Annotated in this window: 56 protein-coding genes (1 of these 56 running past the window's edge); 29 read left to right on the top strand and 27 right to left on the bottom strand. The window is 64.6% G+C overall.

Annotation, left to right across the window (positions count from 1 at the left end; genetic code table 11):
• On the bottom strand, window positions 1-1,148 hold a 1,148-nt coding region (locus ACOI1H_RS05365; RefSeq protein WP_422435724.1), incomplete at its 3' end, for a Zn-dependent hydrolase.
• A 166-nt stretch (window positions 1,149-1,314) separates the two neighbouring features.
• On the opposite strand from ACOI1H_RS05365, the gene ACOI1H_RS05370 reads away from it, so the two are divergent.
• The 3 genes from ACOI1H_RS05370 (at window position 1,315) to ACOI1H_RS05380 (ending at window position 4,618) form a co-directional block, all read left to right on the top strand.
• On the top strand, window positions 1,315-1,941 hold the full coding sequence (locus ACOI1H_RS05370; RefSeq protein WP_422435726.1) for a TetR family transcriptional regulator C-terminal domain-containing protein: 627 nt from the start codon (window positions 1,315-1,317) through the stop codon (window positions 1,939-1,941).
• 54 nt (window positions 1,942-1,995) lie between these two features.
• The gene (locus ACOI1H_RS05375) at window positions 1,996-3,882 is read left to right on the top strand and encodes a potassium transporter Kup (RefSeq protein WP_422435728.1); all 1,887 of its coding nucleotides are present in this window, start codon (window positions 1,996-1,998) and stop codon (window positions 3,880-3,882) included.
• A 67-nt stretch (window positions 3,883-3,949) separates the two neighbouring features.
• Complete coding sequence (locus tag ACOI1H_RS05380; RefSeq protein ID WP_422435730.1) at window positions 3,950-4,618, top strand: flavodoxin reductase; 669 nt, start codon at window positions 3,950-3,952, stop codon at window positions 4,616-4,618.
• Window positions 4,619-4,630: 12 nt separating this feature from the next.
• Here ACOI1H_RS05380 and preA read toward each other — a convergent pair whose 3' ends face one another.
• From preA to ACOI1H_RS05395, 3 genes are read right to left on the bottom strand one after another with little or no spacing between them, the layout of a single operon-like run.
• Window positions 4,631-5,935 (bottom strand): NAD-dependent dihydropyrimidine dehydrogenase subunit PreA, encoded by a 1,305-nt coding sequence (preA, locus tag ACOI1H_RS05385; protein WP_422435732.1) that lies wholly within the window; start codon window positions 5,933-5,935, stop codon window positions 4,631-4,633.
• Between the two features lie 21 nt (window positions 5,936-5,956).
• A complete protein-coding gene (locus ACOI1H_RS05390) occupies window positions 5,957-6,745 on the bottom strand; it encodes an Fpg/Nei family DNA glycosylase (protein ID WP_422435734.1) in 789 nt (262 codons plus the stop codon).
• A complete protein-coding gene (locus tag ACOI1H_RS05395; RefSeq protein WP_422435735.1) occupies window positions 6,738-8,057 on the bottom strand; it encodes an NAD(P)-dependent oxidoreductase in 1,320 nt (439 codons plus the stop codon). The genes ACOI1H_RS05390 and ACOI1H_RS05395 overlap by 8 nt, the downstream gene beginning before the upstream one ends.
• A gap of 209 nt (window positions 8,058-8,266) precedes the next feature.
• Here ACOI1H_RS05395 and serB point away from each other — a divergent pair, with 209 nt between their 5' ends.
• Together serB and ACOI1H_RS05405 are read left to right on the top strand one after the other, a co-directional pair.
• Window positions 8,267-9,136 carry a phosphoserine phosphatase SerB gene (gene serB, locus ACOI1H_RS05400; protein ID WP_422435737.1) on the top strand — a complete coding sequence of 290 codons (870 nt, stop codon included), beginning with the start codon at window positions 8,267-8,269 and terminating at the stop codon, window positions 9,134-9,136.
• Window positions 9,136-9,897 carry a TSUP family transporter gene (locus ACOI1H_RS05405; protein ID WP_422435738.1) on the top strand — a complete coding sequence of 254 codons (762 nt, stop codon included), beginning with the start codon at window positions 9,136-9,138 and terminating at the stop codon, window positions 9,895-9,897. The genes serB and ACOI1H_RS05405 overlap by 1 nt, the downstream gene beginning before the upstream one ends.
• Here ACOI1H_RS05405 and ACOI1H_RS05410 read toward each other — a convergent pair.
• From ACOI1H_RS05410 to ACOI1H_RS05420, 3 genes are all read right to left on the bottom strand, one after another.
• Window positions 9,894-10,274, bottom strand: a complete 381-nt coding sequence (locus ACOI1H_RS05410) for a rhodanese-like domain-containing protein (protein WP_422435740.1) — start codon at window positions 10,272-10,274, stop codon at window positions 9,894-9,896. The two genes, ACOI1H_RS05405 and ACOI1H_RS05410, sit on opposite strands and share 4 nt — an antisense overlap.
• Window positions 10,275-10,350: 76 nt before the next feature.
• The gene (locus tag ACOI1H_RS05415; RefSeq protein WP_422435741.1) at window positions 10,351-10,641 is read right to left on the bottom strand and encodes an SH3 domain-containing protein; all 291 of its coding nucleotides are present in this window, start codon (window positions 10,639-10,641) and stop codon (window positions 10,351-10,353) included.
• Between the two features lie 210 nt (window positions 10,642-10,851).
• Window positions 10,852-11,538, bottom strand: coding sequence for a response regulator transcription factor (locus ACOI1H_RS05420; protein WP_422435743.1), 687 nt, complete (start codon window positions 11,536-11,538; stop codon window positions 10,852-10,854).
• A 159-nt stretch (window positions 11,539-11,697) separates the two neighbouring features.
• Between ACOI1H_RS05420 and ribA the strand changes: the two genes are divergently transcribed.
• From ribA to ACOI1H_RS05440, 4 genes are read left to right on the top strand one after another with little or no spacing between them, the layout of a single operon-like run.
• Window positions 11,698-12,768: a GTP cyclohydrolase II gene (ribA, locus tag ACOI1H_RS05425; protein WP_422435745.1), complete on the top strand. Its 1,071-nt coding sequence runs from the start codon at window positions 11,698-11,700 to the stop codon at window positions 12,766-12,768.
• A gap of 39 nt (window positions 12,769-12,807) precedes the next feature.
• Complete coding sequence (locus ACOI1H_RS05430) at window positions 12,808-13,302, top strand: L,D-transpeptidase family protein (protein ID WP_422435746.1); 495 nt, start codon at window positions 12,808-12,810, stop codon at window positions 13,300-13,302.
• 45 nt (window positions 13,303-13,347) lie between these two features.
• A complete protein-coding gene (locus ACOI1H_RS05435) occupies window positions 13,348-13,851 on the top strand; it encodes an RNA pyrophosphohydrolase (protein WP_422435748.1) in 504 nt (167 codons plus the stop codon).
• Window positions 13,848-14,312, top strand: a complete 465-nt coding sequence (locus ACOI1H_RS05440; RefSeq protein WP_422435749.1) for a hypothetical protein — start codon at window positions 13,848-13,850, stop codon at window positions 14,310-14,312. The genes ACOI1H_RS05435 and ACOI1H_RS05440 overlap by 4 nt, the downstream gene beginning before the upstream one ends.
• On the opposite strand, the gene ACOI1H_RS05445 is transcribed toward ACOI1H_RS05440, so the two are convergent.
• The 3 genes from ACOI1H_RS05445 to dapE form a co-directional block, all read right to left on the bottom strand.
• Window positions 14,292-15,572, bottom strand: coding sequence for a lytic murein transglycosylase (locus tag ACOI1H_RS05445; RefSeq protein ID WP_422435750.1), 1,281 nt, complete (start codon window positions 15,570-15,572; stop codon window positions 14,292-14,294). The two genes, ACOI1H_RS05440 and ACOI1H_RS05445, sit on opposite strands and share 21 nt — an antisense overlap.
• 127 nt (window positions 15,573-15,699) lie before the next feature.
• Window positions 15,700-17,949, bottom strand: a complete 2,250-nt coding sequence (gene rnr, locus ACOI1H_RS05450; RefSeq protein ID WP_422435752.1) for a ribonuclease R — start codon at window positions 17,947-17,949, stop codon at window positions 15,700-15,702.
• 112 nt (window positions 17,950-18,061) lie between these two features.
• The gene (gene dapE, locus ACOI1H_RS05455; RefSeq protein ID WP_422435841.1) at window positions 18,062-19,204 is read right to left on the bottom strand and encodes a succinyl-diaminopimelate desuccinylase; all 1,143 of its coding nucleotides are present in this window, start codon (window positions 19,202-19,204) and stop codon (window positions 18,062-18,064) included.
• A gap of 293 nt (window positions 19,205-19,497) precedes the next feature.
• On the opposite strand from dapE, the gene ACOI1H_RS05460 reads away from it, so the two are divergent.
• Together ACOI1H_RS05460 and ACOI1H_RS05465 are read left to right on the top strand one after the other, a co-directional pair.
• On the top strand, window positions 19,498-21,084 hold the full coding sequence (locus ACOI1H_RS05460) for a Hint domain-containing protein (RefSeq protein ID WP_422435754.1): 1,587 nt from the start codon (window positions 19,498-19,500) through the stop codon (window positions 21,082-21,084).
• Window positions 21,081-22,163 (top strand): Hint domain-containing protein, encoded by a 1,083-nt coding sequence (locus ACOI1H_RS05465; protein ID WP_422435755.1) that lies wholly within the window; start codon window positions 21,081-21,083, stop codon window positions 22,161-22,163. The genes ACOI1H_RS05460 and ACOI1H_RS05465 overlap by 4 nt, the downstream gene beginning before the upstream one ends.
• Here ACOI1H_RS05465 and ACOI1H_RS05470 read toward each other — a convergent pair.
• The 4 genes from ACOI1H_RS05470 to dapD form a co-directional block, all read right to left on the bottom strand.
• A complete protein-coding gene (locus ACOI1H_RS05470) occupies window positions 22,160-22,507 on the bottom strand; it encodes a hypothetical protein (protein WP_422435756.1) in 348 nt (115 codons plus the stop codon). The genes ACOI1H_RS05465 and ACOI1H_RS05470 overlap by 4 nt on opposite strands.
• A 93-nt stretch (window positions 22,508-22,600) precedes the next feature.
• The gene (locus tag ACOI1H_RS05475) at window positions 22,601-22,849 is read right to left on the bottom strand and encodes a GlsB/YeaQ/YmgE family stress response membrane protein (protein WP_422435757.1); all 249 of its coding nucleotides are present in this window, start codon (window positions 22,847-22,849) and stop codon (window positions 22,601-22,603) included.
• A gap of 104 nt (window positions 22,850-22,953) precedes the next feature.
• Window positions 22,954-23,241 (bottom strand): hypothetical protein, encoded by a 288-nt coding sequence (locus ACOI1H_RS05480; protein ID WP_422435758.1) that lies wholly within the window; start codon window positions 23,239-23,241, stop codon window positions 22,954-22,956.
• On the bottom strand, window positions 23,241-24,068 hold the full coding sequence (dapD, locus tag ACOI1H_RS05485) for a 2,3,4,5-tetrahydropyridine-2,6-dicarboxylate N-succinyltransferase (protein WP_422435760.1): 828 nt from the start codon (window positions 24,066-24,068) through the stop codon (window positions 23,241-23,243). Before dapD ends, ACOI1H_RS05480 begins: the two co-directional genes overlap by 1 nt.
• Before the next feature lie 82 nt (window positions 24,069-24,150).
• On the opposite strand from dapD, the gene ACOI1H_RS05490 reads away from it, so the two are divergent.
• Window positions 24,151-24,993, top strand: coding sequence for a TIGR00730 family Rossman fold protein (locus ACOI1H_RS05490; RefSeq protein WP_422435761.1), 843 nt, complete (start codon window positions 24,151-24,153; stop codon window positions 24,991-24,993).
• Here the strand turns inward: ACOI1H_RS05490 and ACOI1H_RS05495 are convergent.
• The 3 genes from ACOI1H_RS05495 to ACOI1H_RS05505 form a co-directional block, all read right to left on the bottom strand.
• Complete coding sequence (locus tag ACOI1H_RS05495) at window positions 24,990-25,451, bottom strand: ribbon-helix-helix protein, CopG family (RefSeq protein ID WP_422435763.1); 462 nt, start codon at window positions 25,449-25,451, stop codon at window positions 24,990-24,992. The genes ACOI1H_RS05490 and ACOI1H_RS05495 overlap by 4 nt on opposite strands.
• A gap of 35 nt (window positions 25,452-25,486) precedes the next feature.
• Entirely contained in the window at window positions 25,487-26,668 is a 1,182-nt protein-coding gene (rlmN, locus tag ACOI1H_RS05500) for a 23S rRNA (adenine(2503)-C(2))-methyltransferase RlmN (protein ID WP_422435764.1), read from the bottom strand.
• A 97-nt stretch (window positions 26,669-26,765) separates the two neighbouring features.
• A complete protein-coding gene (locus ACOI1H_RS05505; protein WP_422435765.1) occupies window positions 26,766-27,299 on the bottom strand; it encodes an invasion associated locus B family protein in 534 nt (177 codons plus the stop codon).
• 183 nt (window positions 27,300-27,482) lie between these two features.
• Between ACOI1H_RS05505 and ACOI1H_RS05510 the strand changes: the two genes are divergently transcribed.
• Both ACOI1H_RS05510 and ACOI1H_RS05515 read left to right on the top strand, forming a co-directional pair.
• On the top strand, window positions 27,483-28,478 hold the full coding sequence (locus ACOI1H_RS05510) for an asparaginase (protein WP_422435767.1): 996 nt from the start codon (window positions 27,483-27,485) through the stop codon (window positions 28,476-28,478).
• 9 nt (window positions 28,479-28,487) lie between these two features.
• Entirely contained in the window at window positions 28,488-29,276 is a 789-nt protein-coding gene (locus tag ACOI1H_RS05515) for an exodeoxyribonuclease III (protein ID WP_422435768.1), read from the top strand.
• Between the two features lie 102 nt (window positions 29,277-29,378).
• Here the strand turns inward: ACOI1H_RS05515 and ACOI1H_RS05520 are convergent, their stop codons facing one another.
• Complete coding sequence (locus ACOI1H_RS05520; protein ID WP_422435770.1) at window positions 29,379-30,014, bottom strand: GDSL-type esterase/lipase family protein; 636 nt, start codon at window positions 30,012-30,014, stop codon at window positions 29,379-29,381.
• A 100-nt stretch (window positions 30,015-30,114) separates the two neighbouring features.
• On the opposite strand from ACOI1H_RS05520, the gene ACOI1H_RS05525 reads away from it, so the two are divergent.
• From ACOI1H_RS05525 to ACOI1H_RS05535, 3 genes are read left to right on the top strand one after another with little or no spacing between them, the layout of a single operon-like run.
• A complete protein-coding gene (locus tag ACOI1H_RS05525) occupies window positions 30,115-31,026 on the top strand; it encodes a tetratricopeptide repeat protein (protein WP_422435771.1) in 912 nt (303 codons plus the stop codon).
• A gap of 30 nt (window positions 31,027-31,056) precedes the next feature.
• Window positions 31,057-31,695, top strand: coding sequence for an LON peptidase substrate-binding domain-containing protein (locus ACOI1H_RS05530; protein WP_422435773.1), 639 nt, complete (start codon window positions 31,057-31,059; stop codon window positions 31,693-31,695).
• A complete protein-coding gene (locus ACOI1H_RS05535; RefSeq protein WP_422435775.1) occupies window positions 31,692-31,868 on the top strand; it encodes a Trm112 family protein in 177 nt (58 codons plus the stop codon). The genes ACOI1H_RS05530 and ACOI1H_RS05535 overlap by 4 nt, the downstream gene beginning before the upstream one ends.
• Here the strand turns inward: ACOI1H_RS05535 and ACOI1H_RS05540 are convergent.
• Window positions 31,865-33,076 (bottom strand): UbiH/UbiF/VisC/COQ6 family ubiquinone biosynthesis hydroxylase, encoded by a 1,212-nt coding sequence (locus ACOI1H_RS05540; protein WP_422435777.1) that lies wholly within the window; start codon window positions 33,074-33,076, stop codon window positions 31,865-31,867. The two genes, ACOI1H_RS05535 and ACOI1H_RS05540, sit on opposite strands and share 4 nt — an antisense overlap.
• An 84-nt stretch (window positions 33,077-33,160) precedes the next feature.
• On the opposite strand from ACOI1H_RS05540, the gene ACOI1H_RS05545 reads away from it, so the two are divergent.
• The 5 genes from ACOI1H_RS05545 to ACOI1H_RS05565 all read left to right on the top strand — a co-directional run bounded on the left by ACOI1H_RS05545 (window position 33,161) and on the right by ACOI1H_RS05565 (window position 40,770).
• The gene (locus ACOI1H_RS05545) at window positions 33,161-34,486 is read left to right on the top strand and encodes an amidase (RefSeq protein WP_422435778.1); all 1,326 of its coding nucleotides are present in this window, start codon (window positions 33,161-33,163) and stop codon (window positions 34,484-34,486) included.
• A 135-nt stretch (window positions 34,487-34,621) separates the two neighbouring features.
• On the top strand, window positions 34,622-35,800 hold the full coding sequence (locus ACOI1H_RS05550) for an aminotransferase class I/II-fold pyridoxal phosphate-dependent enzyme (RefSeq protein ID WP_422435780.1): 1,179 nt from the start codon (window positions 34,622-34,624) through the stop codon (window positions 35,798-35,800).
• Between the two features lie 11 nt (window positions 35,801-35,811).
• Complete coding sequence (locus ACOI1H_RS05555; RefSeq protein WP_422435782.1) at window positions 35,812-38,817, top strand: DNA translocase FtsK 4TM domain-containing protein; 3,006 nt, start codon at window positions 35,812-35,814, stop codon at window positions 38,815-38,817.
• A gap of 150 nt (window positions 38,818-38,967) precedes the next feature.
• Window positions 38,968-39,789, top strand: a complete 822-nt coding sequence (locus tag ACOI1H_RS05560; protein ID WP_422435783.1) for a bifunctional allantoicase/(S)-ureidoglycine aminohydrolase — start codon at window positions 38,968-38,970, stop codon at window positions 39,787-39,789.
• Window positions 39,790-40,770: a type I glyceraldehyde-3-phosphate dehydrogenase gene (locus ACOI1H_RS05565; protein WP_422435784.1), complete on the top strand. Its 981-nt coding sequence runs from the start codon at window positions 39,790-39,792 to the stop codon at window positions 40,768-40,770. It abuts the gene before it with no gap.
• Between the two features lie 45 nt (window positions 40,771-40,815).
• On the opposite strand, the gene ACOI1H_RS05570 is transcribed toward ACOI1H_RS05565, so the two are convergent.
• Both ACOI1H_RS05570 and puuE read right to left on the bottom strand, forming a co-directional pair.
• A complete protein-coding gene (locus ACOI1H_RS05570) occupies window positions 40,816-41,298 on the bottom strand; it encodes an ureidoglycolate lyase (protein WP_422435785.1) in 483 nt (160 codons plus the stop codon).
• Window positions 41,295-42,698 (bottom strand): allantoinase PuuE, encoded by a 1,404-nt coding sequence (gene puuE, locus ACOI1H_RS05575; protein ID WP_422435787.1) that lies wholly within the window; start codon window positions 42,696-42,698, stop codon window positions 41,295-41,297. The genes ACOI1H_RS05570 and puuE overlap by 4 nt, the downstream gene beginning before the upstream one ends.
• A 67-nt stretch (window positions 42,699-42,765) precedes the next feature.
• Between puuE and ACOI1H_RS05580 the strand changes: the two genes are divergently transcribed.
• A complete protein-coding gene (locus ACOI1H_RS05580; protein WP_422435789.1) occupies window positions 42,766-43,986 on the top strand; it encodes a urate hydroxylase PuuD in 1,221 nt (406 codons plus the stop codon).
• Window positions 43,987-43,989: 3 nt separating this feature from the next.
• Here the strand turns inward: ACOI1H_RS05580 and ACOI1H_RS05585 are convergent, their stop codons facing one another.
• The gene (locus ACOI1H_RS05585; protein WP_422435791.1) at window positions 43,990-44,592 is read right to left on the bottom strand and encodes a LolA family protein; all 603 of its coding nucleotides are present in this window, start codon (window positions 44,590-44,592) and stop codon (window positions 43,990-43,992) included.
• Between the two features lie 189 nt (window positions 44,593-44,781).
• On the opposite strand from ACOI1H_RS05585, the gene dps reads away from it, so the two are divergent.
• Window positions 44,782-45,261 (top strand): DNA starvation/stationary phase protection protein Dps, encoded by a 480-nt coding sequence (gene dps / locus ACOI1H_RS05590; protein ID WP_422435792.1) that lies wholly within the window; start codon window positions 44,782-44,784, stop codon window positions 45,259-45,261.
• A gap of 51 nt (window positions 45,262-45,312) precedes the next feature.
• Here the strand turns inward: dps and ACOI1H_RS05595 are convergent, their stop codons facing one another.
• Entirely contained in the window at window positions 45,313-45,897 is a 585-nt protein-coding gene (locus ACOI1H_RS05595) for a lytic transglycosylase (RefSeq protein WP_422435794.1), read from the bottom strand.
• 217 nt (window positions 45,898-46,114) lie between these two features.
• Between ACOI1H_RS05595 and hspQ the strand changes: the two genes are divergently transcribed.
• Entirely contained in the window at window positions 46,115-46,441 is a 327-nt protein-coding gene (gene hspQ / locus ACOI1H_RS05600) for a heat shock protein HspQ (RefSeq protein ID WP_422435796.1), read from the top strand.
• Here the strand turns inward: hspQ and ACOI1H_RS05605 are convergent, their stop codons facing one another.
• From ACOI1H_RS05605 to ACOI1H_RS05615, 3 genes are all read right to left on the bottom strand, one after another.
• Window positions 46,442-47,320, bottom strand: a complete 879-nt coding sequence (locus ACOI1H_RS05605) for a c-type cytochrome (RefSeq protein WP_422435798.1) — start codon at window positions 47,318-47,320, stop codon at window positions 46,442-46,444. It abuts the gene before it with no gap.
• A 1-nt stretch (window position 47,321) separates the two neighbouring features.
• The gene (locus ACOI1H_RS05610) at window positions 47,322-47,801 is read right to left on the bottom strand and encodes a c-type cytochrome (protein ID WP_422435799.1); all 480 of its coding nucleotides are present in this window, start codon (window positions 47,799-47,801) and stop codon (window positions 47,322-47,324) included.
• Between the two features lie 112 nt (window positions 47,802-47,913).
• Window positions 47,914-49,491, bottom strand: coding sequence for a gamma-glutamyltransferase family protein (locus tag ACOI1H_RS05615; protein WP_422435800.1), 1,578 nt, complete (start codon window positions 49,489-49,491; stop codon window positions 47,914-47,916).
• Window positions 49,492-49,726: 235 nt separating this feature from the next.
• Here ACOI1H_RS05615 and ACOI1H_RS05620 point away from each other — a divergent pair, with 235 nt between their 5' ends.
• The 4 genes from ACOI1H_RS05620 (at window position 49,727) to ACOI1H_RS05635 (ending at window position 54,287) form a co-directional block, all read left to right on the top strand.
• A complete protein-coding gene (locus ACOI1H_RS05620; RefSeq protein ID WP_422435802.1) occupies window positions 49,727-50,194 on the top strand; it encodes a GAF domain-containing protein in 468 nt (155 codons plus the stop codon).
• Between the two features lie 87 nt (window positions 50,195-50,281).
• The gene (locus ACOI1H_RS05625; RefSeq protein WP_422435804.1) at window positions 50,282-50,971 is read left to right on the top strand and encodes a LysE family translocator; all 690 of its coding nucleotides are present in this window, start codon (window positions 50,282-50,284) and stop codon (window positions 50,969-50,971) included.
• Window positions 50,964-51,854 carry a homocysteine S-methyltransferase family protein gene (locus ACOI1H_RS05630; protein WP_422435806.1) on the top strand — a complete coding sequence of 297 codons (891 nt, stop codon included), beginning with the start codon at window positions 50,964-50,966 and terminating at the stop codon, window positions 51,852-51,854. The genes ACOI1H_RS05625 and ACOI1H_RS05630 overlap by 8 nt, the downstream gene beginning before the upstream one ends.
• Window positions 51,855-51,863: 9 nt before the next feature.
• On the top strand, window positions 51,864-54,287 hold the full coding sequence (locus ACOI1H_RS05635) for a GcvT family protein (RefSeq protein ID WP_422435807.1): 2,424 nt from the start codon (window positions 51,864-51,866) through the stop codon (window positions 54,285-54,287).
• Between the two features lie 139 nt (window positions 54,288-54,426).
• Here the strand turns inward: ACOI1H_RS05635 and ACOI1H_RS05640 are convergent, their stop codons facing one another.
• Window positions 54,427-55,349 carry the 3' portion of a S41 family peptidase gene (locus tag ACOI1H_RS05640; protein ID WP_422435809.1) on the bottom strand. Its footprint extends 493 nt past the window's final position, so the window shows 923 of its 1,416 coding nt (coding positions 494-1,416); its start codon lies beyond the right edge, outside the window; it ends in the stop codon at window positions 54,427-54,429.

Below are 55,349 nucleotides of genomic sequence, written 5' to 3' on the forward strand. Positions count from 1 at the left end.
CCGTCCACGCAGGGACACATCACCATCGCCGTCGGGGCAACCCGGTTGATCCAGCAGGCATCGTGGCCGGCCCCGGACACGATGTTCATGTGGGAATACCCCAGCCGGTCGGCCGCATCGCGGATGGCGCGCACGCAGCCGTCGTCGAAGGTCACGGGGTCGAAATGCCCTGTCGGTTCGATCGTGATGCCAAGGCCGAGATCGGCGGCAATCTCCTGCGCCTCGGCTTCCAACTTCTCACGCATCGATGTTAGCTTGCCCAGATCGGGCGAACGGAAATCGACGGTGAACACCGCGCGGCCGGGGATCACGTTGCGCGAGTTGGGATAGACGTTCGCCTGTCCCACCGCGCCGACGGCGTCCGGCTGGTGATCCATGGCGATGCGATGCACGGCTTCGGTGATCCGCGCCATGCCAAGACCCGCATTCACGCGCATGTTCATCGGCGTGGACCCGGTATGTGCATCCTTGCCGGTCAGCGTCACCTCCAGCCACCACAGGCCTTGACCGTGGGTGACGACGCCGATCTGCTTGCCTTCGGTCTCCAGGATCGGACCTTGTTCGATGTGCAGCTCGAAGAAGGCGTGCATCTTGCGCTCACCGACCCGCTCGTCACCTTCCCAGCCGACGCGGCGCAGTTCGTCGCCGAATGTCTTGCCATCGGCGTCGCGGCGATCCTTTGCCCAAGCCTCCTCGTGCATCCCGGCAAACACGCCAGAGGCGAGCATGGCAGGGGCAAAGCGGGTGCCTTCCTCGTTGGTCCAGTTGGTGACGACGATGGGGTGCTTCGTGCGGATATTCAGATCGTTCAGCGACCGGATCACCTCCAGCCCGCCCAGCACGCCCAACACGCCGTCGTATTTTCCACCGGTTGGCTGGGTGTCGAGATGGCTACCGACATACACCGGCAGCGCATCGGGGTCGGTGCCGTCGCGGCGGGCGAACATGTTGCCCATCAAATCGACGCCCATCTTGCAGCCGGCTTTCGCGCACCAGGCGGCGAACAGGTGTCGGCCTTCGCTGTCGGCATCGGTCAGGGTCTGCCGGTTGTTGCCGCCCGCGACACCAGGGCCGATCTTTGCCATCTCCATCAGGCTGTCCCACAGGCGGTCGGGATTGATGCGCAGGTTTTCGCCCGGGGCTGCCATCGTGCACTCCTGTCGATTACGATTTGACCGATTGGTCAAACAAACGCTAACAGAGGTCCAGTGTCAGTCAAGCGTCACGGCCATCAACGCGGCACATGCCCAAAAATCGGGCAAGGGCATCCGCGCTGACTGGACCATGCAGCGTTCTTCGGCGCAGGGTGAACAGATGAATGAAGAGCCGCAGCTGACCCGCATTCAGGCCCGCAACCGGGCGGCCATCCTGTCGGGCGGGCTCGACGCCTTTTCGTCGGCGGGCTTCCGGGGGGCAACCCTCGACCAGATCGCAGAGGCGGCAGGGCTGTCGAAGCCCAACCTGTTGTATTACTTCCCTTCCAAGGACGCGATCTATACGGCGCTGCTGACCGAATTGCTGAAGACCTGGCTCGATCCGCTGCGCGCGCTGAACCCCGACGGCGACCCGGTGGCCGAAGTGCTGGCCTATGCCCATCGCAAGCTGGCCATGAGCCGCGATTATCCGCGTGAAAGCAGGCTGTTCGCCAATGAGATCCTCGCGGGTGCGCCGCAGATGCACGCGGTCCTGGCCGGCCCGCTGCGCGCGCTGGTGGACGACAAGGCCAAGGTTCTGCGCGGCTGGATGGCGGCTGGAACGATCAGGGCTGTCGACCCGCATCACCTGATCTTCTCGATCTGGGCGCTGACGCAGCATTACGCCGATTTTGACGTGCAGGTGCGGGCGGTTCTGGGCGACCTCGATCCTTTTTCAGGCGCGGATGCCTTCATCGAACAACTTTACCGCAGTCTGCTTGCACCGACTGAACCGGACCGCTTGTAAAGACCGGGCGACAGGTCTACCAGCCGGCTTGCCGTTCTCATCCGGGTCACTGCCATGCCCACTTCGGACCCTGGTCGCGTCGCCCGCCCGGCGTCGACCCTTGCGCTTGCGGTGGGATCGGTCGGTGTCGTCTACGGCGACATCGGCACCAGCCCACTCTACGCGCTGCGCGAAGGCCTTGCCGCCGCCACACGCGGCGGACAGGCCCAATCCGGCGACGTCCTGGGCATCGTGTCCCTGCTGCTGTGGCTGTTGATCCTGATCGCGACCTTCAAATATGTCGTCCTGATCCTGCGCGCCGACAACCGGGGCGAAGGCGGCACTCTGTCGCTGCTCGCGCTCGGGCAACGGGCGCTCGGCAAGAATCGCCTTCTTCTCATGCTGGGAATCGTCGGGACCTCGCTGTTCTTTGGCGATGCGATGATCACGCCCGCGATCTCGGTATTGTCGGCGGTGGAAGGCGTCACCCTGATCGTGCCCACATTCGCGCCCTATGTCATCCCCGTCACCATCGGCATCATCATCGCCCTTTTCGCGGCGCAGCGGCGCGGGACCGAACGCATCAGCCGCCTGTTCGGACCGATCATGCTGGCATGGTTCGCCCTGATGGCGGTCATGGGGCTCAGCCACATTGCCGACGCACCACGCATCCTCGGCGCGTTCAGCCCGGTCCCCGGCGTGCAATTCCTGTTCAATCACGGTGCATCCGCCTTGCCGGTGCTGGGGTCCGTGTTCCTTGCGATCACGGGCGCAGAGGCGCTGTATGCCGATATGGGCCATTTCGGACGCAGGCCGATCCGACTAGCATGGGTGATCGTGGTATTCCCGTCATTGGCGCTGTCCTATCTGGGGCAAGGCGCGCTGGTGCTGGCCGATCCGACAGCGGCCCGTGATCCCTTTTTCCTGATGGCCCCGTCATGGGCGCTTCCCGGTCTGGTCGCCTTCGCCACCGTGGCCACGGTGATCGCATCTCAGGCCGTCATCACGGGGGCCTTTTCCGTGGCGCATCAGGCCGTGCAACTGGGACTGCTGCCCCGGATGGAGGTTCGTCATACGTCCGAGACGCAACTGGGCCAGATCTACATCCCGCGCATGAATGCCATCCTGCTGATGTGCGTCGTGGTGCTGGTACTCGCCTTCGGGTCCTCGGCCAACCTCGCCACCGCCTACGGCATTGCCGTGACAGGAGAGATGCTGGTGACGACGATCCTGGCCTTTGTCGTCTATCGCTACCTTTGGAAATGGTCGGTTCCGCTGGCTCTGGCGATGCTGGCTCCGCTGGCCGTGATCGAAATCGGTCTGTTTGCGGCGAATTTGACGAAGTTCATGCAAGGTGGCTACCTGCCCTTGATGGTCGCCGCGCTGCTGGTGATCGTGATGGCAACCTGGGTTCGGGGCAATCGGATCGTGCAAGACAAGTCGCGGTCGGATTCGGTCCCGCTGACCACACTGATCGACTCGTTGAAGGGGTCCGCCAACCTGCGCCACGTCGGCGGTACGGCAATGTTCCTGACGGCTGAATCCGTGGTCGCCCCACCTGCCTTGCTGCACAACCTCAAGCACAATCAGGTGCTGCATGACCGCAACTACATCGTGACGGTCGCGACATCGAACGCGCCTCATGTTGCACCCGCCGATCAGGTCGTGACCGAACCGCTGACCGACAACTTTACGCGCGTCTTCGTCACCTTTGGCTACATGGACGATCCGAACGTGCCGCGCGCGCTGGCCCTGGCGCGCCGGCTCGGCATCAAGTTCGAAATCATGGCAACGTCATTCTTCATCAACAGACGCAGCTACAAGCTGGCGGAACACGGGGCCATGCGTGGCTGGCAACAACGACTTTACGTCGCCATGACCAAGACGGCGACGAACGCGCCGGCGTATTATCACCTGCCCCCCAACCGTGTGATCGAACTGGGGCAGCAGATCGTGATCTGACAAAAGGTCGCCGGAACCCGCGGTGTCGGGCCGAGGTTTCCCCTGTAACACATGCTGGAGACGCCAAATGACCTACAAGCTGACGCTGAAATCGCTTTCGCCCGTGACCCACGACACCTGGCATCTGGTCTTTGACCGGCCCGAAGGATTCAGGTTCGAGCCCGGTCAGGCAACGCACTGGGCACTGGACAAGGACGGCTGGCGCGAAGAGGATCGCCCCTTCACCATGACCTCGCACCCGGAGGCGGAGGTCGTGGAATTCGTCATCAAAACCTACCCCGACCACGACGGCGTGACTGAACAGATTCCCGACATGACGCCCGGCGACGCCATCATCGCCGAGGACCCCGCCGGGGCCATCACCGATCATGGACCGGGCGTGTTTCTGGCCGCCGGGGCCGGCATCACACCCTTCATCCCGATCCTCGACAAGCACGAGAGAGAGGACGTGACCGGCGATCACCTGATCTATGCCAACAAGACCGACCGCGACATCATCTTGAAGGACAAGTGGGACGCTATGGAAGACTTGCGCGCCACCTACGTGATCTCGGACCAGCCCGACACCGCTCACGAACGGGGAAAGCTGGACCGGGACATGCTGCAGGACTTGCTGATCGACCTCGATCAGACGTTCTACATCTGCGGCCCCCATGGCTTTGTCGACGCGATGCGCGATGCACTGACCGACCTGAGCGTGCCGAAGAACCGCATGGTCATTGAAAACGGCTGGTGATCGTATTCACCGTCATTCCGCAGCGACCGCCCCCGGATTGTTCGGATGGGTCGTCCAGTTGGCATAGTCCGATTGCACGACCTTGCCTGTGCGCGGGTCGGTCTGGCCGGGTGCCATCGCTTCCATCGTGATGCAGTCCTGCACCGGGCAGACATCGACGCACAGGTTGCAGGCCACGCATTCCTCGTCGATGACGCTGAACGTCCGATCCGGAGTCATTGCGATCGCCTGATGGCTGGTATCCTCGCAGGCGGCATAGCAACGGCCGCAGGAAATGCACTTGTCCTGATCGATCTTCGCCTTGGCGACGTAGTTCAGGTTCAGATACTGCCAGTCAGTGACGTTCGGGACAGCCTTGCCCACGAAGTCGGCGGTCGAGGCATAGCCTTTTTCGTCCATCCATTGGGACAGGCCGGACTTCATCTCGGCCACGATCTTGAACCCGTAGGTCATCACCGCCGTACAGACCTGCACGTTGCCGCAGCCCAGCGCCATGAACTCTGCCGCGTCGCGCCATGTGGTGATGCCGCCGATGCCCGAGATCGGCATCCCGCGCGTCACCGGATCGCGGGCGATCTCGGCTACCATGTTCATCGCGATGGGCTTGACCGCCGGCCCGCAATAGCCGCCGTGCGTACCCTTGCCGTCGATCATCGGTTCCGGCGACATGGCGTCGAGGTTCACCGACGTGATCGAATTGATCGTGTTGATCAGGCTGACCGCATCGGCCCCGCCATTGCGCGCCGCTTGGGCGGGCTTGCGGATGTCGGTGATGTTCGGCGTCAGCTTCACGATCACAGGCCGGTCGTAGTATTTCTTGCACCAGCGCACGACCATTTCGATATATTCCGGCACCTGCCCCACGGCGGAACCCATGCCACGTTCGGCCATGCCGTGCGGGCAGCCGAAGTTCAGCTCGATCCCGTCGGCGTTCGTTTCCTGCACGCGGGGCAGGATGTCGCGCCAGGCCTGCTCCTCGCAAGGCACCATGATCGACGCAATCAGGGCACGGTCGGGATAGTCCGCCTTGACGCGGGCCATCTCCTCCAGATTCACCTCCAGCGGGCGATCGGTAATCAGTTCGATGTTGTTCAGGCCCAGCAGCCGGCGGTCGGCACCGTAGATCGCGCCGTATCTTGGGCCATTCACGTTGACGACGGGCGGGCCTTCGCTGCCGAGGGTCTTCCAGACGACACCGCCCCAGCCCGCCTCGAACGCGCGGCGGACGTTGTATTCCTTGTCGGTCGGCGGTGCCGAGGCAAGCCAGAACGGGTTCGGGCTGCGGATACCCAGAAATTCTGTCGTCAGGTCGGCCATGATGGTTCCTCCGGCATGGGGTCAGCCCGCGTGGGACTGATGGTCGGGACAGTGGTAGGCGGTGCGCCCGCCCACCTTTTTCTTGGTGATGGTGCCGCCGCAACGGGGACAGTCGGCACCGTCCTTGCGGTGATGGATCAGCCAGTCGTTTGGTAATTGACTGTAATCAGCATTCCTGGACATGACGTAGCCCATGATATCCTGAACCGCGCGGCGCAGGTGCGCGATGGTTGCCGCGTCAATGTCGGTGCCACGTGCGTCCGGCATGATCCCACAGCGATAAAGCGCTTCGTCAGACCACAGGTTGCCGACGCCGGCCATCTTCGACTGGTCGAGAAGTGCGGATTTCACCGCCTGCCGGGTGCCACCGATGGCGCTGGCAAAGGCGTTGTCGCCGATCTCCATCGCATCGGGGCCAAGGCGCTTTTCGGCCACGAAGTCATCGACATCCTCGACCAGTCTGATCCGCCCGAACTTTCGCGGGTCGCGAAAGGCAAGGCGGCGAGTGCCTTCGAAGATCACCGTAAGGCGGGCATAGTCCGGGGCGTCGTCGCCCTCTTCGTAGACCCGCAGCGACCCTGACATGCCAAGGTGGATGTGCAGCCACGGACCGTTCTGCGATCCGGCGAAGATGTATTTGCCGTGCCGCCGAGTCCGGGTGAACTGCGTGCCGATCAGGCGATTCCGCTCTGCCGCGATCGGCAATTCGACGTGGCTGACTTCGCCCAAGGCGAATCCTGCAATCGTCCGGTGCAGACAGTGGTCCGCGATCCGCCGCCGGGCGGCGTCGGATTCGGGAAGTTCAGGCACCGGTCAACACCGCATGGATGTCCATGGCGGCATCCCGGCCCTGCGCCACGGCGGTCACCGTCAGATCGTCGCCGCCCAGCGCGCAATCGCCGCCCGCCCAGACACCGTCACGCGTCGTCCGGCCTGTGCCCGTAACCTTGATCTTGCGCCCTTCGACCGTCAGGCCACCGTCGGTCGTCAACGTCTGTCCAATGGCACGGAACACCTGATCGGCTGGCAGCGTCACCGTCTCGTCCGTGCCTTTCAGCCCGGTGCCATCGTCGGCGGTGTATTCCAGTTCGATCCCGCCGTCATGGACACCGCGCGGCTGCACGTTGAACATCAGCCGGACACCGTGACTGGCGGCAAGGTCCTGTTCATATCGGCTGGCTCCCATCGCGTCGCGGCCGCGGCGATAGGCGATGGTGACATTTTCCGCACCCAGCAGTTTCGACTGCACTGCGGCATCGACGGCAGTCATGCCGCCGCCGATGACGACGACATTGCGCCCCACGGCCAAGGCCGACAGGTCAGTGCTTTGCCGCAGATCGGCAATGAAGGCGACGGCATTGGCCACGCCCGCGCGGTCGTCACCCGCGATCCCCAGGGCATTCACCCCGCCAAGTCCGACGCCCAGAAAGACCGCGTCGAAATCCTCCGACAGGTCATCGAGGTTCAGATCCTGACCCAACGTCCTGCCAGTCAATAGCGTGATGCCACCGATGCCCAGCAACCAGTCGACCTCGCGCTGGGCGAAACCGTTTGTCGATTTGTAGGCTGCGATACCGTATTCGTTCAGCCCGCCGGGTTTCGGACGCGCATCGTATAGCGTGACCGCATGGCCCAGCATCGCAAGGCGGTGCGCGCAGGACAGGCCGGCGGGGCCTGCCCCGATGACGGCGACGCGCTTGCCGGTGTCCGGCGAACGGGTAAAGGGATGACCCTGCTGCGCCATCAGCGTGTCGGTGGCGTGGCGTTGCAAGCGACCGATCTCGACCGGCTTGCCCTCGGCCGCTTCGCGCACGCAGGCCCCTTCGCACAGGTCTTCGGTCGGACAGACGCGGGCGCACATGCCCCCCAGAATGTTGGCCTCGAAGATCGTGCGGGCCGCCGATTCCGGTGTGCCGGTGGCGATCTGCCGGATGAAAAGCGGGATGTCGATAGAAGTCGGACAGGCCGTCACACAGGGCGCATCGTAACAGAAATAGCAGCGGTCCGCGGCGACATGCACCTCGTGCGGGGCAAGCGGCGCGTGCAGGTCCGCAAAGCCAAGGGCGATCTGTTCGCCGCTCAGGCGACCGGCGGCAATTCCGGGTGCGGTAGGTGATGTCATGGCGGCCTCGGTCCTGTGATGTGACCGCAAGCCTGCCACAACTTCATTTTTTATCAAACGGTAAATTTTAAGCGGATTGTGAATGGCGGTGGCGTGCCTTGCGTCATATTTTCCGGGCAAGCCGATTTGAAACCGCGACCGCGCCCTTTCCCGGGCGCAGCAAACGGTTTAGCAGGGCCATTGTCACGCCAAGGCCAAGGGTTTTCCGCATGTTCACCGCCACACTGATCGCCGGACCCGGCCTGCTCGACTCCACGCTGGTCGAGAACCTTCGCAACGCCTGGGGCGGGGGCGTGGCGAGGTGGCTATCGCGTGACGAGGCCGCAGCCTTTGCCCTGCCCGCCTTGCCCGACAATCGCTGGGGCGTGTGGGACGATTGCCAGAGGCTGGGCGTCGACCTTGTGGTGCAACCGACCGCAGGGCGTCGCAAGCGGATGCTGCTGGCGGACATGGACAGCACCATGATCCGGCAGGAGTGCATCGACGAACTGGCGGCTGAGGCTGGGGTAGGCGAACGGGTCGCCGCGATCACCGCCCGCGCCATGAACGGCGAACTGGACTTCGAGGCGGCGCTGATCGAGCGGGTCGGCCTGTTGAAGGGTCTGCCGGAAAGCATCGTGCAACACGTCCTCGATACCCGCATCCAGCTGATGCCGGGCGGATACGAGCTGGTCCAGACGATGAAGGCGCACGGCGGCCACGCGGCGCTGGTGTCGGGCGGCTTTACCGCCTTTACCGCGCGGATCGCGGCGGCGCTGGGGTTCGACGAAAACCGTGCCAACACGCTGCTGTTCGCGGACGGTCGCATGACCGGCGACGTGGCCCGCCCGATCCTGGGCCGTCAGGCCAAGGTCGATGCGCTGGTGGACATCACCGCCCGGCTGGGGATTGCAGAAGCGGACGTGATCGCCGTGGGCGACGGTGCCAACGACCTTGGCATGCTGAGTCGCGCGGGCACCGGCGTAGCATTGCACGCCAAGCCTGCGGTTCAGGCGGAATGCGATGTGCGGATCAACCACGGCGACCTGACGGCGCTGCTGTTCATCCAAGGCTACAACCGCCTCGAATTCGCCAGCTGATGTTCGAGGTCACTGCGGACGCCCTGGTCTGGCTGATGCTGGCCGCCTTCGTCGCGGGCATCGTGGATTCCATCGCCGGTGGTGGCGGCCTGATCACCCTGCCAGTGCTGGTGTTGGCCGGTGCGCCCCCTGTGACGGCGATCGCGACGAACAAAGTGCAGGGTGCCTTTGGCGCGGGCATGGCGGCCATCGCCTATGCGCGCGGCGGCCACGTCGATCTGCGAAAGCAGTGGAGATCCGCGCTGATCGCCTTTGGTGCGGCGGTCGTGGGTGCAGTGCTGACGTCGTCCCTGCCCACGGACGTGATTCGTCTGGGCCTGCCGGTTCTTCTGATCGGGATCGCACTGTTCTTTGCGCTGAAGCCCGGCCTGAACGACATCGACCGCGCCCAGCGCATCGCGCCGGGGGTCTTTGCGCTGACCATCGTGCCGCTGGTCGCGTTCTATGACGGGCTGATCGGACCGGGGGCAGGTGCCTTCTACATGCTGGGGTTCGTGGCACTTGCGGGCTACGGCGTGCTGCGGGCCACCGCGCACACTAAGCTTCTGAACTTCGCGTCAAACCTCGGCGGCATCGCGACTTATGCGCTGGTAGCAAGTCCCTGGTGGGGCGTCGGTCTGGCGATGGGCGCGGCGCAGATCGCCGGTGCCTGGGTCGGGTCACGGCTGGCCATGCGCGTCGGTGCGCGGCTGATAAAGCCTGTGCTGGTCACAGCCGCAACGGCGCTGGCCGTGCGGCTGCTCTGGCAGATGTGGGGCTAGGCGTCCTCAGTCGGGCCGCCCGCCTCTTTCCAGTCAGGCACACCCCCGACGTTCGTGACGTCGGTATAGCCCATCTCCTTCAGCGTCTTGCCGGCCAGTGCCGCCTGCCCGCCTGCGCCACAGACCAGATAATACTTGCCGTTCGGCGTCAGGAAATCCTTGTGATAGGGCGACGCCGGGTCGGCGGCGAATTCCATGAAGCCGCGCGGCACGCGCTTGGCCCCCTTGATCGTGCCGGTCTTGGCGATGTCGCTGCTGTCGCGCACGTCGATCCAGATGCCGCCGTCGTCCGACCCATGCGCCTTGATGGCATCGGCCGTCGGCAGCCGCGTGATGACGGAGTTCGCGTCGTCGAGATAGTCTTTTGCGGTCTTCATGGGTGTCTCCCCTTCGTGTTGATCTGACGAGGGATGTAGCGTGATCCTGTCTGCGTCAAAGTCACGCGCGGGCGATCTAGAGTTTGTGAAGATAGGCCTTGGATGCATAGCCCGTCACACCCTGTCCATCGTCCAGCGTGAGCCGGCACCACGGCGTATTACCGTTCGGCTCGCAATCCTCGACATAGACCTCGGTGCCGTTCGGCAGGCCCAGAACGGCGATGTAACCCGTGCCCGGTCCCGCCCGCAGTTTCAGCATGTCGTCGTCTTCGACGCCGCGGACTTCGTAGCGCCCCGCGACGCTTTGCGGTCCGGCGCAACCGGCCAGTAGGATTGCCGTCAGGGCGGTCGTGATGAAGGGGCGCATCGATGTCTCCTGCACTTCGTTTCTTTTGCCGTCAGCCTAGCGCGGGTGCGACCCGCTGGAAACCGGTGACGGGAGAAGACACGCCGGGCGGGCAGAAAAAAGCCCGGGCACAAGGCCCGGGCGAAGTCCAACAGGGAGGGTGTCACATGACCCGTTGACGCGGGATTTCACATCGACAACAACGGCAGGGCGCGTCGGGTTCCAATCAGTCTAGGCGACCAGACGATAACCACCCTGTTCAGTTACCAGCAGACGCGCATTGGACGGATCGGGCTCGATCTTTTGGCGCAGGCGGTAGATGTGGGTTTCCAGCGTGTGGGTCGTGACCCCGGCGTTATAGCCCCAGACCTCGTGCAGCAGCACATCGCGGGCCACCACGCCATCGGACGCCCGGTAGAGATATTTCAGGATGTTCGTCTCTTTCTCGGTCAGACGCACCTTCTTGTCATCCTCGGTCACCAGCATCTTCTGGGCGGGGCGGAAGGTATAGGGGCCAAGCTGAAAGACCGCATCCTCGGACTGTTCGTGCGTCCGAAGCTGGCTGCGGATGCGGGCCAGCAGGACAGGAAACTTGAAAGGCTTGCTGACGTAGTCGTTGGCCCCGGCATCGAGTCCGTAGATCGTATCGGCATCGCTGTCCTGCGCCGTCAGCATGACGATGGGGCATTTCACACCCTGCTTGCGCATCAGGCGGCAAAGCTCTCGGCCATCGGTGTCGGGCAGTCCGACGTCGAGGATGATGAGATCGTAAAGCTGTTCCTTCGCCTTCGTCATCGCGGTGGCACCGTCGTCGGCCTCGAACACGTCGAAATCTTCGGTCATCAACAACTGCTCGCCCAGCGCCTCGCGCAGGTCGTCATCGTCGTCAACCAGCAGGATCTTCTTCAATTGGGCCATGACAACCTCCAGAACTCTTTCACAACAAGTGTGTTGCACTCACGTATTCAACAAGCTGTGCTGCAAAAGGTTCACACGGACGTGTGATTTCATATACAAATGTTTCATTTGCCGCAGGCAGCGCCTAGATCAGGCTGACGCTTGAAAAGGCCATGACCCATGGGGTTCGCACCCGACGACACCGAACGACTGGCACGTGCGCGGGCGGACCTGCGCATGGGTGTGCCCGTGGTCGTGGCCGGTGCCGGTGTGATGCTGGCAGCCGAGACCTTGCAGCCGGCCCGCCTGACTTTGCTACGCGACATGGATGCCGCCGTGGCGATCACCGACTGGCGCGCGCGGACGCTGAAGGTTGCCGCCTATGACGGCGACGTGGCCCGCATCGTGATTCCGTCGAGTGCCGGCGTGTCCTGGGTGCAGGCGCTGGCCAATCCCGCCGATGACCTGAGCGCGCCGATGAAAGGCCCGCTGCGCGCGCTGCGCGAAGGGCCCGCCGATCTGGCCCGCGCGGCCATCGCGCTGTGCAAGTCCGCGCGCCTGCTGCCCGCCGCCGTGATCGTGCCGCTTGACGATGCCGCGGCCTTTGGCGCGCTGCACGGGTTGACGATCGTGGATGGTGCCGCCGCGCGGGCCACCGACCTTTCGCCGCTGCACGGCGTCGTCAGCGCCCGATTGCCGATGTCCGTATCAGAGGCAGGTCGCCTGCACGTCTTTCGCCCCGCAGATGGCGGCGAGGAGCATTATGCGGTCGAGATCGGCCAACCCGACCGCAGCCTGCCGGTGCTGGCCCGCCTGCACTCTGCCTGCTTTACCGGCGACCTTCTGGGATCGCTGAAATGCGACTGTGGACCGCAATTGCGCGCGGCTTTGGCGCAGATGGGTGCAGAGGGGCATGGCGTGCTGCTTTACCTCAATCAGGAGGGGCGCGGCATCGGACTTGCCAACAAGATGCGCGCCTATGCGTTGCAGGATCAGGGTTTCGACACGGTCGAGGCGAACCATCGGCTTGGCTTTCACGATGACGAACGCGATTTCCGCATCGGTGCCGCGATCCTGCGGCAGATGGGGTTTGCTTCGGTCCGCTTGCTGACCAACAACCCGGCCAAGATTGCACGGATGGAAGCCTCTGGCATCTCGGTGGTGGAACGTGTTCCGCTGAAGGTCGGCGAGAATGTGCACAACCATGCCTACCTCGCCACCAAGGCGGCGAAGTCGGGGCATCTGCTGTGACCGCCGGACGCTTTGTTGGTCGGCTGAAGGGGATGTGCCATGCGGCAGACTGACCTCGTAGTGATGCCTACGCATCTGCGGTTCCGCGGGCGGCGGCTCCCTTGCACCATCGGTCGCGGCGGATTGACCGACCACAAGCACGAAGGCGACGGGGCCACGCCGCGCGGTGTGCACCGCATCGTGGGCATGCTTTACCGTCCCGACCGCATGGGACGGCCCGCCGATTGGGCGCTGCCGATCCGGCCCGGTGATCTGTGGTCCGATGATGTCCGCGACCCCGATTACAACATGATGGTGCGCGTGCCGCATGCCTTCGGCCACGAAGACCTGCGCCGCGCCGACCCGATGTATGACCTCGTGATTCTGACCGACTGGAATTGGCCCTATCCGGTCAAGGGGCGCGGATCTGCGATCTTCATCCACCAGTGGCGCGGCAAGGGGCGACCGACGGCAGGCTGTGTTGCCCTATCACTCCCTGATCTGCGGTGGATTGCACCCAGGATTATGCATAACACTCGGCTTGTTATCGCTTAGCGCTGGACCTTTCGCGCAAAACTTGTCCAAACGAAAGGACACGCGATGAAAACCCAAGGCCACTTCATGACCCAAGACCAGATCGAACAGCTGCCCTACCGCCCCTGTGTCGGGGTGATGCTGGCGAACCCGCACGGGCATATCTTCGTGGGCCAGCGACTGGATCGTGACGGCGATGCCTGGCAGATGCCACAGGGCGGCGTGGACGCCGGCGAAAAGACGCTGGACGCCGCCCTGCGCGAGTTGTGGGAAGAAACCGGCGTGTCCGAAAAGCTGATCAGCGTGGAGGGAGAGACCCGCGGTCTGATCCGCTATGACCTGCCGCACGATCTTGTGGGCAAGGCTTGGGGCGGCAAGTATCGCGGGCAAGAACAGAAGTGGTTCCTGTTCCGCTTTCACGGCACCGATGCCGATATCGACATCGCGACCGAGCACCCGGAGTTTTCCGAGTGGAAATGGATGCCCAAGGACCAGATCGTCGATGCGATCGTCCCCTTCAAGCGGGCCGTCTACGAGCAGGTTCTTGCAGAGCTTGGGGGCAAGCTGTGATCCGCGCCGCAAGTGCCGCGCTGATCCTGCTGGCCGGCCAGGCGCAGGCCCTGTCCTGCCTCGCACCCGACCCGCTTGCCAGTTTCACCAACGCCAGCGCGTCGGACATGCCCTACCTCGTGCTGACGGGCGACCTCGCGACCCCGTCCGCCACCGGCGTGACGGAGCCGCAACCGACCACCAGAACGGCGCAACTGACCGGCTTTGAACTGACCGCCGACGGCTTTACCGTCCCATTCGACGGAGAGGTTCTGCTGGACGTGACCTGCGCCGGCCCGTGGTGCGGGGCGTTGCCGGCCTCTGGCCCGATCGTGGCCTTCGCCCGGATCGACGGCCCCGTCCCGGTGATCGAGATGTCGGCCTGCGGCGGCTGGCTGTTTGCCGACCCCGATCAGGCGACCCTCGACCACCTGACCGAGTGCATGAACGGCAAGACCTGTTCAGCGCAGCCGTTGCAATAGCGCAAGGCTGGCATATCCGTCCTGCGGCAGACCCCGGCTGGCCTGAAAGGCCCTGATTGCACGCCGTGACGCCGGGCCGATCTGCCCGTCGCTGCCACCGGTGTCGAACCCAGACGCGGTCAGGCGCTGCTGCAATTCCACCCGCTCTGCCCGCTTCAGGTCACGCTCTCCGGCGACGAAGGGGCGTTGCAGCGGCCCCATTCCCTTGATCCGGTCGCCGAGATGCCCGACGCCGATGATATAGGCCTGCGCGTTGTTGTAGCGGCTGATCGCATCATAGTTGCCGAATACAAGGAAGGCGGGCCCGCCCGCACCCGTCGGCGTGATCAGGCTGGCCGTGCCGTAGTCCGGTACGGCGCGTCCGTCGTTGACTGTGACACCCTGCGCCGCCCATGCTCCCGGCGACATCTTCACGTTGCGCGCCGACTGGCTGAAGTCGAACCCGGACGGCAGCCGGACCTCGACCCCCCAGGGCTGGCCCGTGGTCCAGCCGGACCGCGACAGATAGGCCGCGGTGGAGGCAAGCGCGTCGCTGGGATCGTCGGACCAGATGTCGCGCCGCCCGTCGCCCGTGAAATCGACCGCATAGGCGGCATAGCTCGTGGGGATGAACTGCGTGTGGCCCATCGCACCGGCCCAGCTTCCGGTCATGTTCTGCGGCGTGGTGTCGCCGCGCTGCAGGATCTTCAAGGCAGCAACCAGTTGCTCCTCAAAGAACCGGCCCCGCCGCCCTTCATAAGACAGCGTGGCCAGGGTCGAGATCAGCGGCACGCTGCCACGCCGCTTGCCGAAATTGCTTTCCATTCCCCAGACGGAGACGACGACGTGCCGCTCCACGCCATACTGCGCCTCGATCCGGGAGAGCAGGTCGGCGTATTGCGACAACATGGCGCGGCCCGTGGTGACACGCTCGTCGCTTGCAGCCGTGGACATGTATTCCGACAGTGGCTTGGTGAATTCGGCCTGGTTGCGGTCCAGCTCGATGCTGTCGGGGATAAAGCCCGCGCCCGCGAAGGCCGCGTCGAAGGTCGCCGCAGAAACGCCCTGGTTCAAGGCGCGCGGCCGGAAATTGCGCACCCAGTCGTCGAAACCCGCATTCGGCACCTGCGCATAGGTCCGGCCCGGCGTCGACGCGGGCCGCGCCTCGGGACGCAGGGTGCTTTGGGACGCGCCACAGGCGGCAGTGGCAAGGCAAAGGGTGACGACAAAGGCAAGGCGCATGAAGACAGGGTCCGATCCGGGGTGATTTGTCGTCACCATACCATCACGTCCGCGCGATCCCACCCCACGGATGCGTGACCCGGCGCTTTCCCTCCCAGAGCTCAGATCCACATTCATCTGGCAAGATAAACTCCCGCCGGAGGCACCGGCGCAGCCGGTTCGCCTCTCAGCGTGCCTTGCGCACCCGGCTGACCTTCTGCGCTGTTCTGGCATTCTTCTTCTTCGCCGATCCCTGCTTGAAACGTGGCGGCTTGCCGCGTCCCTTGGCCGGGCCCTTTGGCTGGGTGCGCCCGTCCAATTCCAGCAGTTCGACGATCAAACCGCCAGTCACGGGGGCTGCCTCGATCAGGCGCACCCGCGCCCGCTGGCCCAGACCGATGATCTGGCCGGTGTCGGCCCCCATCAGCGTCTGCGTCTCGGCATCGTAATGGAAATACTCGCGCCCGAGGTTGCGGATCGGGATCATCCCGTCGGCCCCTGTGCCATCCAGTTTCACGAAAACGCCGAACCGCGCGATGCCGGCGATGCGTCCGCCGAATTCCGCGCCGACCTGATCCTCGAGGAAGGCGGCCAGATAGCGGTCCGTCGTGTCGCGCTCTGCCGCCATCGACCGCCGTTCGGTGTCCGAGATCATCTTGGCCGTGTCATCCAGATGTTCGATATCCCATGGCGACAGGCCATCCTTGCCCCAGCCATGCGCCGCGATCAGTGCGCGATGCACGACCAAGTCGGAGTAGCGCCGGATCGGCGAGGTGAAATGCGCGTAATTGCGCAGCGCCAGCCCGAAGTGGCCGAAGTTCTCGGCGTTGTAGTAGGCCTGCGTCATGCTGCGCAGTGTGGCAAGGTTGATGAGTTCGTCCGAATCCGTGCCCTCCGCCTGCGCCAGCAGCCGGTTCAGATGCGCGGTCTTCAGCACCTGCCCCTTGGCCAGTACCAGCCCCGAAGCCTCGGCCACTTCGCGCAGGGCGTCCAGCTTTTCGGGGCTCGGCTCCTCATGCACGCGAAACAGCAGCGGGGTTTTCTTCGCGATCAGCGTTTCCGCCGCACAGACATTGGCGAGGACCATGAATTCCTCGATCAGCCTGTGCGCGTCGAGCCGGTCCTTGAAGTTCACGCCGACGACCTTGCCGTCGTCGTCGAGTTCGATCCGCCGTTCTGGCAGATCGAGGTCGAGCGGCTGCCGCGCGGTCCGTGCAAGGGCGAGGGCGGCATGGGCCGCGTAAAGCGGCTTGATGACCGCCTCGACCAGCGGAGCGGTCTGTGCGTCGGGCAGACCGTCCATCGCCGCCTGCGCCTGTTCGTAGGTCAGCGAGGCGACGGAATTCATCATCGCGCGGTGGAATTCATGCCCGGTCTTGTTGCCCTGCGCATCCACCTTCATCGCGACCGCGATGCAGGGGCGGTCGACGCCTTCGTGCAGGGAACACAGGTCGCCCGACAGCGTATCGGGCAGCATCGGCACGACGCGATCAGGAAAATAGGTGGAATTGCCACGCTTGCGCGCCTCGCGGTCCAGCTCCGACCCCGGTGTGACGTAATAAGCGACATCAGCGATGGCGACCCAGATGGTGAAGGTGCCGTCGTCATGCGCCTCCACATGGCAGGCGTCGTCGTGGTCGCGGGCGTCGGCGGGGTCGATGGTCAGCAGCGGCATCTGCCGCAGGTCGGTGCGGCCCTTGATGCCTGTGGGCTTCGCGGCGTCCGCTTCCTCGACCACCGCATCGGGAAAGTGGTCGGGGATGCCGTGCTGGTGGATCGCGATCAGGCTGACCGCACGCTGGCCGGTGGGATCGCCCAGCCGCGTGATGATCCGCGCCTTGGGCAGGCCCATGCGGCCCTTCGGACCGGTCTGTTCCGCCTCGACCAGTTCGCCGTCCTTGGCACCGCCGGTCGCACCGGCGCTGATCACGTATTGCCGGTCCGACCCCTTGTCGATGGGCATGACGCGCCCGCCTTCGGACCCGGCGCGGTAGACGCCGAGGATGCGCTCCGGGTTGCTGCCGATCCGCCGGATCATCCGCGCCATGTAGGCGTGAGGTTCGCCCGGCGTTTCCGTCAGCCGCGCAAGGATACGGTCGCCGGCACCCAGCGCGGGATCTGAGGATCGCAATGCCAGCAGGATGCGCGGCGGCGGCAAGCTGTCATTCCATTCCAGCGGTCGGGCATAGAGGTCACCGTCGGCATCCGCCGCTTCGACCTGCACGACGGACACCGGCGGCAGCTTGTGCGCGTCGCGGTAGGACGACCGGCGCTTGGCCAGGCTGCCCTCGGCCTCCATCTCGCGCAGGACCTGTTTCAGTAGGATGCGGTCAGACCCCTTGATGCCGAAGGCGCGCGCGATGTCGCGCTTGGCGGTCTGGGTGGGGTTGTCCGCGATGAACGCGAGGATGTCGGTCTTTGAGGGGATCTGTGTCATGGCGGGGCACCTAGCACGGGCAGGGTGGTTCGTCATGTTCTATGTCGCAGGGGGGCCAGCCCCCCGGCTGCGCCGCCCCCCAGAGTTTATCTGGCCAGATGAATTCGGATCGTCAGGCGAAGTAGTCCCGCAGGATACGGGCATAGACTGCCTTGAGCGCCACGATGTCGGCCACGGGCACCTTTTCGTCGACCATGTGCATGGTCTTGCCAACCAGGCCGAATTCCACGACCGGGCAGTGATCCTTGACGAAGCGCGCGTCGGACGTGCCACCGGAGGTTGAAAGAGCGGGCGTCTTGCCGGTTTCGGCCTGCACCGCGCGGCCGATCAGGTCGGACAGCGTACCGGGCGGGGTGAGAAAGCTTTCGCCGCTGATCTTGACCTGCATCACGATGCGGATTCCGGTATCGGCGGCGACGGTGTCCAACTCGCTTTGCATCCATGCGGTCAGGGCGGCCCCGGTGTGATCGTCGTTGAAGCGGATATTCACGGCGGCCCGGCAGGTGGCCGGGATCACGTTGGTCGCGGGGTTTCCGGTGTCCATCGTCACGATCGCCAGCGAGGATGGATCGAAGTGATCGGTGCCATCGTCAAGGGTGTGACTGGCCAGCCGGTCCATCAGCCGCGCCATCGCGGTCAGCGGGTTCTTTGCGCGGTGCGGATAGGCGGAATGGCCCTGAACGCCCTGGAACGTGAACCAGGCTGTCATCGAACCGCGACGCCCGATCTTCATCGCCTCGCCCATGTGGTTCGGGCTGGTGGGTTCGCCCACAAGGCAGTCGGTCATCGCCTCGCCCTTGGCGGCCATCCAGTCCAGCAGGGCGGTGGTGCCGTCCTCGGCGTCGGCTTCCTCGTCACCCGTGATGGCCAGGATCACCGCACCGTCAGGCGGTGTGGTGGTGACGAAATCGCAGGCGGCAGCGACGAAGGCCGCGACGCCGGATTTCATGTCTGTCGCGCCCCGCCCCCAGAGGCAGCCGTCGCGGATCTCGGCTCCGAACGGGTCCACGGACCAGTCGGCGGGATTGCCGACCGGCACCACGTCCGTATGCCCGTTGAAGCCGAAGCTGCGGTTTGCCCCCTTGCGGCCCCAGCGCGCGAAAAGGTTCGCAATGCCGCCGCGGTCGACCCGCGTGCAGGCGAAGCCGGCCTTGGTCAGCACGTCCTCCAGCAGCACAAGCGCGCCGCCCTCGGCGGGGGTGACGGAGTTGCAGCGCACGAGGCGGGCGGTCAGGTCGACGGGATCGATCGGCATGGTCATTGCGGTTCCTTTCGGTCGCCCCAGCGGTAGCGCGGCGATGGAGGCGATGCAAACGCCGCCTGTGGCCAAGGCGCCACCGCATCGCACCATCGCGACGCCATCACGTCAAACGCCGCTGACAAAAGGCAATTTGGCGTTAACCTTTCAGCAATAATGAGACCCGAGGCAGGGCAAACCCATAAAGGGTGTGAGTGCGAGCAGGCACCACAAGATATAGTCGCGACGGGGCACAGACCCCGCAGACGCTTGCGCTGACTTCGGGCCGATGGGCGCGAGGGTGATACGTCATGGCAACCGGTTCGGAACTGAATATCAACACAAGCGCCTCGGCGCTGACCATGGCCAACGCGATCTTTGGCGATGGCGTCGTGGTCGTCGGCGCAACCTATTCGGGGTCCAGCTATTCATCCGGCACCTATTCCGGCGGCAACACGACCAGTCCGGGTGTCCTGCCCGGCAACACCGGCGTCATCCTGTCGACCGGCTACGCCTCGTCCTTTACCCAAAGCAATGGCGACCCGAACCGGTCCTCCAGCACCGGCAGCAACACGGGCGGTCAGGACAACAACAGCGATTTCAACGCCATCGCCGGCGCGCGGACCTATGATGCATCCTACCTGACGACCACCTTCATTCCCACGACGAACGTGATGACGATCCAGTTCGTCTTCTCCTCCGAGGAATATCCCGAATACGCCAACTCCCAGTTCAACGACGTCGTCGGTGTCTGGTCGAATGGCACCCATATTCCGATCAGCGTCACGCAAAGCGCCGCTTCGGTGACCGAGATCAATCCGAACGAGAACATCAACCTCTACCGCAGCAATACCGGCGACCAATACAATACCGAAATGGACGGATTCACCGTCACGATGACGCTGACGATCCCGGTGAATGCCGGTGTGGTCAACACGCTGCGGATCGGGATCGCCGATACGTCGGATGCAAACTACGATTCCAATCTGCTGATCGCCGGCAACAGCGTCCAGACGACGCTGATCTCCATTCAGGACGACATCGTCATCGCGCCCGGCGGGACCAAGAACCTGGATGTCCTGTCCAACGACATCAACAACACCGGCGGCACGCTGGTCGTGACCCATATCAACGGCGTCCCGGTCGTGGCGGGGCAGACCGTGACGCTGCCGACGGGCCAGCAGGTGACGTTGCTGGCCGACGGCACGTTCGACATCACGACCGATAACGACGTGGTCAAGACCAGCTTCACCTATGCCACGAAATCCGTGGGATCGAGTGGTCAGACCCTTCAGACCGACACCGGTTTCGTCACCGTCGACACCGTGCCCTGCTTTGTCGCGGGCACCCGCATCCGCACGCCGCTGGGCGATGTCGTGGTCGAAGATTTGGCCCCCGGCGACCTTGTCGAGACGCTCGACGACGGTGCGCAACCGCTGCGCTGGACCGGGCAGCGCACCGTGGCGGCGACAGGCGCGCTTGCCCCGATCCGCATTGCCGCAGGTGCGCTGGGCGACCACGGCGACCTCATGCTGTCGCCGCTGCACCGGGTCCTCGTGGGGGATACCCTGTCTGCCCTGCTGTTCGGCGAGGACGACGTGCTGATCGCCGCCCGCGATCTGGTCAACGACCTGACGATCCGGCGCTGTCCCGGAGGACAGGTCACCTATGTCCACCTGCTGTTCGACCGCCATCAGGTCATCTGGTCCGAGGGGCTGGCGACAGAGAGTTTTCTGCCCGGCCCGCACATGAAGAAGGCCTTCGAAAAGGACGCGCTTCGGGAGATCAGGGCGATCTTTCCGCAGATCGACTGGGTGACGGGGCGCGGTTATTCGCCCGCCGCCCGTCGCACGCTGAAACGCTACGAGGCGCAGGTCATGCGACGCGCCCTGTCATGAACTGGCTTGGTCTGCGCGATCCGACGGGCGGGGTGTTCAGCCCGGCCGGTCTGGGGCAACCTGCGCCCTGTCCCGCCCAGCCAGACGAATTGCTGGCAACCGGCACCCTGCTGCTGGACTGCAACATCATGCCCAGCCTGACGGAACAGACGTTGCTGTCTTATCAGGCGATGGACCCCTGGCGCACGGCGCTGACCGTGGCGCTGGACCCGAAAGGCACGCTGATCGTGACGCAGGCGCAGGGCGAGGATACTCGCCGCTACACCCTTGCGACCGGCCTGATGGGGCGTGCAATGATGACCACCATCGTGTTTGCATGGGACGCGCCGCACCGCCGGGCCCGGCTGTCAGCAGAGGTGCCGGATACCGGCGCGCTCTGGTTCACCACCGGCCACGGCCCGCTGCCGCTCTCGCTGCGCGATGCGACCCGGATCGTGATGGACCGCCACCGCTGTCACGTGATGCCCGGCACCGGCTTTGCCGCCATTGCAGAGGGCATGATGCCCATCGGACCCTTGCCGTCGCTGGACGCTGCGACGTTGATCCCGACGCCGCAGGGTGACGTCGCGTTGGACAGCCTGCGACCCGGACAGATCGTCCGCACAGTGGGCGGCGGCACGGCACAGGTGCGCTGGACCGGCGGTCTGACGCTGCCCGCGCGTGGACGCTTTGCGCCGCTGCACCTGCGCGCGCCCTTCTACGGGGCCCAGCGCGATATTCACCTTGCCCCCTGCCAGCAGGTTCACTTGCGCAGTTCAGAAGTCGAATACCTCTTCGCCACGCATACGGTCGCGGCCCGGGCGGGCGATCTGCTGGACGGGATCGGACCGCGTGCGATCGGTCCCGCGCCGACAATACATTACCGTCAACTGGTCCTCGATCGGCCCGCTGCGGTCAGCGTGCACGGCGTCGCCTGCGCCACGCTCGACACGACAGCCGTGGTGGCCGACCCGGCACTGCGGGCACAGTCGATCCTGCGCGATGTGCCGATGGAACTGATGCCTCAGACCGCACCGCGCGACGTGCAGCGCCTGCAAGGGTTCGAGACGCGCAGCCTGTGCGAATTGCGCGTGGCCTAGCTCTCGTCCGGTTCGTCACCGAAGAACGGCGTCATCTGCGCCACGATCACGCTGTTTTCGTCCAGCGCCCGCTGCATCAGCGCACGTTCGCCGTCGTCGATGTCATGCCCCTCGGCCAGGCGTTCGTCCAAGGTGCCGTAACCCGACACGTCCAGCGGTGAAAGGTCGGCTTGCTTGAGGATCGCAACCGTCTCGCGCACCGCTTCCGCCTCGTCGACGCCGGAGGCATAGCACATCAGTGCGGCACCGGTCGCGCCCTCCGGCAGACCGTCGCCCGCGTTGCGACCAACCTCGACCAGCAGCGTATAGACCTGTTGCGTGCGCTTGTTCATGGCGGCTGGCATCGCGCTCTTGCCGCCGCCTGTCAAGCCGGTCCCGCCACGCAAAACGGCGCGCCGTTGCCAGCGCGCCATCCTGTCGTCAAAAAACGTCACCGATCAGGTGTTGCGACGCACCAAGCGCGCAAGGAAGATCAGGATACAGGCACCGATGAAGCCGGCGATCAGATAGGCGATCCAGCTTTCGGCGGCGTACAGGCCCAACAGCGTCCCGAAGATCAGGTTGAAGACGAACGCACCGATGATGCCGAGGATGATATTCGCCAGAATACCCATGTTCGATTTCATGAATTGTTCCGCGAGCCATCCTGCGATGCCCCCGACGATGATTGCTGCAAGCCAGCCCATAAAAATATTCCTTGTGTCGCGCCACCCTCCAACAGGGAGGTATGCGGCTGAACGTCTTGGGTTCCCCGAGAGTTCCGGTTTTCGTGAAATAACCGTGACCGCGCTCAAGGCTCTGCTTTCGCATCGCTTTCGTCGGTCCACCGTGACCGTGCCGCCCACAGGGACGAGATGATGAGGACGCCTTGCAACGGAATGAAGAACACCAGCACCAGTGCCGTGATCGCGGCCCAGGTGGGCCATGTCGCAAAAACGCCCCGCGACAGCCAGAAGACCGTGGCCATCAGCGCAAACAGGATCAGCGTGTCGATGGCCACCAGCCCCCAGGCCCCAACCCACCCCGGCCGGACCCCGGCCGCGATCCGGCGGCGGGCGATGGTCCGGCTGAGGATCATCAGTCGCGCAAAAGCTCGTTGATGGCAGTCTTGGAGCGGGTGCGTTCGTCCACCCGCTTCACGATGACCGCGCAATAGAGGTTGATGCCGTTCTTCGAAGGCATCGTGCCCGCGACCACGACGGAATAGGGCGGCACCTCGCCATACATGACCTCTCCGGTTTCGCGGTCCACGATCTTGGTCGACTGCCCGATGAAGACACCCATGCCCAGCACGGACCCTTCGCGGATGATGCAACCCTCTACGACCTCGGACCTGGCCCCGATAAAGCAGTTGTCCTCGATGATTGTCGGACCCGCCTGCATGGGTTCCAGTACGCCGCCGATGCCGACGCCGCCCGACAGATGGACGTTCTTGCCGATCTGCGCGCAGCTGCCGACCGTGGCCCAGCCGTCGACCATCGTGCCTTCGTCCACATAGGCCCCCAGATTCACGAAGGACGGCATCAGCACGACACCCTTGCCGATGAACGCCGACCGCCGCACGATGCTGCCCGGCACCGCGCGGAATCCCGCGGCGCGCCACTGGTTCTCGCCCCAGCCGTCGAACTTGGACGGCACCTTGTCCCACCATGTGGACCCGCCGTTGCCCCCCGATATCGGTTGCATGTCGTTCAGCCGAAACGACAGCAGAACCGCCTTCTTGGCCCACTGGTTCACATGCCACGACCCGTCCGCCTGCTTTTCCGCGACACGCAGGGCGCCGGAGTCCAGCGCGCTCAACGTGTCCTCGATCGCGTCGCGGGTCTCGCCTGTCGTCGCGGGGGTGATCTGGTCGCGGGCGTCCCAAGCGGACTCGATTGCGGTTTCAAGGGCAGCGTTGGACATGAGACGGACCTCTTGGCTGGTTCTGGCGGTTGGCACGGGCTATAGACGCGGCGGCCCCGCCGCGCAATCTCAAGGACGTTTCATGCCCGAAGACCACGAGAACAAGTTCCGCCGCTCTGACGAGGATCGCGTCACGGCGCGTGAGGTGCCGGATACACCCCAGACGCGGGCCCCGTCCTATGCGCTCGCCTTCGACGATCCTGCGTTTCTGGCACGAGAGGACATGCGCCCGGTCCGCTTGCAGCTGGAACTGATGAAGCCCGAGGTCATGATGAACGAGGCGGGGGTAAAATCCACCATCGTCCTGTTCGGCGGTGCGCGCATCCCCGACCCGGTCAACAAGGCGCAAGCCCGGACACAGACCCTCGCCGACCTGACCCGCTATTATGACGAAGCGCGTGCCTTTGCGCGGATGATCACCGAACGGTCACTGGCCGGCGACCCCTGCGAAAACATCATTGCGACCGGCGGCGGTCCCGGCGTGATGGAGGCTGGCAATCGCGGCGCGGCGGACGCAGGTGGTGTTTCAATCGGGTTGAACATCGTGCTGCCGCACGAACAGGCCCCGAACATCTATGTCACGCCGGACTTGTGTTTCAATTTCCATTACTTCGCGATCCGCAAGATGCATTTCCTGATGCGCGCCTCGGCGATCTGCGTGTTCCCCGGCGGGTTCGGCACGCTGGACGAGATGTTCGAGGCTCTGACCCTGATCCAGACCGGCCGCATGGCCCGCGTACCGTTCCTGCTGTTTGGCAAGGCGTTCTGGGAGGGAATCATCAATTGGCAGGCGCTGGCCGATGCAGGAACAATCGCCGAGGACGACCTCAAGTTGTTCCGCTACGTCGAAACCGCCGATGAGGCGATCGCCGCGCTGGACGACTGGCACGAACGCGGCAAGCGGCGGGACATTCCGGGGCGTTAGCCGCTGGTTTCGTCATCTTCGAATACAATAAAGGCGTCGTCATCGGTGGGAGGCTTGTAAAGATGCGCATGGGGATGGCCGGGAAATGCGCGCCCGAATCGCCGCGCCAGAAGGCTGTGGGCGTAGCCCAGATCGGAGGCCTTGCAGCATTTCTGGCCGTCGGACAGGTTGCACAGGACAAGGCCGCCGCCCGCGGGACGCAGCGCAAATCCGTGCCGGGATAGCCTTTGCTGAAGATCTGGCCAACTGGTGGCATCGGCAAGGTCCCGCGCGAGGAGCGAGCGGAGTGAGGCGACGAGCACCTCATCAGTCCTGTCGTCCTTCTTCGGCTTCGTCCGCAGCCGCAAGTCGCGTGCGATAGCGTCGCGCATCAACTGCCCGACAGTCACATCATCCGCCCGCGCCAGCGCCGACAGGGCGCGCAACATCGGGTCTGGAATATCGACGGTCACTTTCATGACCGCAGCTTCACCGCAGCTTGGTGAAATAACCGTTAAAGCCCGGCGTCCGCCTCAACCTGCTTGCGCGATTTCCGCACGCGCTCGGTTTCGGACTTCAACTGCCCACAGGCGGCCATGATGTCCTCGCCCCGCGGTTTGCGGACGGGCGAGGCGTAGCCGGCCTTGTAGATGATGTCGGCGAAGGCGTGAATGCGGTTGCCGGAGGAGCGCTTGTAGGGCGCGCCGGGCCATTCGTTGAAGGGGATCAGGTTGATCTTGGCGGGGATGCCCTCGATCAGCTTGACCAGACGGTGCGCGTCGGCGTCGGAGTCGTTCACGCCATCCAGCATCACGTATTCGAAGGTGATCCGTTCGGAGTTCGAAACCTTGGGATAGACACGCAGGGCGTCCAGCAGGTCGGCGATGGGCCATTTCTTGTTGATCGGGACGAGTTTGTCGCGGACCTCGTCCGTCGTCGCGTGAAAGGACACGGCCAGTTGGCAGCCGATTTCCTGCGCTGTGCGGGCGATCTCCGGCACGACGCCCGAGGTGGACAGCGTGATGCGGCGGCGCGACAGGGCGATTCCCTCGCCGTCCATCGCGATCTTCATCGCGTCGCGCACGTTCTCGAAGTTGTAAAGCGGTTCGCCCATGCCCATCAGGACGATGTTGGACAGCATGCGCGGGCCGTTGTCGCCGGTGCCCTGCCCCGGTTGCGGCCATTCGCCAAGGTCGTCGCGGGCGATCAGGATCTGGCCGACGATTTCGGCGGGGGTCAGGTTGCGCACCAGTTTCTGCGTGCCGGTATGGCAGAACGAACAGGTCAGCGTGCAACCGACCTGAGAGGAAATGCACAGCGTGCCGCGATCCTCCTCGGGGATATAGACGACCTCGACTTCGTGCCCGCCGGCGATGCGCACCAGATACTTGCGGGTGCCGTCGGTGCTGACCTGACGGGTCACGACCTCTGGCAGCTGGATCACGAAGGTTCGGTCCAGCATGGCGCGGTAGTCTTTTGCGAGGTTCGTCATCTGGGCGAAATCGCGCACCCCCCAGTGATAGAGCCACTGCCACAGCTGGTTGACGCGCATCTTGGCCTGCTTGTCCGGCGTGCCGGCGGCGATCAGGGCGTCGCGCATCTGGTCACGGGTCAGGCCGATCAGGTTCTGCGGCCCCTCCGCCAGCTTGCGGGGGATCGTGTGGACATCCTGCGTGATCGGGGCAGAGGCGGTCATGGCAGCGGACCTTTCGAGGTGTGAAGCGGGCCTGATATACGCAAAAGGCCCCGGTTTTCAATGGAAAACCGGGGCCCTCGATCATTCTGCGACAAATCTACCCGGCGCAGCGGTTCGCGGCCTCTTCGACGGCGGCGGTGAATCCGGAGAGAGAGAAGGTGTCGGTCGTGATGTTGCCACGCCCCGATCGGCCCTTGAGGACGGCGTCGGACCCGCGCTTCATCGCGGCAACAACGCGGGCGTCATCCTCTGGCGTGGCGGGCCAGGCATATTCGCCTTCGGTGAACAGCTCGAATGTCGATCCGCCGACCTCGAGGTTCACGGTGGACCCCGGCGCGAAGGGGTAGCCCCCGGTGAACATGATCTGCCCGCTCACGTTCTCTGACGGGCGGTAAAACACCATGAGATAGATGTCGCCCCGGTTCCCGCTGGTCGGGCTGCCGTTGGCGTCGGTCAGTGTGCTTTTCTTCGGGGCCGACGTGCTGATGCATTCGCGCGGGCTTTCCGCCTCGAACGTGCTCCAGTCCGTATTGGCCGCCACGAGGTTGTCGGTGGTCGCCTGCGCCGCGGCATAGGTCGTCGTCAGTGCGGTCGCTGCCACGATCAGGCTGCGGATTGTCGTCTTGATCATTGTCTGTAGGTCTCCAAGCTGCCCTTGCCTCTGTCCTGCCCGCACACGGGTTTTTACAACCTTTTCGTCTGGCGGGTCTTTCTTCAACCGGTTAGCCATGTCCCTAGCAAAAAACCGCCCGAACTGCAAAGCCCTGATCCGCGCACAAAGCCGTGGGCAGGGTGTGAAAGAAGGAAAACGCCGATGAACGCTCCTGTCGATCTGGTCGAAGTCTGGCGTGGCGACATTCTGGAATCCGTGCATCAAGGTCACGCTGTGATCTGCGGCGCGGATGGAGGGATCGTACAAGCCTGGGGCGATGCGCAGGCCACGATCTATCCCCGGTCGTCGTGCAAGATGATCCAGGCGCTGCCGTTGATCGAAAGCGGTGCAGCGGATGCGCATGGGCTGGGGGTCGAACAGCTGGCGTTGTCGTGCGCCAGTCATCAGGGCGCGCATATCCACACCGACCGGGTGCAGGTCTGGCTTGATACGCTTGCGCTGGCGGACAAGGATTTCCGCTGCGGGCCACAGTGGCCGCAGGATATTCCCGCCCGCAACGAGATCATCCGCGCCCATGCGGCCCCCTGCCAGATTCACAACAACTGCTCCGGCAAACACGCCGGATTCCTGACGCTGAACCGCCATATCGGCGGCGACGCCGACTACGAACTGGTCGATCATCCGGTGCAGCAGGCCTGCAAGACGGCATTCGAGGAGGTGACAGGCGAGGCGTCGCCCGGTTACGGGATCGACGGATGTTCGGCCCCGAACTTCGCCACCTCCGTCCACGGACTTGCACGCGCCATGAGCTTTTTCGCGACCGCGCATGACCGGAACGACACACGCAGCAAGGCTGCCGTGCGGCTGCGCGAGGCGATGGCGACATTCCCGGCGCTGGTCGCGGGGGAAACGCGGGCCTGCACCGACCTGATGCGCGCGATGGGCGGCAGGGTCGCGATCAAGACCGGCGCGGAAGGGGTCTTTGTCGCGATCATCCCCGAAAAGCGGCTGGGAGTCGCGCTGAAGATCGCCGATGGTGGCACGCGTGCGTCGGAGGCCGCGATCGCGGCGATCCTCGTGAAGCTCGGGGTGCTGGACGCGGACCACTCGGCGGCCCGTGCGCGGATGGTGCCAGAGATCCGCAACTGGCGCGGCACGCTCTGTGGCCATATAAAGCCCGTTCCCGCCCTGCTGTAAGGACTTGCCATGACGTTCACGCTTGCCACCTGGAACATCAATTCAGTCCGCCTGCGCGAAGCCCTTGTCGCGCAACTGATGCAGGACGAGGCCCCCGACGTGCTGTGCCTGCAGGAATGCAAGAGCCCGCTGGACAAGATCCCGGTCGAGACGTTCCGCGCCCTGGGGTATACCCACATGATCGGGCGCGGGCAGAAGGGGTACAACGGGGTCGCCATCTTCTCGAAACTGCCGATCACGGAGGTCGGGGCAGCTGATTACGCGAGTCTGGGTCATGCGCGGCACATCGCCGGACGGTTGGAGAATGGGGTCACGATCCACAACTTCTATGTCCCCGCCGGCGGCGACCAGCCTGACCGCGAGATCAACGAGAAGTTCGGCCAGAAACTGGATTACCTGACCGAGATGCGTGACGCCTTTCACGCGGATCGACCGGAAAAGGCGATCATGGTCGGCGATCTGAACATCGCGCCGCGCGAAGACGATGTCTGGGACCACAAGAAACTGCTGAAGATCGTCAGCCACACGCCCATCGAGGTCGAACATCTGGCGCAGGCGCAGGACGCTGGACAATGGGTGGACGTGACCCGGCAGGACATCCCGCATGGCAACCTGTACAGCTGGTGGTCCTATCGGTCGGCGGACTGGAATGCGGCGGACAAGGGGCGGCGGCTGGATCACATCTGGGCCACGCCGGACATCGCTACCGCCGCCCACTCGAGCCGAGTGCTGCGGCATGTGCGCGGCTGGACGCAGCCGAGCGATCACGCGCCGGTTCTTGCGACTTTTGATCTTTAGCGGCGCGACGTCCCGCGAGAGTTCCGGGACCTTGCCGCGCGCGGCAAGGTGCCTCCGGCGGGAGTTTGTCTGGCCAGATGAAACTGATGCGTCGTGCGCCCGTCAGAGCGGCTGAAGCGCCCTGGCGACGGCCTGCCCGAGCGTCAGGTGCGTCGCCGCATTGTAGTGCACGCCGTCCTGCGGGCTGACGGCGATGTGCTGGCCGGCATCCAGAAATCCGACCTTCCAGGTCTGCGCGAGGGCGGCGTAAAGCGGCGGCAGCGCCAGCGACTTTGTCGCAGCGCCGAAGAAGACCTGCGCAATCGGCCCCTGTTCCAGCACCGGCGGCGGACAGATCAGCAGCACCTCGAACCCGCCGTGGCGGGTCTGCATGACCTCTCCGCAGGCGATGGCAAGCAGTCCCGCAATGCCGGCGCCAATGCCTTCCGGCGTCAAGCCGAAATGAGCCTTGCAGTCGTTGGTGCCCAGCATGATTGTCAGGGCATCGATGGGCCCGTGGCTTTCGAGTGCGATGCGCAATCCAAGCTGGCCGTTCATGTGGGTACCCATCTCGGGGTCGGTCAGGGCGCAGGCCGTGCGGCCGGGCAGGCCTTCCTCGATCAGGGTGCAGCCCAGCGCGGCGGCCATGACCTGCGGCCAGCGCGCGGCGCTGTCATGGCGGGCATAGACGCCGCGCGTGACGATGGGCGGGGTGCCGTGGGTGTTGCTGTCGCCGAAGGTCATGATGGTGCGGGTCATGGGGCCGACGCTATGCCGCGCGCGCAATCCGGGCAATCCCCCTTGGCCTTTGCCGCGCGCACCCACATATAGGGGGCAACGCGGATGAAGGAGAATTCCTATGGACCTGATGGGCACGAAGACCGCCGCCCCGGCGACGGGCGACATCACAGAAGGTAGCGACGCGACCTTCATGGCCGACGTCATCGAGATGTCGATGAAGGTTCCGGTGATCGTGGACTTCTGGGCGACGTGGTGCGGCCCCTGCAAGACGCTGGGCCCCGCCATCGAGGCAGCCGTGACAAAGGCCGAGGGCCGCGTGAAGCTGGTCAAGATCGATGTGGACCGTAACCCCGGCTATTCGGGTCAGTTGCAGGTGCAGTCGATCCCGACGGTCTATGCCTTCTGGCAGGGTCAGCCGGTGGACGGATTTCAGGGTGCCTTGCCGCCATCAGAGGTCAACGCCTTCGTCGAGAAGACGGCAAACTTGGCCGGTGAGCCCGACAACGGCCTGGCCGATGCCATTCTTGCAGCACAGGAAATGCTCGATTCAGGCGCCGCCGCCGACGCAGCCGAAACCTTTGCCGCGATCCTGCAGGAAGACCCCAACAACGCTGCCGCCTATGCCGGTCTGGTCAGCGCCTATCTTGCCCTTGATGACGTCGATCAGGCCGAGGCGATCCTGAACGGTGCCCCCGCCGCGATCAGCACCGATCCGGCGCTGGAAGCCGTCGCCGCCCGGATCGCGCTATTGCGCGAAGCCGCGAACGCCGGTCCCGTCGCGGACCTGGAGGCGCGGCTGGCGGCGGACGAAAACGATCATCAGGCGCGGCTCGATCTTGCCACGGCCCTGCACGCCAAGGGGCGCAGTCAGGAAGCGGTCGATCACCTTCTGGACCTGTTCCGCCGTGACCGCGAGTGGAACGATGCGGCCGCCAAGACACAGCTGTTCAAGGTGTTCGACGCCTTGCCCGCAAAAGACCCGATCGTTCTTGCGGGGCGGCGTAAACTCTCGTCGATGATATTTGCTTAAGCCCTGCCGCGGCCTACGTGGAGGGTCATCATGATTTCATCGTCAGACCTTCCCGACACGATCCCGATCTTCCCGTTGCCCGGTGCGTTGCTGCTGCCGCGCGGACGGCTGCCGCTGCACATCTTCGAACCGCGCTATCTGGCGATGATCGAGGATAGCATGAAGACGCCGACACGGCTGATCGGCATGATCCAGCCCTATGATGCGCCGGGACAGGCCGGGCGGTTGCACAGCATCGGGTGTGCCGGGCGGCTGAATGCCTTTACAGAAACCGACGACGGACGCTACATGATCACCCTGTCGGGCATATCGCGGTTTCGCGTGTTGGAAGAGGTCGAGGGGTTCACCCCCTACCGCCGGTGCCGCGTCAAATGGTCCGGATTCGAGCGTGACCTTGGCAAGGCGGAACGCGACCCGGATTTTCGCCGCGATGAATTCTTGGATTCGCTGTGCCGGTTCTTTGCGGATCAAGGTCTGAAGACCGACTGGGACCAGTTGGGCGAGGCAGAAGACGAATTGCTGATCAACTCGCTATCGATGCTGTGCCCCTTTCCGCCAGAGGACAAGCAGGCGTTGCTTGAGGCACCGAGCCTGTCGACCCGGCGCGAGACGCTGATGACGCTGATCGAATACGCCCTGCGCGGTGGCGATGACGAGGTGATGCAATGACCGATTTCGACCCCCGGATGCTGGAATCGCTGGTCTGTCCGCAGACGCAGGGCGTGCTGCGGTATGACCCGGTCACGCACGAGCTTGTCAGCAAGGCCGCGCATCTGGCCTATCCGATCCGCGACGGCATCCCCGTCATGCTGGTGGACGAGGCACGACGGATCGACGACTAGCGCATCAGGCGCGGCAGTTGGCCGTTCAGTCCGGCCGCTTCCCGAATGAACCGCCGCCGCAGGCCGGGCATGGCGTTGATCGCACCCATCCCAAGGTCGCGCAGACCCCGCAGCAAAGGGTTGTCGTTTGAAAACAGCCTGTTGAAGGCGTCGGTTGCGAGGGCAAGGCGGGTCGCCTCCCACCGGCGCCAGACCTTGTACCGGTCGAGCGTGACGGCGCTGCCGATATCCTCTCCGCGCATCCTGGCGTCTTCGAGCACTTGCGCCAAGGCCGCGACGTCCCGCAGCCCGGCGTTCAGCCCCTGCCCCGCGATGGGGTGGATGCCATGCGCGGCATCGCCCACCAACGCGACACGCGGCGCGGTCAGGTTGTTGGCCAGCGTCAGGCCGAGGGGGTAGGAGAAGCGACTGCCGACCAACGACAACTCTCCCAGAAATGAGCCGAAGGCAGGGCGGAGCGCTGCAAGAAAATCAGGTTCGTCCATCGCGATCAGGGTCCGGGCGCGGTCAGACTGCTCGCTCCAGACGATGGAGGACCTGTTGCCGGTCAGCGGCAGGATCGCCAGAGGGCCGCCGGGCATGAAGAACTGATGTGCGACCCCATTGTGGGGCAGCGCGTGTTCCACGGCGCAGACCACGGCGATCTGGTCGTAGTCCCAGCCGGTCCGGGTGATCCCGGCGCGTTTCGCCACGCCGCTGCCGCGCCCGTCGCAGCCGACCAGCAGACGCGCCGAAAGGATCTGGCCGTCGTCCAGCGTCACGGTGACACCGCCGCCGGTGATGCTCTGGGCCGTGACGGTGCGCCCGGTGAGGTGGGTGATCCGATCCTCGGCGGCCAAGGCGTCCAGCAGGGCGGCGCGCAGGTGGCGATCTTCGACCAGCCAGCCCATGGGGCCTTCCTCGATCTCGGCGTGGTCGAAGTGCATCATCCAGGGGCTCGCGCCTTCTCCGGCGCGGCCGTCCGATACCTTGATGTCCAGCATCGGCTGGGCGTCGGCCTGCACCGCCGCCCATATGCCAATGCCGCGCAGCAAACGCATGGACCCGTTGGCGATGGCATAGGCGCGTCCATCGAAATCGCGCATCCGGTGCGTTTCGGGCGTGATCGCGTCGATCACGGTGACCCGCAGGCCGGATTGGGCGGCGGCAAGTGCCAGCACCGGGCCGTTCAGCCCGCCACCGACGATGATGATGTCTGTCTGTTCCATGCCACTTTCATATGGGCGCGCGGGCGGGATTGTCCATGCGGTGCGCAGTCGCTAGCGTGACGCAAAACGCGGAGGGGACGCAGGATGGACGACTGGCGCTGGATGACGGCAACGGCTCTTGGGCAAGGCATCGCAGCGGGACAGATCGACCCCCTCGCCCTGACCGAAACCTATCTCGCGGCCATCGACGGCCATCCCATGCGTGACCGCATCTATGCCCGCGTGACCCATGACCGGGCGCGGGCAGAGGCCGCAGCCAGCAGCGCCCGCGCAAAGGCGGGATTGCGGCGCGGGCCGCTGGACGGGGTCCCGGTCAGTTGGAAGGACCTGTTCGATACCGCCGGCGTGGGGACGGAGGCGGGCACGCGCCTGATGGCGGGTCGCGTTCCCGACGCGGATGCCGAAGTGCTGCGCAACGCAACCGCCGCCGGCTTTGTGTGCCTGGGCAAGACACATCTGTCGGAGATCGCCTTTTCTGGCCTTGGCCTGAATCCCATGACCGCGACACCGCCCAACGTGAACGACCCTGAAGCGGTGCCGGGCGGATCGTCGTCGGGGGCTGCCGCGTCGGTCGCTTACGGTCTTGCGGTGGCGGGCATCGGCTCTGATACGGGCGGATCGGTGCGGATTCCGGCTGCGTGGAACGACATCACCGGGTTCAAGACGACGCATGGGCGGTTGCCGCTGACAGGGTCCGTTCCGTTGTGCCTGACCTTCGACTCGGTCGGTCCCCTGTGCCGGTCGGTGCAGGACGCCGCCCTGCTGACCGCTGCATTGGAAGGATCGCGTCCGCCCGATCTGCGGGGGGGCACCGGCCCGCTGCGGTTGGCGATCTGCGACACCGTCGCGATGGAGGATGTGCGGGACGCTCCGGCCAGGGGGTTCGACGATGCGGTCACGCGCCTGCAGGTTGCCGGGGCAAAGATCGAACGGCTGGAAATGCCGGATCTGCGCGACGCCTTTGCCCTTGCGGCGCTGCTTTACACCGCTGACAGCTGGGCCTGGTGGCGCGACAGGATCGAGGCCGACCCGCAAGCGATGTTTCCCCAGATCTACCGGCGCATCAGCGCGGGCCGTGACGTGAAGGCCGCCGATTTCATTAACGCTTGGTCCACCCTGCGTCGTATCCGCGCAACATGGGCGGCCGCGACGGCGCAGTATGATGCCATCATCATGCCTACCGCACCGATCCTGCCGCCCCATGCGCAGCGACTGCTGGACGACGAGGATTATTACGTGACAGAGAACCTTCTGGCCCTGCGGAACACGCGCGTGGCGAACCTGATGGACCTGCCCGCCGTCACCCTGCCGACCGGCACGCCGTCATGCGGATTCATGCTCTGCGGCCATACGGGACAGGACGACCGTTTGCTGCGGGTCGCCCTGATGGCAGAGGCCGCGCTGGCCTGATCACGTCACACGACGAAAATGACACAATTCCGGTGCTGGCCCCTGAATATGGGGCCCGTCTGGCTGGACAGCCGCTGCATGCAGCGGCTACCTTGAGGCCAAGCGGGGCGGACATGATCCCGTAACGAGGCAGTGATGGATTACCCCCAGCGGTTTGCGAACCTTCCGGTTGCGACGTGGCCCCGACTTCGTGGGTTGCTGGATGCTGTCCAGCCAGGCGGTGATCCCATCAACATGACCATCGGCGATCCGCAGCACCCGATGCCGCCGTTCCTTGCCGAAGCGATGGCGGCCCAGATCGCGGGGTTTGGCGGGTATCCCAACAACGACGGGTCCCCCGCATTGCTCGACGCGATTTCGCGCTGGCTGTACCACCGCTATGGTGTGACCGTGGGGGCCGACCGGATCATGGCCTTGAACGGCACGCGAGAAGGGCTTTACAATGCCGCGATGGCGCTGTGCCCCGAGATCAAGGCTGGTGCCACGCCGGTCATCCTGACGCCCAATCCATTCTATCAGGTCTATGCGGTCGCGGCACTCAGCGTCGGCGCGGAACCTGTCTATCTGCCCGCAACCGCCGAAACCGGCCACCTGCCCGATTTCGCAGCACTGCCCGCGGACGTGCTGGACCGCACTGCCATCGCCTACATCTGCTCTCCCGCGAACCCGCAGGGTGCCGTGGCAAGCGAAGATTACTGGCGCACCCTGATCGGGCTAGCCGAGAAGCATGATTTCAAGATCTTCGCGGATGAATGCTATTCCGAGATTTACCGCGACACGCGCCCCGTCGGCGCCCTGCAGGTGGCGCAGGAGATGGGTGCCGACCCGGAACGGGTCGTCGTGTTCCATTCCCTGTCGAAGCGGTCCAACCTCGCCGGTCTGCGCAGTGGCTTCTGCGCCTCTGGCCCCCGCAATATCGCGGCGATCCGCAGCCTGCGGGCCTATGCGGGTGCGCCCCTGCCCGGCCCGGTGCAGGCGGTGTCCGCACTGGTCTGGGACGACGAGGCTCATGTCACGGCGTCCCGCGCGCTATATATCGAAAAGTTCGAGATCGCAGACCGCATCCTTGGCAACGTGCCGGGATACGTCAGTCCAAAGGCGGGCTTCTTTCTGTGGCTGCCGGTCGAGGACGGCGAAGACGCGGCCCTGCGCCTTTGGGCGGAAACCGGCGTGCGCACCCTGCCCGGCGCATATCTGTCGCGAGAGATCAGCGGCTTCAACCCCGGCGCGGGGTTCATCCGGGTCGCCTTGTGCGGCCCCACGGACGACGTGGCGCGTGGGCTGACCCACCTGCGCGATACGCTTTACCAGTGAGGAACGGCAAGATGGCATCCTATCAGACACGGCACCGCGATCCGCTTCTGGACAGCGAAACCCAGGCGGCGCTTGAACGGCGCAGCAAGGAGTTGCTGGGAATCGCGATGATTGTGCTGGGCCTGCTGGGGGCCGCGATGGTGTTCAGCTACTCTCCGACCGATCCGTCCTGGATTTCGGCCAGCGATGCACCGGTACGGAACTGGCTGGGCATGTTCGGTGCAGCGACTGTCGCACCGCTGATGATGATCGTGGGCAAGGGCATCTGGGCGCTGCCGCTCGTTCTGATCGCCTGGGGCGTGCGTTTCGTGCTGCATCGCGGATCGGATCGGGCGATGGGGCGCGTGATCTATGTCCCCGTCGTGATCGCCGTTGCCGCGCTCTATGCCGCATCGCTGCCGCGCGGCGACGCATGGCCCGCCAATTTCGGCATGGGCGGCCTGTTCGGCGACACCGTGCTGGGCATGGCGCTGACGATCCTGCCGCTGGGTCCGGTCATAGGGGTCAAGCTGCTGTCGCTGATCCTGGGGGCCGTGACCGTGGCCGCGATGGCCTTTGCGCTGGGCTTCACCAGGCCCGAACTCCGCATCGGCACGCGGTTCGTGTTGCTGGGCACCGTGATGATCTACGACATCATCCTGCGCGTCTTGGGACAGGGCACCGCCCGCGCAGCACAGGCCGCCACCGCGGCCCGCGGCACTGTCGCTGCCCGCATGGCCGACCGGGCCGAGGCACGCGCGACGCACCCCTTGGCAGAGCCGCCCGTCGACGCCAAGGCGCGCGCCATCGCCGCCGTGCGCAGCCGTGCCGCGATGCCCGCGGACAACAGCCGCAAGATGCCACCGATCATCCGCGCCGACGGGTCCTATGCGCCGGAAACGCCGGTGATGACACCAGCGCCCGAGCCTGCCTCCGACGCCCCCGCCCCGCGCAAGATGCCGGGCCTCGGCAACCTGCTGCGCCGCACCCCGCCGGAACCGGAACTTGTAGAGGCGGACACGTTCGACCACGACCTTGACGCGCCGACCGAAGACCGCGTCCGCAGCCGCATCACCAATGCGATCAAGGCCCGCGTCATGCCCACGCCGCAGTCAGAGCCGCATCCGGTCACCGGCGTGCGCATCGAACCCGCGCTGACCGCCGGCAAGCGCCCGAAGGCGCTGATCCTGCCCGCGGTTCCGCCATTGACGGCTGCGCCGCCTCAGGCCGCAGAGTATGACTGGCAGGACGACGCCGACATGCTGATCGACGAGGACGAAGCCTTCGAAGATGCACAGGTCATGCCGTCGTCGGCCCCGGCGGTCTATCAGCGCAGCGCCCTGCCACGCGCCGAGGCACCTTCGCTGACCGCCGAACCCCTGTTCGACCCAGACGCCCGCCCGACAATCCCGACGCAGGCAGCGAAGAAGGCGGTCGTGCAGCACGGCATGTCGCGCGGCACGATGCCCAGCAAGCAGGCGCGGGCCGAGGCACAGCCGGAATTGACCTTCGAAGAGAAATACAAGGGTTACGAGCACCCGCCGCTGAACCTGCTGACCAACCCTTCCGAAATCCAGCGCCACGTCCTGTCCGACGAGGCGTTGGAGGAAAACGCCCGGATGCTGGAAAGCGTGCTGGACGACTACGGCGTGAAGGGCGAAATCGTCAGCGTGCGCCCCGGCCCCGTCGTGACGATGTATGAACTTGAACCCGCACCCGGCCTGAAGGCATCGCGCGTCATCGGCCTTGCCGACGATATCGCACGCAGCATGTCGGCCCTGTCGGCCCGCGTGTCCACCGTTCCGGGTCGCACCGTGATCGGCATCGAGCTGCCGAACGAGAATCGCGAAAAGGTCGTGCTGCGCGAAATCCTCTCCGCCCGCGACTTCGGCGACAGCAACATGAAACTGCCGCTGGCGCTGGGCAAGGACATCGGCGGCCAGCCGATCGTCGCGAACCTTGCCAAGATGCCCCACCTGCTGATCGCGGGCACCACCGGGTCCGGCAAGTCGGTCGCGATAAACACCATGATCCTGTCGCTGCTTTACAAGCTGACGCCAGAGGAATGCCGCATGATCATGATCGACCCCAAGATGCTGGAACTCAGCGTCTATGACGGCATCCCGCACCTGCTCTCCCCCGTCGTGACGGACCCGAAAAAGGCCGTCGTCGCCCTGAAGTGGGTCGTGGGAGAGATGGAGGAGCGTTACCGCAAGATGTCGAAGATGGGCGTGCGCAATATCGACGGCTACAACGGCCGCGTGAAAGAGGCGCTCGCCAACGACGAAACCTTCAGCCGCACGGTGCAGACCGGATTCGACGACGAAACCGGAGAGCCGGTGTTCGAGACGGATGAATTCAAGCCCGTCGTGCTGCCCTACATCGTCGTCATCGTCGACGAGATGGCCGACCTGATGATGGTTGCCGGTAAAGAGATCGAGGCCTGCATCCAGCGCCTTGCCCAGATGGCCCGCGCTTCGGGCATCCACCTCATCATGGCGACGCAGCGCCCTTCGGTCGACGTTATCACCGGCACGATCAAGGCGAACTTCCCCACGCGGATCAGCTTTCAGGTCACGTCCAAGATCGACAGCCGCACCATCCTGGGCGAGATGGGGGCCGAACAGCTCCTCGGCATGGGTGACATGCTTTACATGGCGGGCGGATCGAAGGTCACGCGCGTCCACGGCCCTTTCTGTTCGGATGAGGAGGTCGAGGAGATCGTCAATTTCCTGAAAAGCTTCGGTCCGCCGGAATACATGTCGGGTGTGGTCGAAGGCCCTGACGAAGATACCGAAAGCTCCATCGACATGGTGCTTGGCCTCGCGGACGGGTCTGATCTCGAAAACGCACTCTACGACACGGCGGTCGCCATCGTCATCAAGGACCGCAAATGCTCCACCTCCTACATCCAGCGCAAGCTGGCGATCGGCTACAACAAGGCTGCCCGTCTGGTCGAGCAGATGGAGGAGCAGGGCGTCGTCAGCTCCGCCAATCACGTCGGCAAGCGTGAAATCCTCGTGCCGGAACAGCACTGACCGATCCCCTTCATCTGGCCAGATAAACTCTCGGGGGGGGGCCGCATCGCGGCGGGGGGCAGACAGCCCCCCTCTGACGTTCCCCGCCGACTGGCCTTTGCCAAGATGCACGAAAGGGTGTCTAACGATCCCGCAACAGGGACGCATGACATGACCGACTATTACAGCCCGACCGGCGGCCTGCCACCACAGACCGACCTTCTGACCGACCGCGCCGTCTTCACGACGGCCTACGCGGTCATTCCCAAAGGCACGCTGCGCGACATTACCACCAGCGTCCTGCCCGGCTGGGACAAGATGCGGATGTGGGTGATTGCGCGGCCGCTGACGGGCTTTGCCGAGACGTTCAGTCACTACATTGCCGAAGTCTCTGCCGGTGGCGGCAGCAGGGCCCCCGAGACGGACCCCGCGGCGCAGGCCGTCCTGTTCGTGGTCTCGGGCCATGCCGAGCTGACCATCGACGACCAGACGCACCTGCTGTTTCCGGGCTCCTACGCCTATCTGCCTGCCGGGTGCGACTGGACCTTTGCCAATGACCACGACGCGCCCTGCACGTTCCACTGGATCAGAAAGGCCTATGTCCCGGCACCTGGCATCGCCGCCCCTGCCCCCTTCGTCACGCAGGACGGTGACGCCCCCGTAATCGAAATGGCGGGCACGAACGGAGCATGGTCCACGACCCGCTTCGTCAGCCCGACGGACCTGTCGCACGACATGCACGTCAACATCGTGAACTTTCAGCCGGGCGGGGTCATCCCCTTCATGGAAACGCATGTGATGGAGCACGGGCTTTACGTGCTGGAAGGCAAGGCCGTCTACCGTCTGAACGCCGACTGGGTCGAGGTGGAGGCCGGCGACTACATGTGGCTGCGCGCCTTTTGCCCGCAGGCCTGCTATGCCGGTGGGCCGGGACGTTTCCGCTACTTGCTTTACAAGGACGTCAACCGCCACATGCCCTTGTCGGTGCGGTGAATGCGCGTCCTGATCAACGGCTTCGGCCGGATCGGACGGACGATCCTGCGGCAGTTGCTGACAGTGCGGACGGACGCAGGGATCGAGGTCGCGGGCATCAACGACATCGCACCGCTGGACCTGTGCGCCTACCTCTTTGCCCATGACAGCGTCTTCGGTCCATTTCCGCAGACAGTCAGCGGCGCGGATGGCGCGCTGCGCGTCGGGGACACGTCCATCGCGTTCACGCAGGTCGGCGATCTGTCCGCCCTCGATCTGCGGGGCGTCGATCTGGTGCTGGAATGCACCGGCGTCGCCCGCTCCTCCGACATCGCAGTGCGGGGTCTGACAGCGGGGGCGAAGGCGGTCCTGATCTCTGGCCCCTCACCGGCGGCCGAGGTCACCGTGGTATTGGGCGCGAACGACGATGCCCTGAGAGATGCGCGGATCGTGTCGAACGCCAGTTGCACGACCAACGCGCTTGCTCCGATCGTCAGGCATCTGCACGACGCGCTGGGCATCACCGCGGCGCACATGATGACGATTCATTGCTATACTTCGAGCCAGCCGATGGTGGACACGCCGCGCGGTGACTTTGCCCGCAGTCGGGCGGGCGCACTGTCCATGGTGCCGACGACAACCAGCGCCACAGAGCTTGTGACCGAGGTCGTGCCAGAGCTTGCCGGACGCATCACCGGTGCCGCGGTGCGGGTGCCTGTCGCCAGCGTGTCCTGCATCGACCTGACGGCGACGGTGACCCACGGTGTGACAACCGCGCGCCTGCACGACGTCCTGCGGCGTGTCGATTCGGCCCTGATCGGAACGACGGACCTGCCGCTGGTGTCGTCCGACCTGCGGGCGCGGCCCGAATCGCTGGTGCTGGCGATGCCGGAGTGTTTTGCGACGACCGATCACCAGATCCGGGTGTTCGGTTGGTACGACAACGAATGGGGCTTTTCGGCGCGCATGATCGACATGGCGGTGCTGATGGGCGCGCGTTGAGGGGGCTGTCTGCCACCGCGCGTGCCGCGCCCCCCGAGGATATTTTCAACCAGAGGAAGGGTGGACCGTGAAGGGCGGCACGTTGACTTCTTCGAGGTTGGCACCATCGCCGATGCGGTCGATCACGGCGAAGAGGCCGGGGGCGTGCAGCGGGGTCAGCACACCGTGCCAGATGCCGCGGTGCAGGTTGATCCCCTGTCCGGGCGTGGTGATGTAGGCAAGCGGCACGCCGGGTGTGCCGTCTTCATCCGGCGCAACGATGACCAGAAAGGGGTTCTGTGTCATCGGGATGAAGGCCTGCGATCCATCCGGATGGCGTTCCAGAAGGTCGCATTTATAGGGCAGGCTGCGGGGTGCGGCATTGAATATGCTGATCCCGGCACGTCCGTTTCCGAAGTCGAGCCTTGCGCGGTCGTGATACCGTTCGCAAAGGCCGGCGTTGATCAGCTTGTCGGGGTCGCCGCGGGCGTCCAGCACGTCGCCGAAAGGGGCGAAGGCGGCGGCGGTCAGCGGCGTTGCGACGATCACATCAGCGCCCGCAACCGCAGTTCCGCGATGCGTTCGACCTGACCGCTCGCCGTTGCGAATTCCTGTTCGACCGTGTTCTGCAAGCGCTGCTCGAACGCGCGCAGGATGCTGTCCTTCGTGTGGTCCCGCACCGCGATGATGAAGGGAAAACCGAATTTGGCCACATAAGCGGCGTTCGCCTTATGGAAGGTGTCGCGCTCGATGTCGGTCAGTGCATCCAGCCCGGCCGCTGCCTGTTCCGACGTGCTGTCAACGGTCAGGCGTTTCGCAGCGGCAAGCTTGCCCGCAAGGTCCGGATGGGCGCGCAGGACCTTCAGCCGATCCTCTGTTGCGGCCGACCGGAACGCACGGGCCAGGGCGTTGGCAAGGCCGCCCGGCGTGTCGTGCGCCGCGCCCAATTCCATGCCGTGCGCCCGTTCGGCCACCCAAGGGGAGTGTTCGTATACGCTGCCGAACCTTTCCACAAAGGCTGACTTGGCCAATTGGCTGGGGCGGTCGCGCCGCACATGAGGGTGATGCTGTCGCCAGTGGTCCGCGATCTGGGCACGGGTCGCGAACCAGACCGCGTCGTGACCGCGGACATATTCGACGAAGCGGCGCAACGCTTCGATACGGCCCGGCCGGCCGACAAGGCGGCAGTGCAGGCCCACGGACATCATCTTGGCCTGCCCCTCTAGCCCTTCGCGATAGAGCGCATCGAAACTGGCGCGCAGGTAATCGAAGAACTGGTCGCCGGCGTTGAACCCCTGCGGGGTGGCAAAACGCATGTCGTTGGCGTCCAGCGTGTAGGGCACGATCAGTTGGTCGCGGTCGCCGATTTCCATCCAGTAGGGCAAGTCGTCGGCGTAACTGTCGGCGAGGTAGTCGAAGCATTCTTCGGCCGCCAACCGGATCGTATTGATCGAGGCGCGGCCCTGGTAGAAGCCGCGAGGCCTCTCGCCCGTGACCTCTGCATGCAGACGGATCGCGCGCTGGATGTGGGCGCGTTCGGTGTCCTCATGCGCGGCCTTGTATTCGATCCACTTCAGACCATGCGACGCGATTTCCCACCCGGCATCCTGCATCGCCGCCATCTGGTCGGGGCTGCGGGCCAGCGCGGTGGCCACCCCAAAGATCGTGACGGGCAGGTCGTGCAGCAGCCTGTGCAGACGCCAGAATCCCGCGCGCGCGCCGTATTCGTAGATCGTCTCCATATTCCAGTGGCGCTGGCCGGGCCAGGCGGCGGCACCGACGATCTCGGACAGGAAGGCTTCGGATGCCGCATCGCCGTGCAGGATGTTGTTTTCGCCGCCTTCCTCGTAGTTCACGACGATCTGGACGGCAATTTTCGCACCCCCGGGCCACTTGGGGTCTGGCGTTTGTGCGCCGTAGCCGATCATGTCGCGGGGGTAGCGGGTCATTTCAGGTCTTTCTCTTGGAGTCCTCCGTTTATACCGTCAATTCCGGGCGAGGCGAGAGGGCAAACCGATGTATGACATGGCAATTCTGTGGGAATGGCTGGCCTTTGCCGTGCGGTGGACGCACGTCATCACGGCGATCGCCTGGATCGGGTCCAGCTTCTATTTCATCGCACTCGACCTTGGCCTGAACCGGGACATTCCCGGCCCGGCGGACGGCGAGGAATGGCAGGTCCACGGGGGCGGCTTCTATTTCATCCAGAAGTATCTTGTCGCACCCGAGGCGATGCCCGCGCATCTGACGTGGTTCAAGTGGGAAAGCTACGCGACTTGGCTGACAGGCTTTGCCTTGCTGATGGTCGTCTACTGGGCGGGCGCGAACCTGTATCTGATCGACCCGGCCAAGGCGGACCTGTCGATCTGGCAGGGCATCGTCATATCAGCCGCGTCGCTGGCGGTGGGCTGGGTGATCTACGATTTCCTGTGCAAATCACCGCTGGGCGAACGGCCCACGGGCCTGATGCTGCTGCTGTTCGCGATGCTGGTGGTGATGAGCTGGGGTTACAATCAGGTCTTTACCGGGCGCGCGGCGCTGCTGCATCTGGGGGCCTTCACCGCCACGATCATGACGGCGAACGTGTTCCTGATCATCATGCCAAACCAGCGGATCGTGGTGGCGGACCTGAAAGCAGGACGCAAGCCGGACCCGAAATACGGCAAGATCGCCAAGCTACGCAGCACGCACAACAATTACCTGACGCTGCCGGTCATCTTCCTGATGCTATCGAACCACTATCCGCTGGCCTTTGGCACGCAATATGCATGGATCATCGCGGCGCTGGTATTCTTGCTGGGCGTCACGATCCGGCACTACTTCAATTCCATGCACGCCCGCACAGGCAAGCCGACGTGGACCTGGGCCGCGACGGTCATCATCTTCATCGTGATGGCGTGGCTGTCGACCTATCCGGGGCATGAGACCTATGAGGAATCAGAGGCGCGCGCCCTGACGCCGACAGAAGACCGCTATGCCCACGCTGAGGGCTTTGCTGACGCGACGCAGATCGTGCAGGGCCGGTGTTCGATGTGCCACGCGCGCGAACCGGTCTGGGACGGCATTCGCTGGGCCCCGAAGGGTGTGTTCCTCGAGACCGATGCCGATATCGCGCGACATGCCCACGACATCTATGTGCAGGCGGGCATCAGCCACGCGATGCCGCCCGCCAACGTGACCGGGATCAGCGACGCGGACCGGCAGGTGCTGGCCCGCTGGTTCCGCGCCGCCTCCTGACGCTTACTGGCCGCGACGGCCCATCTCGGCCTGGATGTTGAACTGGCCATCGCCGATGTTGCCGCCCTGCGCCAGGTCGTTCAGGATCACGGTCGTCTGCTCTCCCACGTCGTCGGTGACGATCCATTGGCGCAGCTCGACCGGGTTGGCGGTGAATACCATCTGGATGTTGCCGTATTCCGGGTGCGCCGGGTCCTGCGCCGTGATTGTCGTCGTCGTGCCGTCCGACGTGTGACCCGTCACCATCTGCGCCTGTCCCAGGTTGACGTTGCGTTCAAGGATGATGTTCAGCGGCGTCTGGTTCAGTGGATAGCGATCAGCGGGCGTGTTCGACTTGGGGTCGAAGACGGCGACCTGCCCGCCGCCCGCAAGGACAAGGCTGTTGTCGGGCGCATTATATTCGAACCGGATGCGGCCCGGACGCTTGATGTAGATCTGGCCGGTCGACAGCGTCCCGTCGCCGTTGATCTGCGTGAACCCGCCCTGCGCGGTCTGTAGCTGGTTCAGATAGGCCGAGACCTCGTTCAGGGACAGCTGCTGCGCCTGCGCGGCCCCGCCGGCCAGCGCAAGTGCTGCGGCCGAAAGAAGAAGGGTGCGTCTGTTCATGGCATTCACCTTGTGTTGCTTGACCACCGACATAGGGCGGCGGTCTGGCGTCTTCCATGCCGATATGGGCGCTGACATGCGATAGCGCCAGCGGGTCAGCGGCTAGCCGCTTTGGGAACAAGCGCCGGGGTTGCCGCATTGTATGCGTGAAGCGGCGGATGGCTCTGCCGCGATTGAAGGAGAATTCCCATGCCAGATATTTTCGTTGACGGCCTCGACGGCCAGGCCCGCAAGAAATCCGTGGACGTGCTGAACGCTTGTGTCGCCGAAACCATCGCCCTGCGGCTGTCGGTCAAACAGGCGCACTGGAACCTGAAGGGCTCCGGTTTCATCGGCGTGCATGAATTGCTGGACGACGTATCGGCGCGTCTCGGTGAAAGCACGGATACTATGGCCGAACGGGCCGTCATCCTTGGCGGATTTGCACGCGGCACGCTGGAAGTCGTTATCGAGACGGCAGAGATGGACGCCTATCCGGTCGAGGAAAACGACATCACCGCGCATATCAAAGCGCTGAAGGACCGGTTCCTGAGCGTCGGCAAGAAGGTCCGCAAGGGGATCGACGAGGCGGGCGACGCCGGTGACGAAGATACTGCGGACGTGCTGACCGAAGTCAGCCGGGCGCTGGACAAGGACGCCTGGTTCATCGGGGCGAACGCGCCGACCTGAACGACTTGACCACGTCAGGACGCGCCGCTCTCTGCGGCGCGTTATGCGTTTCTAGCGCTTGCGGCAGGAACGCAGCTGCGCGTCATACAGCAAGGCGCGGGCCTCTACCTCTCCGGCGATCCGAATCAGCCAGCTCTTGCTGCGCCACGTGCCGCGTTTGAAACCGGTTCGCCCATCGTGATAGGCCAGATACTGGTTGCGCACGTCGGTCAGCGGCACCCCGGTTTCCCGGACGGTTGCGACCATGTACCAGCCCATGAAATCCGACGCGGCCTTGATGTCCTCGCGCTTGGCGCGGCGATTGCCACTGGCCTGCCGATACTCTTCCCACGTGCCATCAAGTGCCTGCGAATAACCCATCGCAGAAGACTGGCGGCCGATGGGAATCACCCCCAGCGCATACTGGTGCGGCGGGCGGTTATTACCGATGAATTTGGATTCCTGGTAAATGATCGCCATCATGGCGGGCATCGGCACGCCATACTTCCGTTCGACTGCCTTGAAGGCGCGGCGATATTCCGGCCGCTCCGTCAGGATGTTGCACGCATTGTCCAGGTCGCGCGGTGCTGAATACTCGCGGCTGCCGCAAGACCCCAGCAACGCAAGCAACACCAGTGCGCGAAAGAAACTGCTCATCTGCCTCTCGCTTTTCGTCTTTTATTTTTTACCATCATAGCCGGAAAGACCCGGTTTGTGAACGGTTAAGGCCAAGGGCATCGATCACGAATTGAAGGAGTCGCGACATCCCGCCGGTGCGGGCAGGGCTAACAGACTGTTTCCGCATTAACCCTACGCCAATTGTGGACTTTTTGTGGCAATCGCGTTTACTTACGAAGCGGGGGTATTTGCATTCATGTTCAAGACGCGCGCGAAGTATCATCTCGGTCAGGTTGTCAGACACCGCAAGCATCCCTTTCGGGGTGTCGTCTTTGACGTCGACGCGATGTTTTCCAACACCGACGCTTGGTACGAGGCTATTCCGGAAGAGTCGCGTCCGGCCAAGGATCAGCCCTACTACCATCTGCTGGCCGAGAACGATCAAAGCTTTTACGTCGCCTATGTGTCCGAACAGAACCTTGTCGCCGACTATTCCGGCGAACCGGTCGAGCACCCCGACCTTCCCGATCTGTTCGGTCCGTTCGAGGATGGGCATTACCCGCTTCAAGTGCAGCTGAACTGATCAGTCGCCGACCGCCGGGACAGCCTTCAAGTAGGCCGCAATGGCCGCTCGGTCGCTGTCCGGCAGTTTGGCCGTGTTCTTCACAACCTCGGCCATCGTCCCGCCTGCCGTGTCGAAATCCGGCGTAAAGCCGCTGGACAGGTATTCCGCAATCTCGCCTTCGGACCATGACAGGCCGCCGGGCGTGATGTTCGGAATGCGGCCTTCACCCGATGGATTGGGCGCGCCGGACAACCATGCCTCGGTCTTCAGGCCGCCCAGGGCGTCGCGCGGGGTATGACATTCGCCGCAGTGACCCAACGCCTCGACCAGATAGCGGCCGCGTTCTAGGTCCGGCGCATCCGCCATGATCCAACCGTCACGCTGATAAAGTGCCTTCCACACGCCAAGCGTTGCGCGGATGTTGAAGGGAAAGCCGATGTCGTGTGCCTTGGACGGTGTCTGGTCGGCGGGCAACGTCCGCAGATGCGCGATCAGATCGGTCACGTCCTGAGGGTCGGCTTTGGCGTATGCGGTGTAGGGAAATGCGGGGTAGAGATGCGCGCCGTCGGCCCCGACGCCGCGCATGATGGCGCTGGCGATCTGCGCGTCGGTCCAATCCCCGATGCCCTGGTCCGGGTCGGGGGAAATGTTGGGCGCATAGAAGGTGCCGAAACTGCTGACGAAGGCCTTGCCGCCGGACAACACATCGTCAGGCCCGTCCTCCGCCACATGGCAAGACGCACACCCCGCAGCCGCAAAGACCAATGCGCCGCGTTCGGGGTCCGGTGTCAGTCCGGCCAGTGCGTCGTCCGGCAGCGGTTGGGGCCGCGTCGCCACGGCCCCGCCGATCACCACCACGATACTGGCCAGCGCAAGCCCGGTCAGCGCCCGCCGCATCCTAATCGTCGGACACGCGATAGGTTTCGTGACAGGCCCCGCAGGCCTTGCCGACATCGCCAAAGGCCGCCTTCAGGCTGTCCAGATCGGTGCCTGCGACCTCGGCCAAGGCAGCGGATGCGTTGGTCAGCGCCATTGCCTTTTCTTCGAAGTCGGCCATGTCCGTCCATATCTCGGCCTTGGCCCTGGTGTCTTCGATCGTGCCGGCGTCGGTGCCTTCGATCCAGTATCCGGCCTGATCGACGCTGCCCAGCGCGGCGAGGTTGCTCGCCGCCGTTCCGGCCATGGCAGCGTCATAGGGAATCTTGTCCTGCGCCATCCCACCGAGTGTGCCGAGGTTGAACGAATAGAGCGTCATGTGCGCTTGCCGCGCATCGACCGCCCGCTGCACGGCGGGGTCGATATGGCTTTCGGCCAGAACGGCCGTAGCCATCAGGCCACCGAGCGCAAGTGCGCCGGTCAGTCTTGCAATCTTTGCCATGTCGTCTCCTGTTGCTGGGTTGGTTTGCGACAAGGCTACACGAGGCAGTGGCATCGACGTCAATACTGGGTTCTCCGCTCACGACATTGTGTGCCGCGCGCAGGGGTCGCGCCTAGTATCCCAGCGCACAGCCGTCCTTGCGCGGGTCGGACCCGCCCTGCAGCACGCCGTCGTCGCGCAGCAGGATCGCCTGCGCTCCACCGATCGCCGTCTCAGGGGTCACGACCTCATGCCCCAGCTCGGCCAGTTCGGCGCGCACGGCGTTGTCGTAGCCGCGTTCGACCTTCAGTTGCCCCATTTCGGCAAAGCTGCGGGGGCCGTCGATGGCCGCTTGCGGATTCAGCCCGAAATCGGTGATGTTGCTGACGAATCGCGCGTGGCCAGTGGACTGATAGGCCCCGCCCATGACGCCAAACGGCATATGGGTCTTGCCGCTCTTTTGCAGCATACCCGGAATGATCGTGTGCATCGGCCGTTTGCCGGGGGCACCTTCGTTCGGGTGGCCCTCGGTCAGGCTGAAGCCCGCGCCGCGGTTCTGGAACAGGATGCCGAACTTGTCCGAGGCGATACCCGACCCGAAGCCATGGAAGATCGAATAGATCAGCGATACCGCCATGCGGTCGCGGTCCACTACTGTGATGTAGATCGTGTCCTTGTGGACCGCCTCTGCCCCCGGCAGATCGACCGTCATCGCCTTTTTCGGGTCGATCAGCGCGGCAAGCTTCTTTGCCGTCTCCATCGACAGCATGTGATCCAGCCGCGTCATGTGGTCGGGATCGGACAGGAAGCGGTTGCGCGTGTCGTAGGCCAGCTTTGTCGCCTCCGCCTCGATATGCACGCGCTGGGACCCCCAGGGATCCATGCCTGCGATGTCGAACTGCGACATGATGTTCAGGATCAGGATGGCCGTGGCCCCCTGCCCGTTCGGCGGGTGCTCGTACAGGTCAAGGCCGCCATAGCCGCCCTGCACCGGATCGCCCCAGGTGCTTTGAGTCTGCGCAAAGTCGTCCAGTGCGTGAACACCACCCGCCGCGTTCAGCGAGGCAACCATATCCTCGGCCACTTCGCCCTCGTAGAACCCGGCGCGGCCGTGTTCGGCAATCAGCCGCAGCACGCGGGCCTGATCGGGCGCGCGGAACATCTGGCCAGGTTTCGGCACCTTGCCGTTCACCATGTAGCGGTCGCGCGCGCCGCCTTGCAGAACGCCCGAATCGTTGCCCCAGTCGAACGACACGCGCGGGCTGACGGGAACGCCCGCCTCTGCATAATGGATCGCAGGGGCCAGAACGGCTTTCAGACCCAGCTTGCCCCAATCCTGCGACAGTGTGCAGAAGGCATCGATAGCACCGGGGATCGTCACGGCGGCGGGGTCGCTGACGGGGACGGTCTTATGACCCTTCGCGCGCAGATCGGCAGCGGAATAGGCGTCAGGTGCGCGACCGGACCCGTTCAGCGCATGGATCGTGTCCGACCCCGGCGGCGTCACCAGGACAAAACAATCACCGCCGATACCCGTCATCTGCGGTTCGCAGATTCCCAGCAGAACGGCACCCGCAACGGCTGCGTCGACCGCATTGCCGCCGGCCTCCAATATCTGGATCGCGACCTTGGCGGCCAGGGGATGAGAGGTGGCGCACATGCCGTTTTCGGCAAAGGTGGGCGACCGCCCCGGTATCTGGAAATCGCGCATCAAGTCTTCCCCCCTTGGTGATTTGACCGGAAAGTCAGGGATTTCACAGGGAAAGACAATCGGACTTTTGGCGAAAGACCGGCACTGCGCCACTGGGTGGGGGCTTTACGACGCAGTGCCGGGGAAGCTTTTGCAGCTACGACACACTTTTGACCTGCCGCTGCGTCACCCTTCGGTCCGTCGCATGATCTTTTCTGGGCTTTTTCGGACAGCAATAAGGCGGTAGTCACGGACCATGACCCAGCTTGATTATGCGACCCTCGCCCAGACCATCGCCGCCTTGACGGAAGGTGAGACCGACGCCGTCGCCTTGATGGCCACCGTTGCCTGCGAGGTGCATCATGCCGATGACCGTTTTGACTGGACCGGTTTCTACCGCGTCACCGGACCCGCGCTGTTGAAGATCGGGCCATATCAGGGTGGCCACGGCTGCCTTGTCATCCCGTTCAGCCGGGGCGTCTGCGGGGCGGCCGCGCGGACCGGGCAGGTGCAGCTTGTGCCTGACGTCGACGCCTTTCCCGGACATATCGCCTGCGCGTCCTCGACCCGGTCAGAAATTGTTCTTCCGGTTTTTGGCGCGGACGGCGCGCTGCTGGGAGTCTTCGACATCGACAGCAACCAGCCGGACGCCTTCGATCAGACCGACGCGACCGCACTGTCGGCGATCCTTGCCACGACCTTCGCGACCGTGCGTCCGGGATAATATCGCAGGCCCCCTCCGGGGCGGGCTTGCATTTGATTGGGACCATGGCGAGGTGCGAAACAGGATGGAGACGGCTGCAAGCGTGCGATGACCTATCAGGCCTGGACCGTTTTCGCCCTGTTCTGGGTCGTCTTCGTGACGACGCCGGGGCCGAACGCGGTGAATTGCATCACCAACGGCATGACCTTGGGCTTCTGGCGGGCGTGGCCGGGCGTGGCGGGTATTCTGACGCAGGCATGCCTGTTCCTGGCCCTGTCCGCGCTTGGTGTGACCGCGCTGCTGACGACATCGCCGACGGCCTTTACCGTGGCAAAGCTGGTCGGAGCCACCTTTTTGATCTGGACCGGCGTGCGCGGCTGGCTGCGCGCAGGCGAGGCCCCGAAGGATATCGACCGCCCGGCCGGGTCGATCTATCTGCGCAGCCTTCTGATCGCCACGATCAACCCCAAATCCGTCGCGGGCTACCTTGCCGCCTTCACTCAGTTCGTGCAGCCCGACGTGCCGATCATGGCGCAGATGCGGGTCATCGTGCCGACGGCCTTGACCCTGACGGCCATCAGCTACACGACCTATACCGCGCTGGGCGCCGTTCTGGGACGCGCTGCGCTGGGGGCCGTCTTCAACACGTGGTTCCGGCGGTTGCTGGCGCTGTGTTTCATCGTCTACGGTGTGCTGCTGGCCGGCCCCCACACACCCCGACAGAAGATTTTCGATGTGGCGACGACGGGTGCGATGGCAATCGAGACATTTTCAGCAAAAGGACATCCGCATGACTGACATCACCTTACTGGACGGTGGCATGGGGCAAGAACTGGTGCATCGTGCCGGTGATGCACCGACGCCCCTGTGGTCGACGCAGGTGATGATCGACCATCCCGGGCTGGTGCAACAGGTTCACGCTGATTACTTTGCCGCCGGGTCCACCATCGCCACGACGAACACCTATGCCGTCCACCGCGACAGGCTGGACGGCACCGGGATGGAGGCGCAATTCGAGGCCCTGCACGCCTGTGCGCTGCGGGAGGCACAGGCGGCCCGCGACGCCCACGGCTCGGGACGCATCGCCGGCAGCATCGGGCCGCTGATCGCCAGCTATCGCCCCGACATCCACCCCAAGCAGGATATTTCGGTGCCTCTTTACGCCGAGATCGCGCAGATCCTCGCACCGGCCTGCGACCTGATCCTGTGCGAGACGGTCGCATCCCTGGCCCACGCCCGCGCCGTGCTGGACGGGGCGAAACAGGCGGGCAAGCCGGTTTGGCTGTCGATCACCGTGGACGACCGCGACGGGCGGCGCCTGCGGTCCGGGGAGCCTGTGGGGGGCATCCTGCCCATCGCGAACGAAGGTGCCTCTGCCGTTCTCGTCAACTGCTCTGCGCCAGAGGCAATCCACGCGACGCTTGCGATCCTATCCCGCGGACCCCTGCCCTGCGGGGCTTATGCCAACGGGTTCGGGAGGATCACGGCAGAATTCCTCGAGGACAAGCCGACTGTCGCCGCCCTGCATAGCCGCGACCTGTCGCCTGCGGCCTACGCCACACATGCCCTGCGCTGGGTCGATGCCGGGGCCACCATCGTCGGGGGCTGCTGCGAAGTCGGCCCCGCCCACATTCGCGCGCTCGCCGACGCCCTGCGCGCCGCGGGCCACACCATCGTCTGAAAGGTCGCCATGCTGCCCACCCATGCCCGCGTCGTCATCATCGGGGGCGGCATCATCGGCTGTTCCGTGGCCTATCACCTGACGCAACTGGGGTGGCGCGACGTGGTGCTGCTGGAGCGCAAGCAACTGACCAGCGGCACCACTTGGCATGCGGCCGGGCTGATCGCGCAACTGCGGGCGACGGCCAACATGACACGGCTGGCGAAATACAGTCAGGAACTTTACGGATCGCTGGAGGCCGAGACCGGCATGGCCACCGGCTTTCGGCGCGTGGGGTCGATCACTGTCGCGCTGACCGCGGAACGCCGCGAGGAAATCTATCGCGCGGCCGGCATGGCGCGCGCCTTCGGGGTCGAGATCGAGGAGATCGGCCCGGACGAGGTCAAGGCCCGCTATCCGCATCTGAGCTGCGACGATGTGCTGGCGGGAGTATATCTGGCGAAGGATGGGCAGGGCGACCCCGGCAACATTGCCCGCGCTTTGGCCAAGAGTGCCAGTCAACGCGGTGCCGTCATTGCCGAGAATACGCTGGTCACCGGTGTCACCCGGCAAGGGCAGCGCATCGCCGGTGTCCACTGGCAGACCGCCCACGACCGCGGCGAAATAGCCTGTGATCACGTCGTCAACTGCGCGGGAATGTGGGGCCATCAGGTCGGACGGATGCTGAACACCAACGTCCCGCTTCAGGCGTGCGAGCATTTCTACATCGTCTCCGAACCCGTGCCCGGCCTGACCCAGATGCCGGTCCTGCGCGTGCCCGACGAATGTGCCTACTACAAGGAGGACGCCGGCAAGATCATGCTGGGGGCCTTCGAGCCTGTGGCAAAGCCCTGGGGGCCGATCCCTGCCGATTTCGAGTACGATCAATTGCCCGAGGATTTCGACCATTTCGAATCAATCCTCGCCGCCGCCGTCAACCGGATGCCGATGCTGGCGGATGTGGGCATCCACACATTCTTTAACGGGCCTGAAAGCTTTACCCCAGATGACGCCTATCACCTTGGCCTGTGTCCGGGGATGGACAACGTCTGGGTCGCGGCGGGCTTCAATTCGATCGGTATCCAGTCCGCTGGCGGGGCCGGCATGGCGCTGGCCCAGTGGATGGAGGTGGGAGAGAAGCCTTTCGATCTGGGTGATGTCGACATCGCGCGGATGCAGCCGTTCCAGGGCAATGCGCGCTACCTGCGCGAACGCAGCACGGAAACGCTGGGCCTGCTCTATGCCGACCATTTCCCTTACCGGCAGAAGGTCACTGCACGAGGCATCCGTCGCTCTCCGTTCCATCGGCATCTTCTGGACCGGGGTGCCGTAATGGGTGAACTGGCTGGCTGGGAACGCGCCAACTGGTTCGCGGACGCAGGCCAGACACCGGAATACGCCTACAGCTGGCAACGGCAGACCTTCTTTCCCAACGTGGCGCAAGAGCTTGCCGCCGTGCGCGGGGGTGTGGCGATGTATGACATGTCGTCCTTCGGCAAGATCCGGGTGGAAGGGCGTGACGCTTGCGCGTTCCTCAGCCATATCTGCGGCGGGCAGATGGACGTCGCACGGGGGCGGATCGTCTATACGCAATTCCTGAACACGCAGGCGGGGATCGAGGCGGATGTGACCGTCACCCGCCTGAGCGAGACCGCCTATCTGGTCGTGACTCCCGCCATAGCGCGGCTGAACGACCAGACGTGGATGCTGCGGCACGCTGGCGATTTCAGCGTCGTCATCACCAACATGACCGCAGCCGAAGGCGTCTTGGCCGTCATGGGTCCGCGCGCCCGCGACCTGATGCGCGCGGTGTCGCCCGATGCCGTCGACGCGCCCTTCGGCACGGCGCACGAGGTGGAGCTTGGCCTGGGCCTCGCCCGTGTGCATCGCGTGTCCTACGTGGGAGAGCTGGGGTGGGAGGTCTATGTCAGCGCCGACATGGCCGCCCATGCGTTCGAGGTATTGTGGGAGGCCGGACAGGATCACGAGTTGAAGCTGGCAGGGATGCACATGATGGACTGTGCCCGGCTGGAAAAGGGGTTCCGTCACATGGGCCACGACATCAGCAGCGAAGATCACGTGCTCGAGGCGGGGCTGGGGTTCGCGGTGAAGACCGACAAGCCCGCCTTCATCGGGCGCGATGCGGTGCTGCGACGGCAGGACGCGGGGCTGAGGCGCCGCCTAGTCCAGTTCCGCCTGACCGAACCCGAGCCACTGCTATATCACAACGAACCGGTGCTGCGCGACGGGCGCGTCGTCGGCCACCTGACGTCCGGGGGGTATGGTCACACCTTCGGCGCGGCATTGGGCATGGGCTACATCCCCTGCGCCGGGGAAACCGTGGCGGACCTTCTGGCCAGCACATACGAGATCGACGTCATGGGCCGACAGGTGCGGGCCGAGGCGAGCCTGAAGCCATTCTACGATCCGACCGGCGCGCGTATGAGGGCCTGATCCGCTGGTCTCTGTCCGACCCACTTAGGGAGCATCGGCGTCAGTGGCGGACAGCACGTCCCGTCACTTGGTCGCCCGTCCCGGACGGAACCCATGCCCCGCCAAGTGACGGAGCATGGTCTCCCCGACCTCAGTGGGTTCAGTTGCCCGCCGGGGCCTCCGTCTCGCTTTCGGCCGCGCCTGCGGCATCGGTCAGGGTCACGTCGACCTCGACCTCGACCTGCGGACCCAGGGCATGCAGGCCTTTCAGGATGTCGATGGCATAGGCCAGCTGATAGTCCTCGTCGCGCAGCTTGGCGGCATCTTCCGCACGGGCGCGATCATCCTCGATCTGCTTGATCTCATCCTCGGTCAGGCTGTCGTTCGACAGGGTGCCGCGCAGATCGGCCTCGGACCGCATTGCCGGCGTATCGATCTCATCCTCTTCCGTGGTGTCTTCGGGGATCATCATCGGCTGTTCGACGATGATATCAGGCGAAATGCCAAGGTTCTGGATGGACCGGCCCGACGGCGTGTAATACCGCGCCGTCGTCAGGCGCATCGCGCCATTGCCCCGCAACGGCACGACGGTCTGGACCGACCCCTTGCCGAAGGATTTCGTCCCCACCACGATGGCACGGCGATGATCCTGCAAGGCACCTGCCACGATTTCGGACGCAGAGGCAGAGCCGCCATTGATCAGCACGACGATGGGCAGGCCACCGGCCAGGTCGCCGGGAGTCGCGTTGTAGCGGTCGCCATCGGCGGCGGCGCGGCCACGGGTCGACACGATCTCCCCGCCCTCGAGGAAGGCGTCCGAGACGAATACAGCCTGGTTCAGCAGGCCGCCCGGATTGTTGCGCAGGTCCAGCACGACACCATCGACGTTCTCGATCCCGCCGGCAGCCTCGACCTGTTCTTTCAGGCCCTCTTCGAGGTTCGGAAAGGTCTGCGCGTTGAAGGTCGTCACGCGCAGCACGACGGCCTTGCCTTCGGTCCGGGCGCGCACGGCGGTCAGCTTGATCGTGTCGCGGATGATCGACACGTCGAACGGCTCCGTCGAGCCTTCGCGGACCACGGTAA

The sequence above is a fragment of the Loktanella sp. DJP18 genome, assembly GCF_049310965.1.
In the GTDB taxonomy this organism is placed as follows: domain Bacteria; phylum Pseudomonadota; class Alphaproteobacteria; order Rhodobacterales; family Rhodobacteraceae; genus Loktanella.

Coding starts and splice junctions, on each gene's coding strand:
- ACOI1H_RS05525 (WP_422435771.1), top strand. CDS start 30,115: ATGGACCTGATGGGCACGAAGACCGCCGCCCCGGCGACGGGCGACATC.
- preA (WP_422435732.1), bottom strand. CDS start 5,935: ATGGCCGACCTGACGACAGAATTTCTGGGTATCCGCAGCCCGAACCCG.
- ACOI1H_RS05405 (WP_422435738.1), top strand. CDS start 9,136: ATGTTCGAGGTCACTGCGGACGCCCTGGTCTGGCTGATGCTGGCCGCC.
- ACOI1H_RS05495 (WP_422435763.1), bottom strand. CDS start 25,451: ATGAAAGTGACCGTCGATATTCCAGACCCGATGTTGCGCGCCCTGTCG.
- ACOI1H_RS05415 (WP_422435741.1), bottom strand. CDS start 10,641: ATGCGCCCCTTCATCACGACCGCCCTGACGGCAATCCTACTGGCCGGT.
- puuE (WP_422435787.1), bottom strand. CDS start 42,698: ATGACCCGCTACCCCCGCGACATGATCGGCTACGGCGCACAAACGCCA.
- ACOI1H_RS05620 (WP_422435802.1), top strand. CDS start 49,727: ATGACCCAGCTTGATTATGCGACCCTCGCCCAGACCATCGCCGCCTTG.
- ACOI1H_RS05560 (WP_422435783.1), top strand. CDS start 38,968: ATGACCGACTATTACAGCCCGACCGGCGGCCTGCCACCACAGACCGAC.
- ACOI1H_RS05540 (WP_422435777.1), bottom strand. CDS start 33,076: ATGGAACAGACAGACATCATCATCGTCGGTGGCGGGCTGAACGGCCCG.
- ACOI1H_RS05460 (WP_422435754.1), top strand. CDS start 19,498: ATGGCAACCGGTTCGGAACTGAATATCAACACAAGCGCCTCGGCGCTG.
- ribA (WP_422435745.1), top strand. CDS start 11,698: ATGGGGTTCGCACCCGACGACACCGAACGACTGGCACGTGCGCGGGCG.
- dps (WP_422435792.1), top strand. CDS start 44,782: ATGCCAGATATTTTCGTTGACGGCCTCGACGGCCAGGCCCGCAAGAAA.
- ACOI1H_RS05555 (WP_422435782.1), top strand. CDS start 35,812: ATGGCATCCTATCAGACACGGCACCGCGATCCGCTTCTGGACAGCGAA.
- ACOI1H_RS05375 (WP_422435728.1), top strand. CDS start 1,996: ATGCCCACTTCGGACCCTGGTCGCGTCGCCCGCCCGGCGTCGACCCTT.
- ACOI1H_RS05585 (WP_422435791.1), bottom strand. CDS start 44,592: ATGAACAGACGCACCCTTCTTCTTTCGGCCGCAGCACTTGCGCTGGCC.
- dapD (WP_422435760.1), bottom strand. CDS start 24,068: ATGTCCAACGCTGCCCTTGAAACCGCAATCGAGTCCGCTTGGGACGCC.
- ACOI1H_RS05410 (WP_422435740.1), bottom strand. CDS start 10,274: ATGAAGACCGCAAAAGACTATCTCGACGACGCGAACTCCGTCATCACG.
- ACOI1H_RS05420 (WP_422435743.1), bottom strand. CDS start 11,538: ATGGCCCAATTGAAGAAGATCCTGCTGGTTGACGACGATGACGACCTG.
- ACOI1H_RS05445 (WP_422435750.1), bottom strand. CDS start 15,572: ATGGTGACGACAAATCACCCCGGATCGGACCCTGTCTTCATGCGCCTT.
- ACOI1H_RS05545 (WP_422435778.1), top strand. CDS start 33,161: ATGGACGACTGGCGCTGGATGACGGCAACGGCTCTTGGGCAAGGCATC.
- dapE (WP_422435841.1), bottom strand. CDS start 19,204: ATGCCGATCGATCCCGTCGACCTGACCGCCCGCCTCGTGCGCTGCAAC.
- hspQ (WP_422435796.1), top strand. CDS start 46,115: ATGTTCAAGACGCGCGCGAAGTATCATCTCGGTCAGGTTGTCAGACAC.
- ACOI1H_RS05370 (WP_422435726.1), top strand. CDS start 1,315: ATGAATGAAGAGCCGCAGCTGACCCGCATTCAGGCCCGCAACCGGGCG.
- ACOI1H_RS05605 (WP_422435798.1), bottom strand. CDS start 47,320: ATGCGGCGGGCGCTGACCGGGCTTGCGCTGGCCAGTATCGTGGTGGTG.
- rnr (WP_422435752.1), bottom strand. CDS start 17,949: ATGACACAGATCCCCTCAAAGACCGACATCCTCGCGTTCATCGCGGAC.
- ACOI1H_RS05430 (WP_422435746.1), top strand. CDS start 12,808: ATGCGGCAGACTGACCTCGTAGTGATGCCTACGCATCTGCGGTTCCGC.
- ACOI1H_RS05475 (WP_422435757.1), bottom strand. CDS start 22,849: ATGGGCTGGCTTGCAGCAATCATCGTCGGGGGCATCGCAGGATGGCTC.
- ACOI1H_RS05480 (WP_422435758.1), bottom strand. CDS start 23,241: ATGATCCTCAGCCGGACCATCGCCCGCCGCCGGATCGCGGCCGGGGTC.
- ACOI1H_RS05625 (WP_422435804.1), top strand. CDS start 50,282: ATGACCTATCAGGCCTGGACCGTTTTCGCCCTGTTCTGGGTCGTCTTC.
- ACOI1H_RS05510 (WP_422435767.1), top strand. CDS start 27,483: ATGAACGCTCCTGTCGATCTGGTCGAAGTCTGGCGTGGCGACATTCTG.
- ACOI1H_RS05515 (WP_422435768.1), top strand. CDS start 28,488: ATGACGTTCACGCTTGCCACCTGGAACATCAATTCAGTCCGCCTGCGC.
- ACOI1H_RS05530 (WP_422435773.1), top strand. CDS start 31,057: ATGATTTCATCGTCAGACCTTCCCGACACGATCCCGATCTTCCCGTTG.
- ACOI1H_RS05490 (WP_422435761.1), top strand. CDS start 24,151: ATGCCCGAAGACCACGAGAACAAGTTCCGCCGCTCTGACGAGGATCGC.
- ACOI1H_RS05610 (WP_422435799.1), bottom strand. CDS start 47,801: ATGGCAAAGATTGCAAGACTGACCGGCGCACTTGCGCTCGGTGGCCTG.
- ACOI1H_RS05520 (WP_422435770.1), bottom strand. CDS start 30,014: ATGACCCGCACCATCATGACCTTCGGCGACAGCAACACCCACGGCACC.
- ACOI1H_RS05435 (WP_422435748.1), top strand. CDS start 13,348: ATGAAAACCCAAGGCCACTTCATGACCCAAGACCAGATCGAACAGCTG.
- serB (WP_422435737.1), top strand. CDS start 8,267: ATGTTCACCGCCACACTGATCGCCGGACCCGGCCTGCTCGACTCCACG.
- ACOI1H_RS05580 (WP_422435789.1), top strand. CDS start 42,766: ATGTATGACATGGCAATTCTGTGGGAATGGCTGGCCTTTGCCGTGCGG.
- ACOI1H_RS05550 (WP_422435780.1), top strand. CDS start 34,622: ATGGATTACCCCCAGCGGTTTGCGAACCTTCCGGTTGCGACGTGGCCC.
- ACOI1H_RS05380 (WP_422435730.1), top strand. CDS start 3,950: ATGACCTACAAGCTGACGCTGAAATCGCTTTCGCCCGTGACCCACGAC.
- ACOI1H_RS05465 (WP_422435755.1), top strand. CDS start 21,081: ATGAACTGGCTTGGTCTGCGCGATCCGACGGGCGGGGTGTTCAGCCCG.
- ACOI1H_RS05505 (WP_422435765.1), bottom strand. CDS start 27,299: ATGATCAAGACGACAATCCGCAGCCTGATCGTGGCAGCGACCGCACTG.
- ACOI1H_RS05470 (WP_422435756.1), bottom strand. CDS start 22,507: ATGCCAGCCGCCATGAACAAGCGCACGCAACAGGTCTATACGCTGCTG.
- ACOI1H_RS05630 (WP_422435806.1), top strand. CDS start 50,964: ATGACTGACATCACCTTACTGGACGGTGGCATGGGGCAAGAACTGGTG.
- ACOI1H_RS05615 (WP_422435800.1), bottom strand. CDS start 49,491: ATGCGCGATTTCCAGATACCGGGGCGGTCGCCCACCTTTGCCGAAAAC.
- ACOI1H_RS05535 (WP_422435775.1), top strand. CDS start 31,692: ATGACCGATTTCGACCCCCGGATGCTGGAATCGCTGGTCTGTCCGCAG.
- ACOI1H_RS05595 (WP_422435794.1), bottom strand. CDS start 45,897: ATGAGCAGTTTCTTTCGCGCACTGGTGTTGCTTGCGTTGCTGGGGTCT.
- ACOI1H_RS05395 (WP_422435735.1), bottom strand. CDS start 8,057: ATGACATCACCTACCGCACCCGGAATTGCCGCCGGTCGCCTGAGCGGC.
- ACOI1H_RS05565 (WP_422435784.1), top strand. CDS start 39,790: ATGCGCGTCCTGATCAACGGCTTCGGCCGGATCGGACGGACGATCCTG.
- rlmN (WP_422435764.1), bottom strand. CDS start 26,668: ATGACCGCCTCTGCCCCGATCACGCAGGATGTCCACACGATCCCCCGC.
- ACOI1H_RS05635 (WP_422435807.1), top strand. CDS start 51,864: ATGCTGCCCACCCATGCCCGCGTCGTCATCATCGGGGGCGGCATCATC.